The 55,020-nt window shown below is 72.3% G+C and carries 55 protein-coding genes (2 of these 55 running past the window's edge); 34 read left to right on the top strand and 21 right to left on the bottom strand.

All coding sequences use genetic code 11. The features are described 5' to 3' along the window. Positions 1 to 3,635: the 3' portion of a phage tail protein gene (locus tag IG74_RS47825; RefSeq protein ID WP_051854722.1), read on the top strand. It extends 727 nt beyond the left edge of the window; 3,635 of the gene's 4,362 nt are visible here — the last part of the coding sequence; its start codon lies off the left edge, out of view; its stop codon occupies positions 3,633 to 3,635. 35 nt (positions 3,636 to 3,670) lie between these two features. On the opposite strand, the gene IG74_RS0109055 is transcribed toward IG74_RS47825, so the two are convergent. Then, on the bottom strand, positions 3,671 to 3,916 hold the full coding sequence (locus IG74_RS0109055; RefSeq protein ID WP_030672506.1) for a DUF6011 domain-containing protein: 246 nt from the start codon (positions 3,914 to 3,916) through the stop codon (positions 3,671 to 3,673). A gap of 135 nt (positions 3,917 to 4,051) precedes the next feature. Between IG74_RS0109055 and IG74_RS0109060 the strand changes: the two genes are divergently transcribed. From IG74_RS0109060 to IG74_RS52005, 3 genes are all read left to right on the top strand, one after another. Next, positions 4,052 to 5,488: a hypothetical protein gene (locus IG74_RS0109060; RefSeq protein ID WP_030672509.1), complete on the top strand. Its 1,437-nt coding sequence runs from the start codon at positions 4,052 to 4,054 to the stop codon at positions 5,486 to 5,488. A gap of 78 nt (positions 5,489 to 5,566) precedes the next feature. Beyond that, positions 5,567 to 6,613 carry a hypothetical protein gene (locus IG74_RS0109065; protein WP_037824929.1) on the top strand — a complete coding sequence of 349 codons (1,047 nt, stop codon included), beginning with the start codon at positions 5,567 to 5,569 and terminating at the stop codon, positions 6,611 to 6,613. Beyond that, complete coding sequence (locus IG74_RS52005) at positions 6,613 to 7,065, top strand: hypothetical protein (protein ID WP_158857541.1); 453 nt, start codon at positions 6,613 to 6,615, stop codon at positions 7,063 to 7,065. Before IG74_RS0109065 ends, IG74_RS52005 begins: the two co-directional genes overlap by 1 nt. On the opposite strand, the gene IG74_RS0109075 is transcribed toward IG74_RS52005, so the two are convergent. Continuing rightward, positions 7,026 to 7,277: a hypothetical protein gene (locus IG74_RS0109075; protein ID WP_158857543.1), complete on the bottom strand. Its 252-nt coding sequence runs from the start codon at positions 7,275 to 7,277 to the stop codon at positions 7,026 to 7,028. The two genes, IG74_RS52005 and IG74_RS0109075, sit on opposite strands and share 40 nt — an antisense overlap. A 90-nt stretch (positions 7,278 to 7,367) precedes the next feature. Between IG74_RS0109075 and IG74_RS54185 the strand changes: the two genes are divergently transcribed. From IG74_RS54185 to IG74_RS0109110, 7 genes are all read left to right on the top strand, one after another. After that, positions 7,368 to 8,087, top strand: coding sequence for a hypothetical protein (locus tag IG74_RS54185; RefSeq protein ID WP_030672521.1), 720 nt, complete (start codon positions 7,368 to 7,370; stop codon positions 8,085 to 8,087). Positions 8,088 to 8,307: 220 nt separating this feature from the next. Beyond that, a complete protein-coding gene (locus IG74_RS0109085) occupies positions 8,308 to 9,288 on the top strand; it encodes a hypothetical protein (RefSeq protein WP_158857545.1) in 981 nt (326 codons plus the stop codon). Positions 9,289 to 9,299: 11 nt separating this feature from the next. Continuing rightward, a complete protein-coding gene (locus IG74_RS0109090; RefSeq protein WP_158857547.1) occupies positions 9,300 to 9,596 on the top strand; it encodes a hypothetical protein in 297 nt (98 codons plus the stop codon). Positions 9,597 to 9,681: 85 nt separating this feature from the next. Next, entirely contained in the window at positions 9,682 to 10,191 is a 510-nt protein-coding gene (locus IG74_RS0109095) for a hypothetical protein (RefSeq protein WP_030672529.1), read from the top strand. A 26-nt stretch (positions 10,192 to 10,217) separates the two neighbouring features. Beyond that, entirely contained in the window at positions 10,218 to 10,493 is a 276-nt protein-coding gene (locus tag IG74_RS0109100) for a hypothetical protein (RefSeq protein WP_030672532.1), read from the top strand. Positions 10,494 to 10,496: 3 nt separating this feature from the next. After that, on the top strand, positions 10,497 to 11,429 hold the full coding sequence (locus tag IG74_RS45710) for a LysM peptidoglycan-binding domain-containing protein (RefSeq protein ID WP_051854723.1): 933 nt from the start codon (positions 10,497 to 10,499) through the stop codon (positions 11,427 to 11,429). A gap of 10 nt (positions 11,430 to 11,439) precedes the next feature. Further along, positions 11,440 to 11,847 (top strand): hypothetical protein, encoded by a 408-nt coding sequence (locus IG74_RS0109110; protein ID WP_063761225.1) that lies wholly within the window; start codon positions 11,440 to 11,442, stop codon positions 11,845 to 11,847. A 150-nt stretch (positions 11,848 to 11,997) separates the two neighbouring features. On the opposite strand, the gene IG74_RS52010 is transcribed toward IG74_RS0109110, so the two are convergent. Next, the gene (locus IG74_RS52010; RefSeq protein ID WP_158857550.1) at positions 11,998 to 12,171 is read right to left on the bottom strand and encodes a hypothetical protein; all 174 of its coding nucleotides are present in this window, start codon (positions 12,169 to 12,171) and stop codon (positions 11,998 to 12,000) included. A 135-nt stretch (positions 12,172 to 12,306) separates the two neighbouring features. On the opposite strand from IG74_RS52010, the gene IG74_RS45715 reads away from it, so the two are divergent. The 4 genes from IG74_RS45715 to IG74_RS0109135 all read left to right on the top strand — a co-directional run bounded on the left by IG74_RS45715 (position 12,307) and on the right by IG74_RS0109135 (position 15,242). Then, entirely contained in the window at positions 12,307 to 13,551 is a 1,245-nt protein-coding gene (locus IG74_RS45715; protein ID WP_030672540.1) for a helix-turn-helix domain-containing protein, read from the top strand. A gap of 344 nt (positions 13,552 to 13,895) precedes the next feature. After that, complete coding sequence (locus IG74_RS52015) at positions 13,896 to 14,246, top strand: hypothetical protein (RefSeq protein WP_158857552.1); 351 nt, start codon at positions 13,896 to 13,898, stop codon at positions 14,244 to 14,246. After that, a complete protein-coding gene (locus tag IG74_RS0109130) occupies positions 14,243 to 14,755 on the top strand; it encodes a hypothetical protein (protein ID WP_051854724.1) in 513 nt (170 codons plus the stop codon). Before IG74_RS52015 ends, IG74_RS0109130 begins: the two co-directional genes overlap by 4 nt. Beyond that, entirely contained in the window at positions 14,748 to 15,242 is a 495-nt protein-coding gene (locus tag IG74_RS0109135; protein WP_158857554.1) for a DUF6415 family natural product biosynthesis protein, read from the top strand. Before IG74_RS0109130 ends, IG74_RS0109135 begins: the two co-directional genes overlap by 8 nt. A gap of 690 nt (positions 15,243 to 15,932) precedes the next feature. On the opposite strand, the gene IG74_RS52020 is transcribed toward IG74_RS0109135, so the two are convergent. Beyond that, complete coding sequence (locus IG74_RS52020; protein WP_051854725.1) at positions 15,933 to 16,163, bottom strand: VOC family protein; 231 nt, start codon at positions 16,161 to 16,163, stop codon at positions 15,933 to 15,935. 203 nt (positions 16,164 to 16,366) lie between these two features. Here IG74_RS52020 and IG74_RS0109145 point away from each other — a divergent pair, with 203 nt between their 5' ends. Beyond that, positions 16,367 to 17,551 (top strand): 4-hydroxybenzoate 3-monooxygenase, encoded by a 1,185-nt coding sequence (locus IG74_RS0109145; RefSeq protein WP_030672552.1) that lies wholly within the window; start codon positions 16,367 to 16,369, stop codon positions 17,549 to 17,551. A gap of 204 nt (positions 17,552 to 17,755) precedes the next feature. Then, complete coding sequence (locus IG74_RS0109150; protein WP_030672555.1) at positions 17,756 to 18,670, top strand: Bax inhibitor-1/YccA family membrane protein; 915 nt, start codon at positions 17,756 to 17,758, stop codon at positions 18,668 to 18,670. 166 nt (positions 18,671 to 18,836) lie between these two features. On the opposite strand, the gene IG74_RS0109155 is transcribed toward IG74_RS0109150, so the two are convergent. After that, positions 18,837 to 19,067, bottom strand: a complete 231-nt coding sequence (locus IG74_RS0109155; RefSeq protein WP_030672559.1) for a DUF4287 domain-containing protein — start codon at positions 19,065 to 19,067, stop codon at positions 18,837 to 18,839. Positions 19,068 to 19,168: 101 nt separating this feature from the next. Here IG74_RS0109155 and IG74_RS0109160 point away from each other — a divergent pair, with 101 nt between their 5' ends. Further along, on the top strand, positions 19,169 to 19,480 hold the full coding sequence (locus IG74_RS0109160) for a hypothetical protein (RefSeq protein ID WP_078868676.1): 312 nt from the start codon (positions 19,169 to 19,171) through the stop codon (positions 19,478 to 19,480). 36 nt (positions 19,481 to 19,516) lie between these two features. Here IG74_RS0109160 and IG74_RS0109165 read toward each other — a convergent pair whose 3' ends face one another. From IG74_RS0109165 to IG74_RS0109175, 3 genes are all read right to left on the bottom strand, one after another. Continuing rightward, entirely contained in the window at positions 19,517 to 20,329 is an 813-nt protein-coding gene (locus IG74_RS0109165) for a hypothetical protein (RefSeq protein WP_420709870.1), read from the bottom strand. A gap of 269 nt (positions 20,330 to 20,598) precedes the next feature. Continuing rightward, positions 20,599 to 21,819, bottom strand: coding sequence for an acetyl-CoA C-acetyltransferase (locus IG74_RS0109170; RefSeq protein WP_030672567.1), 1,221 nt, complete (start codon positions 21,817 to 21,819; stop codon positions 20,599 to 20,601). Between the two features lie 297 nt (positions 21,820 to 22,116). Beyond that, positions 22,117 to 23,130: an SGNH/GDSL hydrolase family protein gene (locus tag IG74_RS0109175; RefSeq protein ID WP_078868677.1), complete on the bottom strand. Its 1,014-nt coding sequence runs from the start codon at positions 23,128 to 23,130 to the stop codon at positions 22,117 to 22,119. A 218-nt stretch (positions 23,131 to 23,348) separates the two neighbouring features. Between IG74_RS0109175 and IG74_RS0109180 the strand changes: the two genes are divergently transcribed. After that, positions 23,349 to 24,740: a cystathionine beta-synthase gene (locus IG74_RS0109180; RefSeq protein WP_030672573.1), complete on the top strand. Its 1,392-nt coding sequence runs from the start codon at positions 23,349 to 23,351 to the stop codon at positions 24,738 to 24,740. A 311-nt stretch (positions 24,741 to 25,051) separates the two neighbouring features. Here the strand turns inward: IG74_RS0109180 and IG74_RS0109185 are convergent, their stop codons facing one another. From IG74_RS0109185 to IG74_RS0109195, 3 genes are all read right to left on the bottom strand, one after another. Next, positions 25,052 to 25,480 carry a hypothetical protein gene (locus IG74_RS0109185; RefSeq protein WP_030672576.1) on the bottom strand — a complete coding sequence of 143 codons (429 nt, stop codon included), beginning with the start codon at positions 25,478 to 25,480 and terminating at the stop codon, positions 25,052 to 25,054. A gap of 85 nt (positions 25,481 to 25,565) precedes the next feature. Next, the gene (locus tag IG74_RS0109190; protein ID WP_030672579.1) at positions 25,566 to 26,270 is read right to left on the bottom strand and encodes a carbonic anhydrase; all 705 of its coding nucleotides are present in this window, start codon (positions 26,268 to 26,270) and stop codon (positions 25,566 to 25,568) included. A 100-nt stretch (positions 26,271 to 26,370) separates the two neighbouring features. Further along, entirely contained in the window at positions 26,371 to 27,804 is a 1,434-nt protein-coding gene (locus IG74_RS0109195; protein ID WP_030672582.1) for a purine-cytosine permease family protein, read from the bottom strand. A gap of 116 nt (positions 27,805 to 27,920) precedes the next feature. Here IG74_RS0109195 and IG74_RS0109200 point away from each other — a divergent pair, with 116 nt between their 5' ends. Further along, complete coding sequence (locus IG74_RS0109200) at positions 27,921 to 28,754, top strand: MurR/RpiR family transcriptional regulator (RefSeq protein WP_030672585.1); 834 nt, start codon at positions 27,921 to 27,923, stop codon at positions 28,752 to 28,754. Between the two features lie 7 nt (positions 28,755 to 28,761). On the opposite strand, the gene hutI is transcribed toward IG74_RS0109200, so the two are convergent. From hutI to hutU, 4 genes are all read right to left on the bottom strand, one after another. After that, positions 28,762 to 29,931, bottom strand: a complete 1,170-nt coding sequence (gene hutI / locus IG74_RS0109205) for an imidazolonepropionase (RefSeq protein ID WP_030672588.1) — start codon at positions 29,929 to 29,931, stop codon at positions 28,762 to 28,764. A 151-nt stretch (positions 29,932 to 30,082) separates the two neighbouring features. Next, complete coding sequence (locus IG74_RS0109210; protein ID WP_037824934.1) at positions 30,083 to 31,432, bottom strand: formimidoylglutamate deiminase; 1,350 nt, start codon at positions 31,430 to 31,432, stop codon at positions 30,083 to 30,085. Then, positions 31,429 to 32,631, bottom strand: a complete 1,203-nt coding sequence (locus IG74_RS0109215) for an allantoate amidohydrolase (RefSeq protein WP_030672596.1) — start codon at positions 32,629 to 32,631, stop codon at positions 31,429 to 31,431. Before IG74_RS0109215 ends, IG74_RS0109210 begins: the two co-directional genes overlap by 4 nt. 92 nt (positions 32,632 to 32,723) lie before the next feature. Next, positions 32,724 to 34,382: a urocanate hydratase gene (hutU, locus tag IG74_RS0109220; RefSeq protein WP_030672600.1), complete on the bottom strand. Its 1,659-nt coding sequence runs from the start codon at positions 34,380 to 34,382 to the stop codon at positions 32,724 to 32,726. 116 nt (positions 34,383 to 34,498) lie between these two features. Between hutU and IG74_RS0109225 the strand changes: the two genes are divergently transcribed. Then, positions 34,499 to 35,887, top strand: coding sequence for a diaminopimelate decarboxylase (locus IG74_RS0109225; protein ID WP_051854726.1), 1,389 nt, complete (start codon positions 34,499 to 34,501; stop codon positions 35,885 to 35,887). Between the two features lie 104 nt (positions 35,888 to 35,991). Then, the gene (locus tag IG74_RS0109230) at positions 35,992 to 37,359 is read left to right on the top strand and encodes an APC family permease (RefSeq protein ID WP_030672606.1); all 1,368 of its coding nucleotides are present in this window, start codon (positions 35,992 to 35,994) and stop codon (positions 37,357 to 37,359) included. Between the two features lie 77 nt (positions 37,360 to 37,436). On the opposite strand, the gene IG74_RS0109235 is transcribed toward IG74_RS0109230, so the two are convergent. After that, a complete protein-coding gene (locus IG74_RS0109235; RefSeq protein ID WP_420709872.1) occupies positions 37,437 to 38,402 on the bottom strand; it encodes an RNA polymerase sigma factor SigF in 966 nt (321 codons plus the stop codon). A 259-nt stretch (positions 38,403 to 38,661) separates the two neighbouring features. On the opposite strand from IG74_RS0109235, the gene IG74_RS0109240 reads away from it, so the two are divergent. The 6 genes from IG74_RS0109240 (at position 38,662) to IG74_RS0109265 (ending at position 44,418) form a co-directional block, all read left to right on the top strand. Next, on the top strand, positions 38,662 to 39,030 hold the full coding sequence (locus IG74_RS0109240) for an STAS domain-containing protein (RefSeq protein ID WP_030672612.1): 369 nt from the start codon (positions 38,662 to 38,664) through the stop codon (positions 39,028 to 39,030). 341 nt (positions 39,031 to 39,371) lie between these two features. Continuing rightward, positions 39,372 to 39,887 carry an ATP-binding protein gene (locus IG74_RS0109245; protein WP_030672615.1) on the top strand — a complete coding sequence of 172 codons (516 nt, stop codon included), beginning with the start codon at positions 39,372 to 39,374 and terminating at the stop codon, positions 39,885 to 39,887. 187 nt (positions 39,888 to 40,074) lie between these two features. Next, positions 40,075 to 40,854, top strand: a complete 780-nt coding sequence (locus tag IG74_RS0109250; RefSeq protein ID WP_030672618.1) for an LPXTG cell wall anchor domain-containing protein — start codon at positions 40,075 to 40,077, stop codon at positions 40,852 to 40,854. Positions 40,855 to 40,871: 17 nt separating this feature from the next. Continuing rightward, positions 40,872 to 41,789 (top strand): hypothetical protein, encoded by a 918-nt coding sequence (locus IG74_RS0109255; RefSeq protein ID WP_030672622.1) that lies wholly within the window; start codon positions 40,872 to 40,874, stop codon positions 41,787 to 41,789. After that, complete coding sequence (locus tag IG74_RS0109260; RefSeq protein WP_030672625.1) at positions 41,786 to 42,952, top strand: hypothetical protein; 1,167 nt, start codon at positions 41,786 to 41,788, stop codon at positions 42,950 to 42,952. Before IG74_RS0109255 ends, IG74_RS0109260 begins: the two co-directional genes overlap by 4 nt. A 113-nt stretch (positions 42,953 to 43,065) precedes the next feature. Beyond that, the gene (locus IG74_RS0109265; RefSeq protein WP_030672628.1) at positions 43,066 to 44,418 is read left to right on the top strand and encodes a hypothetical protein; all 1,353 of its coding nucleotides are present in this window, start codon (positions 43,066 to 43,068) and stop codon (positions 44,416 to 44,418) included. 2 nt (positions 44,419 to 44,420) lie between these two features. Here the strand turns inward: IG74_RS0109265 and IG74_RS0109270 are convergent, their stop codons facing one another. Together IG74_RS0109270 and IG74_RS0109275 are read right to left on the bottom strand one after the other, a co-directional pair. Then, positions 44,421 to 45,284: an alpha/beta hydrolase family protein gene (locus tag IG74_RS0109270; protein WP_037824884.1), complete on the bottom strand. Its 864-nt coding sequence runs from the start codon at positions 45,282 to 45,284 to the stop codon at positions 44,421 to 44,423. A 104-nt stretch (positions 45,285 to 45,388) separates the two neighbouring features. Further along, positions 45,389 to 46,879, bottom strand: coding sequence for a peptide MFS transporter (locus IG74_RS0109275; RefSeq protein WP_030672635.1), 1,491 nt, complete (start codon positions 46,877 to 46,879; stop codon positions 45,389 to 45,391). Positions 46,880 to 47,411: 532 nt separating this feature from the next. Here IG74_RS0109275 and IG74_RS0109280 point away from each other — a divergent pair. Continuing rightward, positions 47,412 to 48,089: a response regulator transcription factor gene (locus IG74_RS0109280; protein ID WP_016644465.1), complete on the top strand. Its 678-nt coding sequence runs from the start codon at positions 47,412 to 47,414 to the stop codon at positions 48,087 to 48,089. Positions 48,090 to 48,299: 210 nt separating this feature from the next. Next, positions 48,300 to 49,571, top strand: a complete 1,272-nt coding sequence (locus IG74_RS0109285; RefSeq protein ID WP_030672644.1) for an ATP-binding protein — start codon at positions 48,300 to 48,302, stop codon at positions 49,569 to 49,571. A gap of 43 nt (positions 49,572 to 49,614) precedes the next feature. Here the strand turns inward: IG74_RS0109285 and IG74_RS0109290 are convergent, their stop codons facing one another. Next, positions 49,615 to 50,145 carry a GtrA family protein gene (locus IG74_RS0109290; RefSeq protein ID WP_030672647.1) on the bottom strand — a complete coding sequence of 177 codons (531 nt, stop codon included), beginning with the start codon at positions 50,143 to 50,145 and terminating at the stop codon, positions 49,615 to 49,617. 259 nt (positions 50,146 to 50,404) lie between these two features. Between IG74_RS0109290 and IG74_RS0109295 the strand changes: the two genes are divergently transcribed. From IG74_RS0109295 to IG74_RS0109310, 4 genes are all read left to right on the top strand, one after another. After that, entirely contained in the window at positions 50,405 to 51,556 is a 1,152-nt protein-coding gene (locus IG74_RS0109295) for a 5-(carboxyamino)imidazole ribonucleotide synthase (RefSeq protein ID WP_107058910.1), read from the top strand. Continuing rightward, positions 51,553 to 52,080, top strand: coding sequence for a 5-(carboxyamino)imidazole ribonucleotide mutase (purE, locus tag IG74_RS0109300; protein ID WP_030672654.1), 528 nt, complete (start codon positions 51,553 to 51,555; stop codon positions 52,078 to 52,080). The genes IG74_RS0109295 and purE overlap by 4 nt, the downstream gene beginning before the upstream one ends. 39 nt (positions 52,081 to 52,119) lie before the next feature. Beyond that, on the top strand, positions 52,120 to 53,316 hold the full coding sequence (locus tag IG74_RS0109305; protein WP_030672657.1) for a dipeptidase: 1,197 nt from the start codon (positions 52,120 to 52,122) through the stop codon (positions 53,314 to 53,316). 142 nt (positions 53,317 to 53,458) lie between these two features. Further along, the gene (locus tag IG74_RS0109310; protein WP_030672661.1) at positions 53,459 to 54,379 is read left to right on the top strand and encodes an alpha/beta fold hydrolase; all 921 of its coding nucleotides are present in this window, start codon (positions 53,459 to 53,461) and stop codon (positions 54,377 to 54,379) included. A gap of 6 nt (positions 54,380 to 54,385) precedes the next feature. On the opposite strand, the gene IG74_RS54655 is transcribed toward IG74_RS0109310, so the two are convergent. Both IG74_RS54655 and IG74_RS0109320 read right to left on the bottom strand, forming a co-directional pair. Next, the gene (locus tag IG74_RS54655) at positions 54,386 to 54,577 is read right to left on the bottom strand and encodes a hypothetical protein (RefSeq protein ID WP_030672664.1); all 192 of its coding nucleotides are present in this window, start codon (positions 54,575 to 54,577) and stop codon (positions 54,386 to 54,388) included. Between the two features lie 305 nt (positions 54,578 to 54,882). Beyond that, positions 54,883 to 55,020, bottom strand: partial view of an acyl-CoA dehydrogenase family protein gene (locus IG74_RS0109320; RefSeq protein ID WP_030672667.1) — the 3' portion only. Its footprint extends 1,020 nt past the window's final position; only the last 138 of its 1,158 coding nucleotides appear in the window; its start codon lies off the right edge, out of view — the gene reads right to left on this strand; it ends in the stop codon at positions 54,883 to 54,885.

Here is a 55,020-nt window from a genome sequence, read left to right on the forward strand (position 1 = left end):
ACCGTTTCGACAGCGCCCTCCTCGCCGGGCTTCGAAGCCTGGACAGCATCGACGTCCCGGTCGTCCCGGACCTGGAAGGCTTCGTGGAGCGGCTCCGCGCCGCACTCGCCGGGGTCGAGCTCTCCGTCCGTGTCGTCCCGGACCTGGACGGCTTCGACGCCCGGATCCGCGCGCACCGCCCGCCCGACGTCACGGTCAACGTCAACCCCAACGTCGACGCCAACCGGCTCACCCGCTCGCTGTCGCGGGTCAAGAGCGTCGCCGGTGGCGTCGTGAAGGCGCTGGGCGGGCTGCTCGCCTTCGGGGCCGTCGGTATCGCAGCTGCGAACGCCGCAGCCGGGGTCGGCGCGTTCATCGCCGCCGTCACCCCCGCGGCCGGGATCGTCGCCGCCTTTCCCGCGGCGATCCTGACGACCGTCGCCGCGATGGGCGCGCTGAAGCTCGCGCTGTCGGGCGTCAGCGAGGCCTTCTCCGCCGCGCTCACGGGGAGCGCGAAGGCGTTCGAGAAGAGCCTCGAAGGGCTCTCGCCCAAGGCCCGAGCAGCGGCGCGGGAGCTCCGGGGGCTGAAGCCGGCATTCGAGGACCTGCGCAACTCGGTGCAGGACAGCTTCTTCGGCAAGATCGAGGGGCAGATCACAGACCTTGCGAGTGCCCTTGGCGGCCCGCTGGAAAAGGGCCTGTCGAAGATCGCAGCCAACTTCGGCACGGCCGCGGCCCGCGTCGGGAACTTCCTGCAGTCCGCGCGGGGCGTCGCCGCGGTCAAGAACATCCTCACCGGCACCGAGGAGGCAACGAAGGGCCTGGCCGCCGCCCTGCGGCCCGTGGTGGGGGGCTTCGTGCGCGTGGCTGGCAGCGTCAGCGAGGCCTTCGGTGAGCAGCTGGGCAGCAAGATCGAAGACGTGGGTAAGCGGCTCGGCCGCTTCCTCGAGAACGCAGCGAAGTCCGGGCGGGCGGTGGCCGCCGTCGGCGCCGCGGTGGGCGTCTTCCGGCAGCTCGGCGCGATCATCTCCAACGTCCGCTCCATCATCAGCGGCGTCTTCGAGGCCGGGGAGCAAGCAGGGGCTGGATTCCTCGCCCGCCTGGAGAAGATCACCCAGAAGTTCGACAAGTTCGTCAACTCCGACCGCGGGCAGAAGACGCTCGGGAACCTCTTCGCGACGGTCGGCACGATCGCCGCGCAGCTCGGCCCGATCCTGGCCGCGCTGCTCACACAGATCGGTGCGATCGCCCCCGCCCTCGCGCCGATCTTCACCGCGCTCGGCCCGGCCCTGACCAACCTGATCAATGCGTTGGGCCCGGCTCTGGCGTCGATCGCCCCGGCTCTGGCGACGGTCGGTACGGTGCTGGCCGACGCCTTCGAGGAACTTGCCTCTGGTGATGTGCTGACCGCGGTCGGCGCGGTGATCGGGAGACTGCTGACCGGGCTGGCGCCGCTGCTGCCGCTGGTCGGCGCGCTGGCGAACACCGTGCTGGCGGCCCTGGCACCCGCCTTCCAGGCCGTCCTGGAAGTCCTGAACCCGGTCATCGCCACTCTTGTCGGCGCGCTCATGCCGGTGCTGCCGCAGCTGACCACGGCGCTCCAGTCGATCCTCAAGGCGGTCATCCCACTGGGGACCGCGCTCGGCGAGGCACTCGGTACGGCCATCGTGGGTCTGGGCCCGCTCCTGCTCATCCTCGCGCAGGCCATCGCTCAAGTCGTCGCCGCCCTCGTCCCCTTTGTCACGGCGCTCGTCGACGCCCTGATCCCCGTCCTGCCGCCGCTGGTCACTGCCTTCCAGGCGGTCGTGGACGCTGTGATCCCCTTGGTGCCGCCGCTCGCGGAGCTCCTCGCGTCGCTCGCCCCGCTGGCGGTCCTGATCGTGAAGATCGCGGCGCCGCTGCTCCAGGCCGCTGCGGCCCTCACCGGCTGGCTCGTTATCGAGGGCGTCGTGCCGCTCATCGAGGGCATCGTGTCCGCGCTGACCGGCTTGGCCAAGGTCCTGACGTTCATCGTCACTGCGGTGACGAGCTTCGTGCAACTGATCATCGACGGGTTTCAGTTCCTGTTTGACACGCTCGTGGGCGGGTCGATCGTCCCAGACCTGGTGAACGCGATCGTCACGCTGTTCACCAACCTCCCGCTCCTCATCCTCAGCGCGATCAGTGGCCTCGTGTCGACCGTGGTCGGCGTCTTCAGGAGCCTCGCGTCCGCGGCGCTGAGCGTGGTGAGCAGCGCCGTGAGCAACGTCGTGCGGTTCTTCTCCCAGCTGCCCGGCCGCGCCGCATCGGTCCTGGGGGCGCTCCCCGGCCGGGTGTCGGAGCTGTTCAACCGGGCCCGGTCCGCAGCCGTGTCCGCGGTCCGGGATCTGCTCGGTGCCGTCCTCGACCTCCTGCGGAGCCTGCCGGGCCGGGCGGCGTCCGCCCTGTCCGGGGCCGCCTCGGCGCTCGTCGGCGCGGGGCGTGACCTCATCCAGGGCATGATCGGCGGCATCAAGTCGGTGGCTGGCAGCCTGGCCTCAGCCGCAAAGGATGTCGTGAGCGGTGCCATCAGCGGGGCGAAGAGCGTGCTGGGCATCAGCAGCCCCTCGAAGGTCTTCGCGGAGATCGGCCGGGACACCGGCCTCGGCTTCATCAAGGGCCTGACGGGGACGGCCTCGGAGATCGAGCAGACCACCAAGAAGCTCGCCGACGCCATCACCCGCGCGTTCCGGGGCCGCAAGACGACCGTGGACGACCGGCTCGTCAGCCTCCTGGAGAGCGGCAACCGGCGGCTCCAGCGCCTGGCGTCGCAACGTGAGGCACTGCTCAAGAAGATCGCGGACGCGCAGAAGTTCGCGGCGGACACCACGGCCGCGGCTCTCCAGTCCGGTGCGCTGCAGAACTTCGCACGCGACGGCCAGGTGAACGCGGACAACATCATCGACGGCCTGCGCAACGCCGTCTCCCAGATCGAGGGCTTCACCCGCCGCGTCAACGCACTCGCGCGCCGCGGTGTCCGTAAGGACTTGCTCCGGCAGATCATCGGCCTCGGCCCCGAGCAGGGCGACGCCTTCGCGCGCGCCCTGGCCTCCGCCGACAAGCGCACCCTCCAGCGCATCAACAGCCTCCAGGGCGACCTCGCCGAGGCGTCGACCCGTCTCGGCCGCCGCAGTGCCGACATTCTCTTCGATGCCGGCAAGGAGGCCGGGCGCGGGTTCCTTGAGGGTCTGAAGGGGCAGCGGGAGCAGATCGAGGACCTCATGCTCGACATCGCCCGCGGGATCCAGCGGGCGATTCGCGGGGCGCTGCGCATCAAGTCGCCGTCGAGAGTGTTCGCCGACATCGGTGACCAGACCGGTGCGGGCCTGGAGCAAGGACTGCTGCGCCGCGTCGCCGTGCTTGAGGAGGCGCTGCGCGGCGCCGCCCGGGGCCTGGCCGACACGGTGGCGGGGGAACTCGTGCGCAGCCCTGCAGTGAGCGGGCTGGCCGCCACGCCTCAGGCCTCGCTGGTACGCACGCCCACGAGCACGCAGGTGCCGGGGCCGACGGCGAGCAGCGACCGCCAGAAGGCGAGGCCGCAGGAGGTCACCAACACCTTCTACATCACGGAGGTTGGCGACGCCCGGACGACCGCGCATCAGGTCGTGACGCGCCTGACCCTCGCGTCAGGGATCTGACCGGCGGATCTTAGGAGGCCGCCCGGGCGGCGTCTTCACTTCGCAGGACGAGGCGGGCGGCCGGTCGACGTTCTGGAGGCGATGACGGCGCGGCCTGTCTTCGCCGCGCACTCGGTGCCGACCCCGGCCCGGACGGCGCGCTCCGACTTCAGCGGCCGACCGCACTCCGAGCAGGTGACGGCCGTCTGCCGCTGGCGGCGCCGCACCGGCGTCCGCTGCTCGGGGACGTCGAACAGCAGGGGCTGGCTGGCTTCGGGTACCTCGCTGCCGCGTGTACGCATACGTCCAGGATGCCCGACTGGCGGTGGGTGTCGCAGGGGATTGGCCGACGGCCGCAGCGGGCGGCGCCTCCTAGACTGGCCGGTGCGCCGCTGGTTGTGGGCCGGGCCGCCAACGCTGTTGCGGGAGGTGGCCTCTTGGCGCTCTTGGACTACATCACGCTGGGCGGCGTCGAGATCGCGAACGCGGCCCGGCTCGCGGCCTACCTGGACGCGGAGTCGGTTGGCTCGCCGCTGAGCAGCTTCACGCCCTGCTCCTGCCCCACGATCACGGCGGAGTCCCTGGGCGACCTGCCGTACACCACGCCCGCCGAGGACGAGGCGCCCTGGTACGACCCCGACCTGCCCGTGAGCGAGGACTTCGCGGGCCTGCTGGTCCTGTCCATCGAGGGCCTCGACGAGTACCCGGTGCGGCGGGCGGTGACGAACGCGGTCACGGGCGGCGGCGTCCTGGGCCCGGCACGTGTTCTGCCGCGCACCATGGTCGTGACCGGCATCCTCCTGGGCCGGACCTGCTGCGGCGTCGAGTACGGCCTGCACTGGCTCTCCGAAGCCCTCCAGGGCTGCGCGGGCAACGAGTGTGACGGCGACTGCATGGAACTCCTCTCGTGCTGCCCGGACGAGGAGCTCAGCGAGGAGTGTCTGAACGAGGCGCACCGGCGCACGCTGCGTCGTGTCGCGCTCGTCGACGGGCCGCGTGTCGTCTCCCGCGCGGGCGACGGCTGTTCGGCGGGGGAGTGCGCGGCGAGCGGTGCCGATGTCGTCACCGTCGAGTTCACCCTCGTCGCGGCCACGCCGTGGCTGTGGACGGACCCGGTGCCGTTGATCGAGGTCGCGCCGCCGCTCGATGACAGCACCGAGTGCGTGACCTGGTGCCTGGACGGCGGCACCGAAGACCCCACCCTGTGCCTCGAGCTCACCGAGACCTGCCCGCCCGGCTCGTTCGGGGTGGAGGAGACCACGGAGGCCTGCGACCTGGCGTGGCCGGTGAACGAGGACGACGGGCCCTGTGACGGCACCTGTCGCCTCGCCGCGTGCGCGGACCCCACGGCGCTGTGCCCGGACCCGCTCTGCAAGACGCCGACGCCACCGACAGTGGAGGCGCCTCAGGAGACGTGCTTCTGCCTGCCGCTGGCCGTGGAGCGCCGGTGCTGTGACGTCGACCTGTCCGCCTGCCCGGCCTGGGCCGTCGACGTGCCGATCATCATCGTCCGCGCGGGCAGCAAGGACCTGCGCAACCTCACGATCACCTTCTTCGAGCGCTCGCCGAACCACGAGGACATGACGTGTGAGGAGATCGCCGACGCGGAGCGCTGCAACACGGTGGCGGTCTTCCACATCGCGTACGTGCCCGCGGGCGGGGCGCTCACCCTGGACGGCCAGACGGGCCGCCCGATCGTCGAGTGCGGCGGCGTCTGCGAGTCGAGCCCCGACGTGTACGGCCTCGACGGAGGCCCGCTCAAGTTCCCGACGCTGACCTGCGCCAGCTACGTGATCTGCATGGAGTCCGACCTCCTGCACCCCCCGTCCGGCGACGCGGTGGTCACGGTCAGCGTCACGGGCCGCGGCTTCTGACCTGCACTCCCGGCTACCCTGGCCGGTGCGCCGCTGGTTGTGGGCCGGGCCGACACCTCCCTGAGAGGCGGTTCGGCCGTGGCTGTAGCCGGATGCGGGACACACTCCTGCCGGATCGTGGACCGTGACGGCGCCACGGTCAGCAACGCCGACGTCCTCACGTCGGTGGAGTGGAGCCGCGTCCTGGACGACACCTCGGCGGCGAGCGTGGTCGTGTCCCCGGAGGGCGACTGCTGCGAGCGCCTCGGCCTGGTCCGCGCCTGGCGCCACAGCCTGCTGATCTACCGCGACGACAGCGCGCCGGTGTGGAGCGGGCCCGTCGTCGACGTCCGATGGCATCTGGGGCGCGTGGAGATCTCGGCGCTGGACGTGTCGGCGTGGCTGGCCCGGCGCGTGCCGCACGAGACGATCGCGTTCACCAACACCGACCTGGCCGAGATCGCCGACTGGCTGATCACGGACGCGTTCGCCCCCGACGACCCCGGGCACAGCATCGTGACCGTGGCGCCCACGCGCGTACGCGGCGCCCGCAACTACACCAAGAACGTGGGCCAGGCCCTCGACCACCTCACCGACCTCGCCGACACCGGCCTCGACTGGACCGTCCTCGGCCGGACCTTCCTTCTCCTCCCCGAGACCCACCGGGAGAGCGTGGGCAGGCTCAGCGACGTCGACTTCCCCGAGGGCCTGGTCGTCGCCGAGGACGGCACCGCGCTCACGACCCGCTGGATTGTGGCCGGTGACGAGGAGGGCGAGGTCCTCGGCGAAGCGGGCGGCGTGCACCCCTACTACGGGCTGCTGGAGCGCTACTTCGAGCAGACCTCCATCCCGGACGACGCGTCGGCCACCGCGGCCGCCGAGGCCAAGCTCCGCGCGAGTCAGCCGGTGCCGGTCTTCATCGACTCCCAGCAGGTGACGATCAGCCCCCAGGCGGCGGTCGACGTCGCCCACCTGGTGCCCGGCTGGTGCCTGGACGTCACCAGCGCCGAGACCTGCCGCACCGTGTCGCAGCGGCTGAAGATCACGGGGGTGACCGTGACCGAGGAGGGCGGCAGCGGCGACGACCCGGGCAGCGAGAGCGTCCAGGTCCAGGTAGCGGCCACGGGAACGGAGGCGAGCAGCTGATGGCGCTGCGAGGAAGCCCCGCCCGGCGGCTCCAGGGCAACGCGCTCGGCAGCATCCTGCGGGACCTGGACCGCAAGACGAGGTCGACGACCAGACGGCGAGGCAAGGCCGCCCCCGCAGCGCCCCAGAATGCGCCTCAGGAGGGCGCGCAGGGGCGCACCGGCCCCCGAGGGCCCCGGGGCCCTCAAGGGGCGCCAGGAGTGGCGGGAGTGGCCGCCATGGTGGCGGTGACCGGTGAGGACGGCCGGGCCCGGGCCGACTTCCCCACGGCCTTCGAGCAGCCGCCGGTGGTGACCGCGATGGCCGCGGGTACCGAGCTGCTGCTTGCGGTCCTCGAGGAGGTCGGGCCCGGGCACGCGCTCGTGCGCGTGTGGATGCCGCACGGCATGCCGGCCCCGGCGGGGACCGCGGTTCACCTGCTGGCCGCGGCCTCCTCGATCCCGTCCTCGTAGAAGGGGTTGAAGACGTAGCCCGAGATGTCGCGGTACAGGTCGCTCTGGATGCGGGCTCCGCCGGTCATGACCTGCTCGGCGTCAGCGGGACTCCGCGAGCCAAGGAGCAGTCCCAGGTACAGGAGTTCGTGCTGCGTCAGCTCGGCGGTGACCGTGGCCGGACGGCCCGGCTCCTCGAAGGTGATCGCCTTGATCTCCACGGGGGCTCCCATCAGGTAGAGGCAGGGGCAGCGCACAGTACTGTTTCTGGAAGCCGCTGGTTGTGGGCCGGGCTGCCGCTGCCTCATGAAGGGTGAGCCAGGGTGGCCGATGTCTGTGTGTGCAGTGACTACTTCACGGTCGACAATGACGGCCGACTCTGCCTTGTGCCGGGCACGATGGGCCTCCGCGAGATCCTGGAGTTCAAGGAGGCGGGCACCTTCGCCTTCGAGAAGGCCGACTATCCGTGGCTCGCGCGGGTCTTCGTCCGTGTGCAGGGCGCAGGGGGCGGCTCGGCGGGTGCGAACGCCGCGGCCAACGAAACGATCGTGCGTCCCGGTGGCGCGGGGGGCGGCTACTCGGAGCGGCTGATCCTGGCCTCGACGCTCGGGGCGTCGGAGTCCGTCGTCGTGGGCGCGGGCGGGGCGGGCGGGACGGGCAACAACGCGGGCAGCGCCGGGGGCTCGTCGTCCTTCGGCGGTCTGGTGACGGCGAACGGGGGTGCGGGCGGGACAGCAGCGCAGTCCTCGGGCACGGTCGCGGACGCTGTGCAGGGCCCTGCGGGTCCGCTCGCCGGTACAGGTGACTGGGCGATGGGCGGCGGCGCCGGGGGCGGCGGCGTACGCCTGAGCTCGTCCAACGGCCTGTCAGGGATCGGCGGACAGAGCCACCTTGGGCACGGCGGTGTCGCGCGCTCCCAGGAGGGGGCGGGGACGTCCTCGCGCGGCTACGGGGGCGGCGCGGGCGGCGCCCTGTCCTATGGCGGGTCGTACGACGGCGGCGACGGCGGGAACGGCATCGTGATCGTGGAGCTCCACGGCTGACCCCCGCAGCTGCGTCCGGACACGCTGTCCGCGCCCGTGTCCGGACGCTGTCCAGCCTGGCCACAGGGCTACCCTCGGCGCCATCCGGACGCGGGCGCGGCGTCGTCCGGACGGCATCGGCTGGCTGTCCGGACGGCGGGCGGCGGGGGTGTCCGGCGTAGACTCGGGGCGCTGCCGCTGGTTCTGGGCCGGGCGATCCACCCATCAAGGGGAGGACGCCGTGGCCAGGTGCGGATGCGGCGGGGGCAGTTGCAACTGCTCCATCGAGGCCGGAGAGAACGTCACCGTCGATGGCAGCGGAACCATCGCGAACCCGTATGTGATCTCCGCCGGGGACCCCGACTGTTCCGTGGTCCGCCCCTGTATCTCCGCCGGGGACGGCGCCTCGTACAACTCCGGCACCGGTGTCGTGACTGCCCGCCTGTCCGGGGACGCCGGGAACCTGATGGAGTTCGGCGCCGACGGCGGACTGTACGTCGAAACCGACTGCCCTACCGTCCGGCAGTGCTTCAGCGCGGGCGACGGCGCCGAATACGACGCGTCCACAGGCGTGTTCTCGGCGCGACTGTCGACGGACGCTGGGAACAACATCATCTTCGGCGGAGACAGCGGCCTCTACGTGCCAACCGGGGCAGCGACGGTGAGCGTGGACTGCGGCCTCACCGGCAACGGCTCGGCGGGCAACCCGCTCACGGCCGCCGTCGGCACCTGGCCCTACCCCTGCAACCTGGACGCCGAGGCCGGACAGGTCTACTGCGACAGCACCGGGGTACTGCGCGGCGAGCCCCGGCCGGTCGCCGCATTCCAGCAGAACCAGCAGATCCTCAACCCCGCCAACCTGGCGGTCCCCGCAGCGCAGGACACCGAGGTTGCGACCCACACCCTGAACATCCTGAACCCCGACTCCTGCCGCGACGCCTTCGTGATGCTCGAGGCGGAGGTGGACGCGGACTTCGACCTTCCCTCAGGCAACAGCAGTGCCGCCCTTGGCATCACGACGGACGAGATGTCGTTCGTCTTCAACAAGGGCGCCACGGCAGCCCTCGACGTCCATATCCAGGGCACCAAGGTGATCAACCAGACCATTCCAGCAGGCGGCAACCTCAACTTCGTCCTCTCCATCACCATGGGCCGCGGCAGCGGTGGCGCTACCTACAACCGCATCCAGTCCTTCCTCCGCGCGTTCGTCTTCGTCCTGTAAGGGGCCCGATCGTGGAATCAGCAACGGTGTACTACCGGCGCGCCGACGGCGTACTGGTTGAACAGACCGCCTCAGACGGCGCCCTGCCTGAACTCCCCGAGGGCGCGGCCCGGCTGACGGCTAAGGAGTACAAGGGGGCGCTGAAGGAGGTGGAGGCTGCGCGCAGGGAGCACGCCGCCGCGCTCACTGCCCAGGACGAGGAGCGGGCCCGCGGCGACTACGAGGCGCTGCGGGCCGCCGGCATTCCGGAGGGCACCGCGCGGCGCCTGACCGGCTACGCAGGGGCGGACGGAGAGGGCGATGGCTGATCGGCCCGGGGGACGTACACTCACTCGCCACGCCGCTGGTTGTGGGCCGGGCTGACGAACTTCCCCCAGGGGAGGGGCCTTGACCATGTGCGGCTGCATCCATCCTGGTGTGCTGGTGTGCTCCCTCAAGCGGGACATCCCGCAGGAGATCGAGCCCGGCGGGTATCACATCGTCCGCTTCCCCTTCAGCGATGACGAGTCGTACGACGCGCACGCCATGCACCAGTCCATCCAGCCCGACGCCTTCGTGATCAATGACGACGGATGGGATGACGACGACCGGTCGGGCCTGATCTGGCCGACCCGGTCAGGGTGGGGCACCCTGCACGCCCTGATTCAGTGGGGGAGCCCGGCGGCCACGGCGACCGAGTACCGGGACCAGTTCGTACGTGACCCCCTGGGGCTGTTCGCTCCTCCCGACACCACGGCGACCGACCACCGGGCGCCGAGTCCGGGCGGGCAGTACTGGAGCAAGACGCACGGGATCTTCGTGCATCCGGGCGTGCCCCTGGCGCTGCGCGTCGCGCACAACGCGCCGATCCCGCTGGCCCTCACGCTCGCCGAGTTCAAGCTCGCGATCCACCCGGCCGCCTGACCGCTCTACCCGTCTGGAGGTACTCCATGAGCTCGTGCGATTCCAAGGACCTGACCCCGCGTGTGGGCTTCACTGTCCACTACGTCAGCCACGGGACGCCCGTGCGCGAGGACGGTACGCAGGCCTTCACGCCCGCGTGCCGGGCCGCGATCGTCACCGAGGTGGACGAGGACGACCCGTTCCACCTCGGCCTGTGCGTGCTGAACCCGACTGGCCAGTTCTTCCACCCGCTCGCTGCGGGCGGATGCCACTTCTCCGATGAGCCCCGGGAGGGCGGCACGTGGCACTGGATTGACGACTAGGCCATGAGGTTCGTCGAGCGTGAGGAGTGGGGCGCCCCGGCGGCGTCCCCGGCCGCGTACCTGGCGAAGGCCCGCGGGGTGAAGGTCCACTACCTGGGGACGGAGTACACGAGCCGGGCGCACCCGCTGTGCGATGACGTCGTGCGCTCCATCCGCGCCTCGCACCTGGCCAACGTGGCGGAGGGGTACGTCGATATCGCGTACACCGCGCTGGTCTGCGAGCACGGCGCGGTGTTCGAGGGGCGCGGCACGCACAAGCGGCCCGGCGCGAACGGGAGCGCCGTCCTCAACACCACGGACTACGCGGTCTGTGCGCTGCTGGGCAGTGAGGGCATGACGGTGCCCACGGACCCGATGCTCAACGGCCTGGTCGACGCCGTCGAGTGGCTGCGCCGCAGCGGCGACGCGGGGGACTGGGTGGGTGGCCACCGCGACGGCTACGCCACCGAGTGCCCGGGCGATGCGCTGTACGCGTGGATCGAGCGCGGGGCGGGGCGTCCGGAGGTGGCGCGGCCGCGGCCGGTGCCTCCGGGCGCGTACGCGGTGCGGCTGCACGACACCCTGGCGGCGGTCGCCCGGCGCCTCGACGTCGACTGGCGTGACCTGGCCGCCGTGAACGGGCTGCGTCCCCCGTACACGATCTATCCGGGGCAGATCCTGCACCTGCCCCGCACCCCTGACCGGGTGGCGGTGCCGTTTCCCGGGAGCGGTGCGTTCCTCCTCGGCCGGGCGCATCCGGCGGTCCTGACGCTGGACGAGGGTCTGATCGAGAAGGGCTTCACCCGGCACCACGACGGCAACGGCTACCAGCGTGGCCCGGTGTTCTCCGAGTTCACGCGCCGCAACGTCGCGGACTTCCAGCGCTCGCACGCTGCGCTGCGCGGCAACCCGGACGGCATTCCGGGGCCGGTCACCTGGCAGCTCCTCCTCACCTGATGGGAGATCAATGATCCCCGAGCCGACGGGCATTCACGGCCTGGACCAAGTGCTGATCTGGGGTGGGGCACTGTCGCTGCTCCTCGGACTGGGCGCGGGAGCGTGGCGGCTGGTGCGTGCCGGCATGCGGTTCGCTGGCCGCGTCGACCACCTCATCGACGACTGGTGCGGAGAGCCCGCCCGGCCCGGCGTCCCGGCCAGGCCCGGGGTGATGGAGCGCGTGGCGGGTATCGAGGCGCAGATGAGTGACCTCCACGGGAGGGTGCAGGGCATGGAGCACGAACTCCACCCCAACGACGGTGACTCCTTGCGTGATGCCGTCGACCTGGCGAACTGCCGCCTCGCGCGGCTGGCTCAGCTCTTCCCGGACGCCGATGGGAACTGCCCGCCTTCAGGGCCGCCGACCGGCGCGCCCTGAGCGACGGTGCGGGCCAAGTGGCCTCGCGTGAGCCTTAGTTCCCAGGTCAGCGGCGGCGTGTCCGGTATCGTCTGCCGTGTCCATTGCTGGTGCATAACTCGGGGTCGCGTCCCGCTCTCCCTCATCCCCGGAGAGCGGGACGCTCGCGTTTCAGGCAGCCTTGACGATCTCGCCGCGTGACGTCTTCACCCACAGCCAGAGCAGGCGCCTGTACTCCTCCGCGCGCTGGTCACTGACTGGTTGCTCCATGAGGCGGCGGATCGCCGTGTTGATGTCGTCGAGGGCGGGCGGCATCTGGCCGCCGGGCCCGGAGCGGGGGGACATGCCCACCACCGTATGCGGAGGCACTGACAGCCCGCCCGGCCGATTACAGGCCAGTGCCCCTACAACTCCCGGGAGCGGTAGGGGCACTGTCGGAGTACCGTTCTGAATTGTCGAGGTCAGAACGAGGAGACCAGTATGCCCCTCAGCAGCGACGAACACATTGGAACGCGCGTACGTATCGCGCGGAATGCCGCGGGCCTGACTCAAGCGGAACTCGCGGGCCTCCTGGGCCGGACAGAGTGCTGGCTCGCACACGTGGAGAGCGGCCGTCGGCCGCTGGAGCGTTTCTCAGTGATCACAGCCATCGCCCACGAATGCGACGTCGACGTCGTATGGCTCTTGGGGATGCCTTACCGGCTGGCCGGAGACAAGGGGGCGGTGGGCCACGCGTACATCCCGGCCCTGCGCACAGGACTCAGGCGCGCCGGGCTGATCCTCTCCGGACATCCCGGCCTCACCGCCCAGGGGATGCCGGTCGACCTGGCAGCGGCAGGCGCCACGTTGAAGAAGGCGAACATCGCGCGGCAGGCCGCGAACCTGCCGCGGGTCGCGCAGCTGCTCGCGCCGGTCGTGGAGGACCTGAACACGGCCCTGCTCACTGCCGACGGCCGTGCGCGCGAGCAGGCGCTGCGGCTCATTGCGGACGCGGGCCGTACGGCCCGGATGTGCCTGAACCAGCTCGGATACCCCGACCTCGCGTGGAGCGCGGCGGAGGTGGCCGCGGGCGCGGCGGCACAGCTTCAGGACCCGGTGCTCCAGGCGGCTGTGGCATGGGACCGCTGCGGTGCGCTTCTGCACCAGGCGTCGACACGGGAGACGGTCGCCGTGGCCGATGCGGCGCTGAGGGACCTGGAGTCCTACACGGTGGGCGCCGGGGCGCTGAAGGCGGCAGTGAGCCTGCGCGGGGCCTTGCACCTGCGCTGCGCGGTCGCTCACGCGCGGGGCGGTCAGCAGGCGGGCGCGTGGGAGCGCATCGACGAGGCACTGATCGACGCTGACCGACTGGGCTCGGAGTGGTGCGACCTAGAGCTGCACACCGTCTTCTCCCGGGGCAACGTCCTGGTCCACGCGACCGAGGTGGGCGTCGAGGTCGAGGAGCCCGAGGAGGGCCTCCAGCGGGTGCGCGGCGTCGTCCTCGACGACCTGCCGAGCCGCGAGCGCCGGACGCACTACATGATCGACCGGGCGCGGGCGCTGCACTTCATGGGCCGGAGCCCGGCGGCGGTCGTGCAGCTGAGGAAGGCGGCCGGTGACGCCCCGTACTACGTGTTCGCGCACGCCATGGCGCGGGCCCTCGTGTCGGACCTGGCCCGGGTCGGAGTGCCCTCGCAGGCGACGGCCCTGTCCTCACTGATCAGGGATATGGAACTAGTGTCCTGAGGGTAACTCCCGTGGGAACAACGCCCCCTACTTTTTGTAGGGGGCGCGCCCCCGCGCATGCACAAGGCTTCAGGTGTCACGTTCCGTATCTGAGTGATCACCTCGGGAGTCGTGCCGTGCAGCCGATGAACAACGACCCTGGAGCCTGGGCCCGCGCCTACATGGGGCTGGGCTGGCCTGTCGCCTTAGGGCATCGCTACCGCCCCCGCCAGGGGTGCACCTGCAACGACCCGACGTGCGAGCGCCCGGGGGCTCATCCCGGGCCCGGAGGGCCCCAGTACCTGACGGAGCACGAGCTCGACGAGCACCTCGAAAAGGCACCGGCGCCGTCGCTGATCGTCCCTATGGCCGACTTCGACGCTGTGACCGTGGAGCGCTATGCCGGCACGTACGTGATGGTGCATCTGGAGTCTTCAGCGCCGGTGCCGTGCGTGATGACGCACGAGACCGCGACGTTCCTCGTCCGGCAGGGAACAGGCGCCATGGCCAAGACTCATCCGGCCGTCCACGTGACCGCAGGCGCGCGGGGCTGGCTGGCTCTCCCGCCCAGCCACGGCACCTACTGGGACACGCCGCCCTGGGACGAGGCGACGGGGGAGCCGCGCGACTTCGTCGACGGCGAGCGTGTCGGCGCGGTGCTCACGGGCATGCGTACCTGGCTCGACGGGACGGAGAGAGTGGGAGCGGTCCGGTGATCGGGGCGGCGGCCGGGGCCAACGCGCAGTCGGCGGAGACCTGGCTGTTGCGGAGCGCGCCAGAGGCCGACAGGGCCATGCTGGAATGGCACAGGGGCGGGATCGCCCTGCTGCGCTGCGGGCAGGAGTTCGCGGCCGTGCGCATGGCGGGCGCCCTGGTGGAGGCTGCCGTAGGGAGCAAGGACCTGGCCCAGGCCGCCGCGTACCTGTGCGGCGCCCTGCGCGGCCCTGTGTTCATGGACCTCTACCCACCCCGCTACTACGCCCTCGTCCCCCCGTCGACGGCGCCGCGCCCCGAGTGGCGTGTGGGCCGTCAGTTCGTCGAGTTGCTCGGGGGCGACACCTTCCTCGGCGTGCCCCGCGTGGACCGGGTGCAGCCGGAGGGAGTCCACAGCTACTGGTGCGTGCCGGTCGACCGGAGCCGGGGCCTGTGCTCCGTGACCGGCCTGGACCAGCTCGTCGCCCGCGGCCGCTGTCGGCTGCCGACGAGGGAGGTCACCGGTGAGTAGCGCGGCAGTGATGGACACCGGCAAGGTCAAGGCGGACTGCTACACGGGCCTGACCCTGTGGGCCCGCGGCCTCCCGGACTCCGAGGTGAAGGCGCTCCAGGGGCGCCTGACGACGTACATGTCGACGCTGCTCCCTGAGGTCGAGGACCTGGCCGTGCGGATGACCGGCGAGACGCGGAAGGTTGCGGTGCTCGTCGTCGCCCGCGCGAGCGTCGTAGCGGTGCAGAGCCTGTACGAGCCCGACGTCGCTCCCTGGTACGTCGAGGACGCGGCCGAGGTGTGCCGGTCGCTGCTGACCCTGCGCGAGCGGCCCGGGCGGCTCGTCGAGCCGTGGGGCCTGGACGAGGCCGTGGCTGCGGGGCGCTGCCGCCTCTGCCGGGAGTGCGCGCAGCCCATAAGGCTCGGCGAGCGCTGGATAGCCCGCGAGCCCGGCACCTCCAGCCAGAGCGGCGGCCTGCTTCACGCAGGCTGCGCGCCCGGCCTCTAAGGCTCCCCTCCAGGGCGAGACGGGTGTGGTGACCCTGGAGGGGCAGAGGGGCTCCGGTCAGCCGCGGCGGTTTGCCGGAGCCCCGCACGGATTCAGCCACATATGGTGAGAGACTCGCCGCTTTCCTCCCGTAACTCGGAAGCGGCGACGCGGCTCCAATCCTTGCTCCGCAAGGCCGGGGTAGGAGCCGCAGGAAGGGCCCGGCCTGGACTAGCCGGGCCCTTCCGCATGCCGCCCGACGCGCGCCGAGCGGTTGTGGGCGGCGGACGCGCCCCCTGCTGGGCGGGGCAGCCCGACGGTGCGGCGATACGTTTCAGCCACGCTGCGCCTGCGGTGAGCGGCCGGGGCCGCTTCGGTGTTCAGATGCCCGGAACCGCAGGTGGCAGTGCCGGCATGCGGCTGCTGCTCCCGCGTGCTCCCGTGGGAGCACCAGCCCGGGGTCGACGGGGCTGAGACGGGCTGAGGCGGGCTGAGGCGGGGAGATCTTGCCTGGTCAGCGCTCTGACCTGCGGAACCGCTACGGTTCAAGTCCGGTTCCGGGCACCTCCGCCACCCTCGACAGGGCGCGATCTTCAGGGAGTACCCGCAGGTCAGGAACCCCTACGGCACCCCTACTGACAAGTCGTCAACTCCCGTCGGGCACCGCACTCTTGATCACCCCGAACGGCGCTCCCGCCGGGTCGGGGAACATCACGAACCGGCCGATGCCTCGGCGTCGGCCGCCGGGACGACCACCGTGGCCCCGGCCTCCGCGGCCCGCGCGAGCGAGGCGTCGACGTCGGCCACTTCGAAGTGCGGATGCCGCTCCGGCGTCGAGCCCGCGTCCGGATTCTCCCGCGGCAGCTGCATAAGCCCGCCGTGGCTGTTCTCCTCGGAACCGCCCGCCGGGGTCAGGACGGTGTACGTCAGCTCCGGACTCATCTGAACGCCATTCGTCTGCCAGGAGAACACCGAGCCGTGGAAAGCCTTCGCCGCCGCCTCCTCCTCAAACGCCGGACGGGCTGGATTTTCAGCCTCTCCGGCGTTTGCGGAGCGGGGTCTGGGGCGGAGCCCCGGTTCGGGAAGGGGCGCCACCCACGAGGGCACCGTTGACACCCCGCCGGAGGCGGCCGGAGACTCCCCGGATGCGGACGCAGGTGGGGATCATCGGGGCGGGCCCCGCGGGCCTGGTGCTCGCCCGGCTGCTGCACGGCGCGGGCATCGAGTCGGTCGTCGTCGAGGCCCGCGACCGGGCCTACGTGGAGGGCCGCCAGCGAGCCGGAATCCTGGAGCACGGCACCGCCGAGGTCCTGCGCGCGGCGGGCGCGGGGGAGCGCATGGACCGCGAGGGCCTGCGGCACGACGGCATCGAGCTGCGCTTCGACCGCCGCAGGCACCGCGTCGACTTCCCGTCCCTGACCGGCGGCCGCTCCGTGATGGTGTACGCGCAGACCGAGGTGTGCAAGGACCTCATCGCCCTCCGGCTCCGGGACGGCGGCCCGCTGCTCTTCGGCGCCGAGGCCCTCGCCGTGGAGGGCGCGGACACCGACCGGCCGCGCGTCCGCTACCGCCACGAGGGCCGCGAGCGGACCCTGGAGTGCGCGTACGTCGCCGGGTGCGACGGCTTCTGGGGCGTGGCCCGCGCCGCCGTACCGGCCGCGGTCTCGCGGACGTACGAGCGCGCCTACCCCTACGGCTGGCTCGGCGTCCTCGCCGACGCGCCGCCGTCGCACGACGAGCTGGTCTACGCCCGCCACGACCGCGGCTTCGCGCTCCTCAGCCACCGCTCGCCCACGGTCTCCCGGCTCTACCTCCAGGTGCCCGCGGACACCGACCCCGCCGCCTGGAGCGACACGGAGGTCTGGGACGAGCTGGAGCGCCGCTGCGAGACCGACGACGGCCCGCGGCTCACCCGCGGGCCCCTCACCGCGAAGTCCGTCACGCCCATGCGCTCCTACGTGCACGAGCCGATGCGCCACGGGCGGCTCTTCCTCGCCGGGGACGCCGCGCACATCGTGCCGCCCACCGGCGCCAAGGGCCTCAACCTGGCCGTCGGCGACGTCGCCACCCTCGCCCGCGCCCTGGTCGCGCACGAGCGCACCGGCGACCCCGCGCTCCTCGACGCGTACTCCGCGACCTGTCTGCGCCGCGTCTGGCAGGCCGAGCGGTTCTCGAACGCGCTGACCTCCCTGCTGCACCGGCACCCGGACGCCACCCCCTTCGACGACCGCGTCCAGCTCGCCCAGCTCGACCGCGTCGCCACCTCCCGGCCGGCCCGCGCGGACCTCGCCGAGGCCTATACGGGGCATCCCCTGGACGGCGTACTGTGACCTGCGACACCACCCGATGGGGGGACCGCGGGCGGGCCGGGAACAGCGCGCCCGGTCCCGAGCGTTCTCCGGGCGAAGAGTAGGGACCAGACAGGGATCCCCCGCCACCTGGCGGGAAAGATCCTCCCCAAGCACTAGGCACTTCCTTTTGCCTACGCATTACTCTTGAACCAAAGCCACGCACGGTGGCCATGGAGGAGTGAGATGAGGAGCAGCAACCCGGTCTTCTCGCGACGGGGGTTCAGCCGCGACAACGGCTATGCGGGCTTCAACGCGCAGCCGCAGGCCGGGGGCCCCGCAGTCGCGACCCAGGGCAACCCGTACGCCCCGGGCAACCCGTACGCGGGCCAGCAGGCCCCCACCAACCCGTACGCCGCGAACCCGTACGGCCAGCAGGACCTCCAGGGCGCCCCGCCGCAGGCCCCGGTGACCACCGGCCGCATGACGATGGACGACGTCGTCATGCGCACGGCCACCACGCTCGGCGTCCTCGTCGTCACGGCCGCGCTCGCCTGGGCGCTGCTGCCCGTCGACGACGCGAACATCAGCAAGTCGTACGGCATCGCGATCGGCGCCGGCCTCGTGGCGATGGTCCTGGGCTTCGTCCAGGCCTTCAAGCGCAAGGCGTCCCCGCCGCTGATCCTGGCGTACGCCGCCCTGGAAGGCGTCTTCCTCGGCGTCGTCTCCAGCGTCGTCGACAACCGCATCGCGAGCGGCGCGGCCATGCAGGCCGTGCTCGGCACGATGGCCGTCTTCCTCGCCGTCCTGGTGGCGTACAAGGCGGGCTGGATCCGCGTCAACCGCCGCTTCTACGGCTTCGTGATGGCCGCGGCCCTCGGCTTCGTGCTCCTGATGGCGGTGAACCTGCTGTTCTCCGTCTTCGGCGGCGGTGACGGCCTCGGCTTCCGCAGCGGCGGCCTCGGCATCATGTTCGGCATCATCGGCGTGCTGCTCGGCGCGTGCTTCCTGGCCCTGGACTTCAAGCAGGTCGAGGACGGCATCGCGTACGGCGCCCCGCGCGAGGAGGCCTGGCTCGCCGCCTTCGGCCTCACGATGACGCTGGTCTGGATCTACCTGGAGTTCCTGCGCCTGATCGCGATCCTGCAGGGGAACGACTGAGCATCGCCGACCGGCCGGTGACCCCACCGGCCAGTCGGCGCCACAGCGGCCGAAGGGCCCGCGGATCACGGTCCGCGGGCCCTTCGTCGTGTCGTGGTGGGGATCGGAATCGGGGGAACTCGGGGGGAACTGCTCGGGGGTTCTCTCGGGGAACTGCGGGTGCCGGTCAGCCCAGTTTGCGCGCGGCGCGCCTGAGGTCGTATTCGTGGATGATCGCCTTGGCGTGGCCGTAGGCCAGATTGTGCTCGCCGCGGAGCCAGCTGACCTTCTCCTCGAATCGGAAGAGGGAAGGGCCCTCGTCGACGGTACGCAGCCAGTCGGAGACTTCACGACCGGTGCAGTGGGGGATGCGAGCGAGCAGATTCCGGTGGGTCTCCTCGGAGAAGACTTGGGACATCGGCGCCTCCGGACGCGTTCGATGTGGTCCGTCCTTCACGCCACCGTGCCTGAGCGTTCGGACATTGGCAACAGTCCCGGCTCGGCGCATAGGGTCGCGGTGTGCTCGATACGACGCCTTTGATCGCCGCCGTGGACCGGTTCGCCGACCGGCTGCGGGCCGCGCCCCAGTCCCGCCTGCAGCGCGGCGCGGCCGCGGAAGCCCTGGCACTCGCCCGTGAGCTGGCGGTGCGCTCCCAGCTCAACGAGTCGCCGGAGGCCGAGCCCCGGCTGATGCCCGACGCCGGGATGTTCGCGGCCGCCGACCAAATCACCGTGGCCGGCCGTGACTTGGCGGTCGTCCTGCGGGACGAGGGGGAGCTGACGGAGGCGGTACGTCTGGTGGAGGAGGCGCTGACGCGGGCCGGGGTGTGACCGCGGCCGGGCGTTCGGCGGGGCTCGGACCGCTCCTCAGACCGAGGCGATGACGCGGTCCGCCAGGATGTAGACGTTCTCCGTACCGCACGCGAACGTCAGTGCGTACGCGCCCGAGACGCCGGAGCCGCCGAGCAGCACCGGGGCCCGGCCGTCGCGCAGGGCCGCGGCGAGCAGCTCCGCGGTCTCGCGGTGGCCGGGGGTCATGCACAGCGTCGTGCCGTCCGCGAAGACGTACACGTCGAGGGTGCCGAGCGGTCCCGGGCGGACGTCGGCGAGGGCGGTGCGGGCGTCGGCGAGCTCCTCAAGGCAGGCCACCGTGCGCTCGTGGTCGGTGTACGCGGGGGACTGCACCGGCACGAAGTCGGGGTGCGAGGGGTGGCGGCGGCGGGCCGCGGCCAGCTCGGCGGAGTCGCCCGCGAACTCGTCGGGGTCCGCGAAGGGCTCGACGACCGGTTCGAGACTGTCCGATTCCAGACCCGCCAGATCGGCCTGGCGCGGCAGGAACAGCTCGTCCGCGATGCTCTCCGGAAGGCCGCCGAGCAGCGAGGGGGCGTCCGCGATGTCACGGGCCTCCTGCGCGGCCCAGAACGCGCGCGCCTCGGCCAGCTCCCGCTCCCGCTCCTCGGCGAGGGCGTCGGCCACCGCGGCGCGTATCTCGTCGGTGTCCACCGTCGTGCGGGCGGCCGGCACCGTGGCGCGGCCGCCGGCCGTCGCGTGGCTCTCGGCGAGCTCGGTGCGCAGGTCGGTGATCTGCTGTCGCAGGCCCCGCACGGTGTGCAGGGACGCGGCACCCACGGCCGTGGCAGCGGCTGCGGAGAGCAGCAAGGCAAGACTCATGGCGCTCACTGACGTACTCCCGGTTTCAAGTCGACCCCCGACTTACTACATCAGCTTGAAGCCTGCACCATCCCGCTGTCAGTGCATTACGTCACGAATTGGACAGGACTTTCGGCCCGGTGTTTATCGGCCGATCCGCGCTGACCTGGGCACATGCATCTCCCCCAGGAGATTGGTCACATCCTGGGGGAGATTGGGTCACGAATGTGTGGAGGGGGCGGAGGTGCGGCCGTTTCCCGACTGGTGAGACGGCAGGGCCGCCGCGCGGGTTCCGCGCGTCAGCTGAGGCGCTCGATCACCATGGCCATGCCCTGGCCGCCGCCGACGCACATGGTCTCCAGGCCGAACTGCTTGTCGTGGAACTGGAGGCTGTTGATCAGCGTGCCGGTGATGCGGGCGCCGGTCATGCCGAAGGGGTGGCCGACGGCGATCGCGCCGCCGTTGACGTTCAGCTTGTCGAGGTCGATGCCCAGGTCGCGGTAGGAGGGGATGACCTGGGCGGCGAAGGCCTCGTTGATCTCGACCAGGTCGATGTCGCCGATGCCGAGGCCGGCCCGCTGGAGGGCCTGCTTGCTGGCCTCGACCGGGCCCAGGCCCATGATCTCGGGGGAGAGCGCGGAGACGCCGGTCGACACGATCCGGGCCAGCGGGGTCAGGCCGAGCTCGCGGGCCTTGGTGTCGGACATGATCACGAGGGCCGCGGCGCCGTCGTTCAGGGGGCAGCAGTTGCCCGCCGTGACGAGCCCGTCCGGGCGGAAGACCGGCTTGAGGCCCGCCACGCCCTCCAGGGTGACGCCCGCGCGCGGGCCGTCGTCCTTGGCGACGACCGTGCCGTCGGGGAGCGTCACGGGGGTGATCTCGCGCTCCCAGAAGCCGTTCTTGAGGGCTTCCTCGGCGAGGTTCTGGGACCGTACGCCGAACTCGTCCATGTCCTGGCGGGTGACGCCCTTGAGCCGGGCGAGGTTCTCGGCGGTCTGGCCCATCGCGATGTACGCGTCCGGGACCAGGCCGTCCTCGCGGGGGTCGTGCCAGTCGGTGCCCGTCTGCTGGGCGCGCTCGGCGGTGCGGGCCTCGGCGTCGGCGAAGAGGGGGTTGTGGGTGTCGGGCAGGCCGTCGGACGTGCCCTTCACGGACCGCGACACCATCTCGACACCGGCCGAGACGAAGACGTCGCCCTCGCCCGCCTTGATGGCGTGCAGCGCCATGCGGGACGTCTGAAGGGACGAGGAACAGTAACGGGTGATGGTGCAGCCCGGCAGGTGGTCCATGCCCATCTGCACGGCCACGATCCGGCCGAGGTTGTGGCCCTGCTCGCCGCCGGGCAGACCGCAGCCCAGCATCAGGTCGTCGATGTCCCGGGGGTCGAGCGCGGGGACCTTGGCGAGGGCGGCCTGGATGATCGTGGCGGTCAGGTCGTCGGGGCGGAGCTCCTTGAGCGACCCCTTGAAGGCACGGCCGATGGGGGAGCGGGCGGCGGAGACGATCACTGCTTCGGGCATCAGGGGGCTCCAGGGGTAACGGGCAGGGCTTAGAGGGAAGTTACCCGCACGTATAGCCGGGGTCACGGGATGGAGGCTGTGACGCGGACCGCACTTCTAAGCAACCGCTCAGCGTGGCGCCCCAAAAGGGCCGCGGGGAACGGATCCGCAGGCGATCGACGGTCGGCAGCGCCCGAAGGGGCGCGGGGAACTGCGCGCCCAGCCACAACGGATCCGCAGACGCCCGACGGCCCTGTCGCGGCAATTCCAGCGAGCGCAGCCAAGGCAGGCGCGGCGCGGCGGCCGGGTGGCCCGCCGTCAGGTGATCGGCGCCGGGTCCGGGGCCTGGATCCGGCGGCGGCGCCTGCGCTTGAGGAGGGCGAAGGGGCCGCGCGGGCCGGAGGGCATTGCTCCGGTCACTTCCGTGCCGCCTTCGGAGGCGGCCTTCGCGGCCGCCCGGGCCACCGGCAGGAAGCCCTCGCGCCGCGACACGTCGGGGCGCTCCTCCTCCGGCCACAGGCCGAGCGCGGCGCAGAGCGTGGGCAGGACCGCCATCGCCGCCGTGGCGTACCCCTCGGCGGAGGGGTGGTAGTTGTCGGGCCCGAACAGCTCGCGGGGGTTCGCGGCGAACTCCGGGCCCAGCAGGTCCCCGAGCGACACCGTGCGGCCGCCCTGCTCGACCACGCCGATCGTCTGCGCGGCGGCCAGCTGCCGCGACACCCGGCGGGCCAGCCACCGCAGCGGCTGGTAGACGGGCTCGATCGTGCCGAGGTCCGGACACGTGCCAACGACCACCTCGGCGCCCGCGGTGCGCAGCCTGCGCACCGCCGAGGAGAGCAGCCGCACCGACCGCGTCGGCGGCACCCGGTGCGTCACGTCGTTGGCCCCGATCATCACGACGCACACGTCGGGCAGCCAGCCCGTCTCGTCGGACAGGACCAGCGTCACCTGCCGGTCGAGGTCGTCGGACTGCGCCCCGGCCTTCGCCACCACCCGCAGGTCCACCGGCCGCTCGGCCACCGCGGCGAGCCCCGACGCGAGCAGCGCGGCGGGCGTCTGCCGGGCCCGGTGCACCCCGAGCCCCGCGGCCGTGGAGTCCCCGAGCATCGCGAACCGCAGCGGCTCCCCGCACTCCGCGCGGGCCGCGAACGCCGCCCCGTACCGGCCGTCGGCCCGCGGCGGGGTCCCGTGCCCGCCGTTGCCCACGGACCGCTTGGCCAGCTGCACCTCGGCGAGGACGATCCCGACCGTGGCCGCGCCGAGCAGCCCGATGCCTCCGCCGCCGTACGCCGCACCCGCGGCGATGCGCCGCGCCACCCTCGCCCTCGACATCCCCGCTGTCACCTCTGCCAGGTCCTGTGGAGCCGTTCGTCCCTTACATCCAGTCATTGCCCCGTCGGGGCGGTCGGCCAATCGCGAGAGGAGGTGACTCGGGCAGATGGCCCCGTAGTCTGACGGTTACCGAAAACCGAAATACGAACACCTCGTGCGAGCAGCCATGCCCTCACGACGTCGCGCCCCGGATACCCGGCCGGATACACGGAGACAACGTGCAATTCCACGACTCGATGACCAGCCTCGTCGGCAACACCCCGCTGGTCAGGCTCAACAACGTGACGCAGGGCCTGCAGGCCACCGTCCTCGCCAAGGTCGAGTACTTCAACCCGGGCGGTTCCGTGAAGGACCGCATCGCCCTGCGCATGATCGAGGCGGCCGAGGCCAGCGGCGAGCTCCGTCCCGGCGGCACGATCGTCGAGCCGACCAGCGGCAACACCGGCGTCGGCCTGGCGATCGTGGCCCAGCAGAAGGGCTACAAGTGCGTCTTCGTGTGCCCGGACAAGGTGAGCACCGACAAGATCAACGTGCTGCGCGCCTACGGTGCCGAGGTGGTCGTCTGCCCGACCGCCGTCGACCCGGAGCACCCGGACTCGTACTACAACGTCTCCGACCGCCTGGTCCGTGAGATCCCGGACGCGTGGAAGCCGGACCAGTACTCCAACCCGAACAACCCGCTGTCGCACTACCACTCCACCGGCCCCGAGCTGTGGGAGCAGACGGAGGGGAAGATCACCCACTTCGTGGCGGGCATCGGCACCGGCGGCACGATCTCCGGCACCGGCGGGTACCTGAAGGAGGTCTCGGGCGGCAAGGTCAGGATCGTCGGCGCCGACCCGGAGGGCTCCGTGTACTCCGGCGGCTCCGGGCGGCCGTACCTCGTCGAGGGCGTCGGTGAGGACTTCTGGCCGACCGCCTACGACCGCAACGTCACCGACGAGATCGTCGCCGTGTCCGACAAGGACTCCTTCCAGATGACGCGGCGCCTCGCCAAGGAGGAGGGCCTCCTGGTGGGCGGCTCCTGCGGCATGGCCGTCGTCGCGGCGCTCCGCGTCGCCGAGGGCCTCGGCCCCGACGACGTCGTGGTCGTCCTGCTGCCCGACAGCGGCCGCGGCTACATGAGCAAGATCTTCAGCGACGAGTGGATGAACGACTACGGCTTCCTGGAGGAGGCCGGTGACCAGCCGCGCGTCGGCGACGTCCTGAGCCGCAAGGAGGGCGGCGAGCTGCCCTCGCTCGTCCACATGCACCCGGAGGAGACCGTCGGCGAGGCGATCGAGGTGCTTCGCGAGTACGGGGTCTCGCAGATGCCCATCGTGAAGCCGGGCGCGGGGCACCCCGACGTCATGGCCGCCGAGGTCATCGGCTCGGTGGTGGAGCGCGAGCTGCTCGACGCGCTGTTCGCGCAGCGGGCGTCGCTGCACGACCCGCTGGAGAAGCACATGTCCGACCCGCTGCCGCAGGTCGGCTCCGGCGAGCCGGTCGGGGACCTGATGTCCGTGCTCGGCAGCGCGGACGCGGCGATCGTCCTCGTCGAGGGCAAGCCCACGGGCGTCGTGAGCCGCCAGGACCTGCTCGCCTTCCTGGCGGAGCAGCAGGGCAGCTAGGGCCGGACTTCGCGGAACCGGTACGAACGCGACACGTGTGCGCAGCACCCCCTTAACACGGCTCAGGCACGGTAGGAGGTGTCGGCGTCAGGACTTCCGGAGCGGCTCCCGGACCTCCAGCGACGCCCGGACGTGAGCGCTCGGCCCTGACCCGCGCCCGTCCCCCGCGGGGACCGCCGTCGTCCCGCCCTCCGGCCACGCCGGGGGTGCGGCGGTCCCCGCGCTACGCGCGGGCGCTCTCCTGGGGCTGGGGCTCCGCCGGGCGGGCTGATCTGTCGGCCGCGCGCCGCCCTTCCGCTGCCCGCCGGGGGCTAGTCCTGCCAGTCGGATTTGCGGGAGCGGTTGCGGAGGAAGGGGAGGAGGCCCGTGCCCCGCACGGCGTGGACCGCGTTGACGCCGACGATGCCGAACCACGTCACGAAGAGGCCGGACAGCCCCGCGTTCACCACGCCGATCGCCGAGAGGGGGATCGCGAGGATGAGCGAGACGATGCCGAAGCCGAAGCGCTCGCCCCAGGAGTCGACTCCACTGGCGGGGTTGCGCGCGCTGCGGGCCACGATCATCTGCTGCTCGGCCAGGTGACGGCGCATCTGCCGGTCGATCGTCCCGTCGAGGCGCTTCTCGACCTTTTCGAGGAACGAGTCGACGAGCGCGGACTCGTACTCTTCGCCGAGATCCTTGCGCGCGTGCAGGGCGGCGTCGAGTTCCTTCTTGAGTTCGGCGTCACGTGTGGCTTCCATACTTCTTACGGTACGCAGCCCGCGCCGCTCCGACAGTGGGGCTAACCCCCCTTTCCGTCCTGGGCGAGGCCCCCGGCCGCCGCGCTCAGCGCAGCACCCGCACCAGACCGGTGTCGAGGTCGAAGCGGGCGGCGAGGACGGTGGCGGGCCGGAAGGCGTGGTCGGCGCGCAGGGTGTCGCGCATGCGGCGGGCGTGCGCGGCGACGGTGTGCTCGACCCAGTCGCCGGGCTGGTCGCGGCAGGCCCAGGCGGCGGGCCCGATGGACTCCACGAGCCGGGACAGGTGCCCGGGCGCGGGCTCCCCGGTGCGCAGCTGTTTTATGGTCGCCGCGACGGCCCCGCAGCGCTCGTGCCCGAGGACGAGTATCAGCGGGGTGCCGAACTCGGCGACGCCGAACTGCAGGGAGCCGAGGACGGCCTCGTCGAGGACCTCGCCCGCGCTGCGCACGCACAGCAGGTCGCCGAGGCCCTGGTCGAAGAGCAGCTCGGGCGGCACGCGGGAGTCGACGCAGCTGAGGACCGTGGCGAAGGGGTGCTGTCCGTGGGCGACCTCGCGGCGCCGGGCCCGGTCCTCGTGCGGGTGGCGGGAGTGGACCTCCGCCCAGCGCCGGTTGCCCTCCAGGAGGGTCGCGAGGGCTTCGTCGGCGGTGGCGGGGCGGGGCGCGGCCCCCGCGGTGCCGCGGGCCGGCGCGGCGGCGGCCGTGCCCGCCGCGCTGGTGAGCGCGGTGGCGGCGGTCGCCGTGAGGAAGGCGCGGCGGTTCGCGGGGCGGCGGCGTGAGGTGGCGCGCATGGTACGTCCTAGGGCTCGGCGGAGCAGGGCGGTTCACCGTAGAGGTGCCGTCTATCCGCTCAACTCCCCTTGGAAGAGCCTTGGGTGATTTGGCGTCAGCTCATGGGCTGTCCGAGACCGGCTCGTGACCGGGGGGCGGTGCGTGCGCCGTCGGCGGTGCCGGGGCGTGGGCAGGGTCGCGCCGGGCGAACAGCCAGTACAGGAGAGCCGGGACGGCGAGCCCCACCATCCAGGAGATGTCCGCGCCGCCCAGGGAGTCGACCAGCGGGCCGGTGTAGAAGTGCGTGACGAGGAAGGGGAGCTGGGCCAGCAGGCCGATCCCGTACACGGTGAGCGCGTCCCAGCGCCAGGCGCCGTACCGGCCGTGCGGGTCGAACAGGGCCGGGATGTCGTAGCGCTCCTTGGAGATCAGGTAGTAGTCGACCAGGTTGATCGCCGACCACGGGGTGAAGAAGGTCAGGAGGAAGAGCAGGAAGTCCTTGAAGGACGTCAGGAAGCTGTCCTTGCCGAGGAGCGCCACCGTGGTGCCCGCGACCATGATCAGGCCGATGTAGGCGGCCCGGGCGCGCGGCGAGATCTCCTTCTGGGTGCGGAAGCCGCCGATGCTGGTGACCATCGACATGAAGCCGCCGTACGTGTTGAGCACGTTGATGGTCAGCTTGCCGAGCGCGATCACGAAGTACAGGAGCGAGGCCACCAGGCCGGTGCCGCCGAGCCCCACGACGTACGCGACCTGGTTGCCCATGAACGCCCCGCCCGCGCTCGCGGCCACCAGGACGCCGAACGTCATCGACCACTGGGAGCCGAGGGCGGAGCCGGACAGGGTCCACCAGAACGTGGCCCGGGCCGACGTCGTGCGCGGCAGGTAGCGCGAGTAGTCCGCGACGTACGGCCCGAACGCCAGCTGCCACGACGCCGAGAGCGACACGGCGAGCAGGAACACCGGCAGGTCGAAGCGGGCGTCGGAGAGCAGGTCCGCGAGGTCGACGCGGTCCAGGAGGCGGACGCCCAGGTAGACGAACGCGAGCGCGCAGACCACGCTCGCGATCCGGCCGAGGACGTGGATCACGCGGTAGCCGACCGCGGCGGTCACCGCCGTGACCACCGCGAAGAGGACGATCCCGGTGGTGTCGCCGGTGTGCGTCAGCTCGGCGGTGGCCTGCCCGGCGAGCACGCTGCCGCTGGCGAAGAAGCCGACGTACATCAGGATCACGAGGAGCAGCGGTACGACGGCGCCGCGCACCCCGAACTGGGCCCGGGACTGGATCATCTGGGGCAGGCCGAGCTTGGGGCCCTGCGCGGAGTGCAGGGCCATGACGGCGCCGCCCAGGACGTTGCCGAGGGCGAGGCCGACGATCGACCACACCACGTCGCCGCCGAAGACGACGGCGAGCGCGCCGGTGACGACGGCCGTGATCTGGAGGTTCGCGCCGAGCCAGAGCGTGAACTGGCTGACCGCGCCGCCGTGCCGCTCGGCGTCCGGTACGACGTCGATCGAGCGGCGTTCCACGAGGGACTTGGGTGACTCTGTCATGGTGCGCCGGACCTCGTCTCGCCGGACTGTATATGGTCATGCAGAGTTCTGGTTTGCTGAATACTTTGTCAATGGTCGGGTGGCGACAAGAGCGGGAGCGGCGTGAGGGGTCCGGCATGAGTGACAGTCCAGCGGCACGGCTTCAGGTGCTCTTCGAGGGGCACCGGCTCACGCCGACGCAGCGGCGCATCGCCCACTGCATGGTGCGGCGCGCCGCCGACGCGCCCTTCCTGTCCAGCGTCGAGCTCGCCGAACTCGCGGGCGTCAGCCAGCCGTCCGTGACCCGCTTCGCGGTCGCGCTCGGCTTCGACGGCTATCCGGCGCTGCGGCGGCACCTGCGCGACGTGGCCCCGGCGGAGGCGCCGGAGGACGCCGAGGCGAACGAGTACCAGCAGGCCGTCGAGGCCGAGATCGAGAACCTGCGCCACCTCGCGGCCGTCCTCGCCGACCCCGCGCCCGTCGAACGCGCGGGCCGCCTCCTGGCCGCGTCCCGCCCCCTGCCGGTCCTCGGCCTGCGCGCCGCCGCCTCCCAGGCCTACGGCTTCTCGTACTTCGCCGCGAAGGTCCACCCCGACGTGCGGCTGCTCGACGAGGGCGGCTCCATGCTCACCGACCGCCTGGACGCGGCCGTGCGGGCCGGGGCCACCGTGCTGCTGTGCTTCGCGCTGCCCCGGCACCCGCGCGAGGTCGTGGACGCCCTGGCCCACGCCCGGGACGCGGGCCTCACCGTGGTCACCGTCGCCGACTCCGCCTTCGCGCCGGTGGCCGCGCACTCCGACCTGCTGCTGCCCGCCGCCGTCGGCACCGGCCTCGCCTTCGACACGGCCTGCGCCCCGATGCTGCTCGGCCGGGCGCTCCTGGAGGCCATGTGCGACGCGCTGCCGGACGCGCAGGCGCGCCTGGAGGAGTTCGACGCGGGGGCGGCGGAGCGGGGCCTGTTCGTCGAGTAGCGCCCCGTCAGGCGACCCGTGCGCCGTGCCGCCACACCGCGGAGACCAGCGGTACGCCCGGCCGGTAGGCCAGGTGGACGTGGCTCGGCGCGTCCAGGAGCGCCAGGTCGGCGCGGGCGCCGGGGGCGACGCGGCCGACGTCTGTGCGGCGCAGCGCCGCCGCGCCGCCCGCCGTGGCCGCCCACACCGCCTCGTCGGGGGTCATCCCCATGTCCCGTACGGCGAGCGCGACGCAGAACGGCACGGACGACGTGAACGACGAGCCCGGGTTGCAGTCCGTGGAGAGCGCCACGGTCGCGCCCGCGTCGAGCAGCCGGCGGGCGTCCGGCCACTCGGCGCGCGTGGAGAACTCCGCGCCCGGCAGCAGCGTGGCCACCGTGTCGCTGTGGGCGAGGGCGTCCACGTCGGCGTCCGTCAGGTGCGTGCAGTGGTCGGCGCTCGCGGCGTCGAGCTCCACGGCCAGCTGGACGCCGGGGCCGTAGCTGAGCTGGTTGGCGTGCACGCGCGGGTGCAGTCCCTTGGCCTTGCCCGCCGTCAGGATCGCCCGCGCCTGGTCGCCGTCGAAGGCGCCCTTCTCGCAGAACACGTCGATCCAGCGGGCGTGCGGGGCGCAGGCGTCCAGCATCTCGCCCGTCACCAGGGCCACGTACGCCGCCGGGTCGGCGGCGAAGTCCGGCGACACGATGTGGGCGCCGAGGAACGTGACCTCGTCCGTGTGGCGCCGCGCGATGCGCAGGGCGCGGGCCTCGTCCTCGGTCGTCAGGCCGTACCCCGACTTCGTCTCGAACGTCGTCGTGCCCTGGCGCAGGGCCTCGGCGAGGTAGCGGGCGAGGTTGGCCTCCAGGGCCTCGTCCGACGCGGCGCGGGTCGCCGCCACGGTCGTGCGGATGCCGCCCGCCTCGTACGGGCGGCCCTCCATGCGGGCGTTGAACTCCTGGGTGCGGTCGCCGGCGAACAGGAGGTGGGAGTGCGAGTCCACGAAGCCGGGGAGGGCCGCCCCGCCCTGTGCGTCGTACGCCTCGTCCGCCGCCGGGGCCTGCGCGTCCGGGCCCACCCAGACGACCTCCTCGCCGTCCAGGACGACGGCGGCGCCCTCGACGAGCCCGAGCGGGCCCCGGCCCAGGGCGGGGTCATTGGTGACGAGGCTGCCGATGTTGCGGATGACGGTGGTGGTCATGGGGGTGCGTCCTGTTCGTGGGTGGGTGCGGGTGATCCCTCGCGGTGCGCCCCTGACCCGCCCCTTCCCGAACTGGGGCTCCGCCCCAGACCCCGCTCCTCAAACGCCGGAGAGGCTGGATCTTTCGCGGGCCTGGGGCGCACCGCGCGGGCTAGTGCAGGGCTGTCACCGCGTGGGTCAGGGCCGACGGGACGTCGGGGAGGAGGGTGTGGGCGCCGTCGCGGACCACGTGGCGGCCCCCGACCACGGTGTGCCGCACGTCCGCCCCGCTCGCCGCGAACACCGCCACCTCCGCCCCGAGCCGCGCCGCCGCCCCGGCCGTCCGCACGGAGTCGAGCGCGACCGTCGCGAAGTCGGCGAGCGCCCCCGGCACCAGGGCCCCGGCATCGCCCCAGCCGAGCGCCGCGTGCCCGTCGGCGGACGCGGCCCGCAGCAGCGCGGCCGCGGTCCAGTGCCCCCGCGTATGCGAGCGGAGGCGCTCGTTCAGCTCCATCGCCCGCGCCTCCTCGAAGAGGTCGATCACGGCGTGGCTGTCGCTGCCGAGGGACAGCGGGCTGCCCGCCCGCTGGAGGGCGGGCGCGGGCCCGATGCCGTCGGCGAGGTCCCGCTCGGTGGTGGGGCACATGCAGGTGCCGGTGCCGGAGCCGCCGATGAGGGCGATGTCCTCGTCGGTCAGGTGGGTGTTGTGGACGCCCGTCGTGCGCGCCCCGAGCACCCCGTGGTCGGCGAGCAGCCGCGTGGGCGTGCACCCGTGCACGGCCAGGCACGCCTCGTTCTCGGCGGTCTGCTCGGAGAGGTGGACGTGCAGCGGGGCGCCCCGCGAGCCGGCCCACTCGGCCACGGTGCCCAACTGCCGTGCGGGCACGGCCCGTACGGAGTGGACGGCCGCGCCGATCCGGGCGTGCTCGCGGTCCTTGAGCAGCGCGGCCCGCTCCGCCCACGCCTCGGCCGTGCCGTCGGAGAAGCGCAGCTGGTGGTGGTCGGGCGGCGCGCCCTCGGCGGCGTCGCGCAGCCCGGAGGCCACGTACGCGGTGTCGAGCAGCGTGATGCGGATGCCCGCGTCGGCGGCGGCCGCGATCAGGGCCTCGCCCATGGCGTTGGGGTCGGCGTACCGCTTGCCGCCGGGCGCGTGGTGCAGGTAGTGGAACTCGCCGACGGCCGTGACGCCCGCGAGCGCCATCTCCGCGTACACCGCCCGCGCGAGCGCGTGGTACGTCTCCGGCGTGAGCCGGTCGGCCACGGAGTACATGACCTCGCGCCACGTCCAGAACGTGCCGCTGCCGACCTGCACGGTGGAGCGCAGCGCGCGGTGGAAGGCGTGCGAGTGGGCGTTCGCGAGGCCGGGCAGGGTCAGGCCGCGCAGGACCGTCGCGCCCGGCGGCGGGGTTTCGACGCCGGTGCGGACGGCGGCGATCCGCCCGTCCGCGCCCACGTCGAGCGCCACGCCCGGCTCCACCACCGGATCGAGCCAGGCGTGCTCCGCCCAGTACGTGTGCGTCACCGGCACGCCAGGCCCTCCAGTACGTCGGCGAGTGCCCGCACCCCGGCGACGCAGTCGTCCTCCGCCGCGTGCTCGGCGGGGGAGTGCGAGACGCCCGTGGGGTTGCGGACGAACAGCATGGCGGTCGGGACGGACGCGGACAGGATGCCCGCGTCGTGCCCGGCGCCGGTGCCGAGCACGGGCACCTCGCGGCCGGTGCGGCCGCGCAGGATCGCGCCCAGCTCGTCGCGCAGCGCGTGCTCGAACTCGATGACCGGCGTGAACGACTCGCGGACCACGGCGAGGTCGACGCCGTGCCGGTCCGCGTACTCGCGGGCCGCCTTCTCGATCGCCGTCACCACCGTGTCGAGCGTCTCCTGGTCGGCGGCGCGCGAGTCGAGCCAGCCGCGCACCAGGGACGGGATGGCGTTGACGCCGTTCGGCTCGACGGAGATCTTGCCGAACGTCGCCACCGCGCCGGTGAGCGCGGCCTCGCGGCGGGCCGCGAGGACCGTCTCCGCGTAGCTCAGCATCGGGTCGCGGCGGTCGACGAGGCGGGTGGTGCCCGCGTGGTTGGCCTCGCCGCGGAAGTCGAAGCGCCAGCGGCCGTGCGGCCAGATGGCGCTGGCGATGCCGACCTCGTCGCCGGAGAGGTCCAGGGCCCGGCCCTGCTCCACGTGCAGCTCCACGAACGCGCCGATCCGGGCGAGCCGTTCGGGGTCCGGGCCGATCGCCGCCGGGTCGTACCCCGCCGCCTCCATCGCCTCCGGGAGGCGGACGCCGTCGCCGTCGCGCAGCTCGTACGCCTGCTCCTTGGTGAGCTGCCCCGCGGTGAGCCGGGAGCCGACGCAGGCGAGGCCGAAGCGGGCGCCCTCCTCGTCGCCGAAGTTGGTGAGGGCGAGAGGGCGGGTGAACTCCACGCCCCTGGCGCGGAGTTCGTCGAGCGCGGCGAAGGCGGAGACGACGCCGAGGGGCCCGTCGAAGGCGCCGCCGTCGGGGACGGAGTCCAGGTGCGAGCCGGTGACCACGGCGTCCCCGGCGGCCGGGTCGCCGAGCCACGCCCACTGGTTGCCGTTGCGGTCCGTCTCGTACGCCAGGCCGCGGCTCTCCGCCTGCTCCTGGAACCAGGTGCGGCAGTCGGCGTCGGCCCCGGTCCAGGCGTAGCGGCGGTAGCCGCCGGTCTCGGCGTTGCGGCCGACGGGGCTCAGGTCGCGCCACATCTGCTGGAACGAGGGGGGATTCTGGCCGGTACCAGCGACAGAATCAGCCCGTCCGGCGCTTGAGGACGAGGCCGCAGGCCGATCGGCGGCGGTCACTCGCCCTCCCGCATGGGCACGCGCACACCGCGCTCGGAGGCCACGGCCTCGGCGCCCTCGTACCCCGCGTCCACGTGCCGGATCACGCCCATGCCCGGGTCGTTGGTGAGCACCCGGCGGATCTTCTCGCCCCCGAGCTTTGTGCCGTCGGCGACCGTGACCTGGCCCGCGTGGATGGAGCGGCCCATGCCGACGCCGCCGCCGTGGTGGAGGGAGACCCAGGAGGCGCCGGAGGCCACGTTGACCATGGCGTTCAGGAGGGGCCAGTCGGCGATGGCGTCGGAGCCGTCGCGCATGCCCTCGGTCTCGCGGTACGGCGATGCCACCGAGCCGCAGTCGAGGTGGTCGCGGCCGATGGCGAGGGGGGCCTGGAGCTCGCCGGAGGCCACCATGTCGTTGAAGCGCTCGCCCGCCTTGTCGCGCTCGCCGTAGCCGAGCCAGCAGATGCGGGCGGGGAGGCCCTGGAAGTGGACGCGCTCGCCGGCCATCTTGATCCAGCGGTGCAGGGACTCGTTTTCGGGGAAGAGGTCGAGGATCGCCTTGTCGGTCTTGTGGATGTCCGATGCCTCGCCCGAGAGGGCTGCCCAGCGGAACGGGCCCTTGCCCTCGCAGAACAGCGGCCGGATGTACGCGGGCACGAAGCCGGGGAAGGCGAACGCCCGGTCGTAGCCCGCCAGCTGGGCCTCGCCGCGGATGGAGTTGCCGTAGTCGAAGACCTCGGCGCCCGCGTCCATGAAGCCGACCATGGCCTCGACGTGCTGGGCCATGGACTCGCGGGCGCGCTGTGTGAAGCCCGCCGGGTCCTTCTCGGCCGCCGTCGCCATGTCGTCGAAGTCGACGCCGACGGGGAGGTACGCGAGCGGGTCGTGGGCGCTCGTCTGGTCCGTGACGATGTCGACGGGGGCGCCCTCGGCGAGCATGCGCGGCAGCAGCTCCGCCGCGTTGCCGAGCAGGCCGATCGAGAGCGGGCGGCGGGCGTCGCGGGCCTCGGTGGCGAGCTGGAGCGCGTGCTCCAGGGAGTCGGCCCGCACGTCGAGGTAGCGGTGCTCCATGCGGCGCTCGATGGCGCGCGGGTCGCAGTCGATACAGATCGCGACGCCGTCGTTCATGGTGACGGCCAGCGGCTGGGCGCCGCCCATGCCGCCGAGCCCGGCGGTGAGGGTGATGGTCCCGGCGAGCGTGCCGTTGAACTTCTTCGCCGCGACCGCCGCGAAGGTCTCGTACGTGCCCTGGAGGATGCCCTGGGTGCCGATGTAGATCCAGGAACCGGCGGTCATCTGGCCGTACATGGTGAGGCCGAGCGCCTCGAGGCGGCGGAACTCCTCCCAGTTCGCCCAGTCCCCGACCAGGTTGGAGTTGGCGATGAGCACGCGCGGCGCCCACTCGTGGGTCTGCATGACGCCGACGGGGCGGCCGGACTGGACCAGCATCGTCTCGTCCTGCTTGAGCGTCCGCAGCGTGCGCGTCATCGCGTCGAAGGAGCGCCAGTCGCGGGCCGCCTTGCCGGTGCCGCCGTAGACGACGAGCTTGTCGGGGTGCTCGGCGACCTCGGGGTCGAGGTTGTTCTGGAGCATGCGGAGGGCGGCCTCCTGCTGCCATCCCAGGGTGCTCAGTTCGGTGCCGCGCGGCGCTCGTACGGGGCGGGGTCCTGACATGGCGGTGCCTCCTCCGGGCTGTGACCTTGATATTCACATCCTCGGTCGGTGAATAGCTCTAGTCAATAGCGCCGTACGGCCAGCGGGCGCGGCGCTCGGGTGATTGTGTGGATCACATGAGCCTCGACGACGCGACGGTTCCCGGCCCCACCGTCGATCCCGCAAGTCCCCCGGGCGCGGCGGCCGCCGCCCGCCGAGACCAGGCCGTACGCGCCGCGATCGAGCAGGGGGTCGTCAGCGCCGAGAACCCGCTCGCCGGCCTCATCGACGTCACCGGCGTCCGCGCCGCCGCCACCGCCCTGCGGGCCGCCTTCGCCGGTGTCACCCCGCCCGGTACCCCCGTCCTGCACGCCTTCGCGGTCAAGGCGACCCCGCTGGTGCCCGTCCTGCGGCTGCTGCGCGACGAGGGGATCGGCGCCGAGGTCGCGAGCCCCGGCGAGCTGGCCATCGCCCGCGCCGCCGGGGTGGCGCCCGCGCACACCGTCCTCGACTCGCCCGCCAAGACCCCGGCCGAGTTGCGCGAGGCCCTCGCCCTGGGCATCGCCGTCAACGCCGACAACCCGCAGGAGCTGGCCCGCGTCGACGCCCTGGTGCGCTCGGCGCCCACCGGCTCGCCGCTCGGCGTCCGCGTGAACCCGCAGGTCGGCGCGGGCTCCATCGGCGCGCTCTCGACGGCGACCGCGACCTCCAAGTTCGGCGTGCCGCTGCGCGACGACGGCGCCCGCGAGTGGCTCGTCCAGGCCTACCTCGACCGGCTCTGGCTGACTCGCGTGCACGCGCACACCGGCTCCCAGGGCATCCCCCTCGACCTGCTCGTACGGGGCGTCGCGGCGGTGTACGAACTCGCCGAGGAGATCAACGCCCGCGCCGGGCGCCGCCAGATCGACACGATCGACATCGGCGGCGGCCTCCCCGTCAACTTCGCGTCCGACGAGGCGAGCCCGACCCACGGCGCGTACGCGCGCCTCCTCAAGGAGCGCGTGCCGGGGCTGCTCGACGGGCGCTACGGCCTGGTCACCGAGTTCGGCCGCTCGCTGCTCGCCAAACAAGGGGTGCTGCTCGCCCGCGTCGAGTACGTCAAGGAGGCGGGCGGGCGGCCCATCGCGCTGACCCACGCGGGCGTCCAGGTGGCGACCCGCACGGTGTACGCGCCCGAGTCCTGGCCGCTCAGGCTCGCCGCCTACGACGCCAAGGGCCGCCCCAAGCAGGGGCCCGCCGTCGGCCAGGACGTCGCGGGCCCGGCCTGCTTCGCGGGCGACCTGCTCGCCGCCGACCACCCGCTGCCCCGGCTCGAAGCGGGCGACCACGTGGCGGCCCTGGACACCGGCGCCTACTACTTCGCCCAGCACTACTCGTACAACAGCCTGCCCCGGCCCGGGATCCACGGCTTCGCCGCGCGGGCGGACGGCACGGTCGGGTTCGCCACCGTGCGCGCGCCGCAGCCGGTGGCGGAGCTGGTCGCGGAGGCGGGCGGCGGCGTGCCGGAGGCGCTGAACGGGTTGTGAGGGCCCGCCAAGGGCTCTGATGTTCCTCAACTAGGGCATCGTCCCGGCGTGTCACGGGCAAGAGATCCTTCCCAAGTGCCCGGTCACGTTCGGGGGAGGCTCGTGTGACGACTTCAGGAACGAGCGGTAGCACCACACAACCGGCCGAGGAGGAGCCCGGCCTGCGCCGGGTCCTCGGCCCCAAGCTGCTGATCCTCTTCGTGATCGGCGACATCCTCGGCACCGGCATCTACGCCACCACCGGCAAGGTGGCGGGGAAGGTGGGCGGCGCCCTGTGGGTGCCGTTCCTCATCGGCTTCGTCGTGGCGATCCTGACGGCCGCGTCGTACGTGGAACTGGTCGGCAAGTACCCCAAGGCGGCGGGCGCCGCGCTCTACACCCAGAAGGCCTTCAAGGTCCCCTTCCTCACGTTCATCATCGCGTTCATGGTGATGTGCTCGGGCCTGTCGTCCGCGAGCGCGGCCGCCCGCGCCTTCAGCGGGGACTATCTGAGCGAGCTGACCAGTGACGCCCTGCCGCCGACGCTCGTGGCGATCGCCTTCATCCTCGCCCTCGCCGCGCTGAACCTGCGGGGCGTGTCGGAGTCGGTGAAGACCAACGTCGTGCTGACCGTGGTCGAGCTGACCGGCCTCCTGATCATCCTCGCGATCGGCGCGTGGGCCGTGCTCACGGGGGACGGGGAGCCCGCACGCCTCACCGAGTTCGAGGCGAGCGGCTCCGGATACGCCCTGCTCACCGGGGTCCTCGGCGCCACCGCGCTCGGCTTCTTCGCCTTCGTCGGCTTCGAGGACTCGGTGAACATGGCCGAGGAGACCAAGGACCCCACCCGCACCTTCCCCCGCGCGATCTTCATCGGCGTGGCGGTGACCGGCACCATCTACGTCCTGGTCGCCCTGGTCTCCTCGCTCCTGGTGGACCACAAGACCCTGGAGGGCTCCAGCGGTCCGCTCCTGGAGGTCGTGAAGGCGGGCGGGGTCGACTTCCCGCACAAGCTCTTCGCGCTCATCGCCCTGTTCGCGGTCACCAACTCCGCCCTCATCAACATCATGATGGCCTCCCGCCTCTGCTACGGCATGGCCAACGAACGGATCCTGCCGCGCGCCATGGGCCGCGTCCTGGCCGGCCGCCGCACACCCGTCGTGGGCATCGCGTTCGTGTCCCTGCTCGCCATCGGCCTGGTCTCCACCGGGGAGATCGAGGGCCTCGGCGACACCACGGCGTTCCTGCTCCTGTGCGTGTTCGCCGTCGTCAACGTCGCCGTCCTGGTGCTGCGCAGGGACCCCGTGGACCACGACCACTTCCGCACGCCGACGGTCCTGCCCGTGCTCGGCGCGATCACCGCGCTCGTCCTCGCGAGTCCGCTCGCCGACCGCCCCGCCGACGTCTACATCCGCGCGGGCGTGCTCCTCGCCATCGGCATCGCCCTGTGGGCGGTGAACAAGCTGGTGATGAGGGCACGGGCGGAGGACTAGGCCGCACGACACCGACGCCGGACGGGCTGGGATCCAGCCCGACCGGCGTCGGTGTGCGTGGGGGGCGCGGCGGAGGACTACTCCACGACCGTCAGGCCCCGGCGCAGTCGTACCAGCGTGCGGGAGAGCAGGCGCGAGACGTGCATCTGGGAGATGCCCAGCTCCTCGCCGATCTCCGACTGGGTCATGTTCGCCACGAACCGCAGGGACAGGATCTTCCGGTCCCGCGGCGGCAGGTCGGCGATCAGGGGCTTCAACGACTCGACGTACTCGATGCCTTCGAGGCCGTGGTCCTCGTAGCCGATGCGGTCCGCGAGCGCGCCTTCGGAGTCGTCCTCCTCGGGCTGCGCGTCGAGCGAGCTCGCGGTGTAGGCGTTGGACGCCGCCATGCCTTCGACGACCTCGTCGTGCGAGATGCCGAGGCGTTCGGCGAGCTCGGCCACCGTCGGCGAGCGGTCGAGCTGCTGAGCGAGTTCGTCACCCGCCTTGGCGAGGTCGAGGCGGAGCTCCTGGAGCCGTCGCGGGACGCGCACCGACCACGACGTGTCGCGGAAGAAGCGCTTGATCTCACCGACGATGGTCGGCATCGCGAAGGTGGGGAACTCGACGCCGCGGCTCAGCTCGAAGCGGTCGATCGCCTTGATCAGGCCGATGGTGCCGACCTGGATGATGTCCTCCATCGGCTCGCTGCGGGAGCGGAACCGGGAGGCGGCGAACTTCACCAGGGCGAGGTTCAGCTCGACGAGGGTGTTGCGTACGTACGCGTAGGCGTGGGTGCCTTCTTCGAGGGACTCGAGCCGCTCGAAGAGGGTCTTGGAGAGGGCTCGCGCGTCGAGGGGGCCCACCTCGTCGAACGGGGGGATCTCGGGGAGCCCGGAGAGCGAGTCGGGCCGCTCGCCGGTGTGCGACTGGTCCGTCGCGGCCGGCGGCAGGGCTTCTTCGGCGGGGCCGGGGATCGTGGTCCGGGTGCGGTTCGGCGGGGGTGTCGACGTCGCTTGGTCAGTACGCGATTCGTCGAGCCGGGGTGACATGGTGTCCTCCATCGTTCTCGGCATATGGCTGCCGATGCCACTACGTGCACTGCGGTGTGCGGCGCCTCCATGGCCGTCCGGGTCGGGTGATGTCTCTTCTACCCCTACCCGCTTCCGGCGCGGAGTCGCAAGTGCGTTGCGTGGCGAAATGTCCGAATTCAGGAGGATGTTCGGGTACCCCGGGGCGTAGGGAAGGCGTAATGTTCAGGGGCGTCATCGCGCGTCACGGCGCGCGCCTGTAACAGCCCAACGGTCGGAAGAGAGTGACGGCATGGACCGCGGGACGGTCGGCAGCGCACACAGGGGCCGGCTTCTGGTCGAAGTCCGGAAAGAGGGTCGCAGCGCCGTCGTGACTCCGGCGGGTGAGCTCGATCACCACACCGCCGATTTGCTGCGCGAGCCACTCGAGGGCTGCGTCGACGAGGGGTTCTCGCGCCTCGTGGTCGACTGCTCACGGTTGGAGTTCTGTGATTCCACGGGTCTCAACGTGCTCCTGGGGGCCCGCCTCAAGGCCGAGGCCGCAGGGGGCGGCGTGCATCTCGCCGGGATGCTGCCGGTGGTGGCCCGGGTGTTCGAGATCACTGGTGCCGACGCCGTCTTCACCGTCCACGAGACGCTCGAAGCGGCGCTGGCCGACTGAGTCGGACCTCTCTGTGCGGGGTGAGAGGTGTGTGGGGGCGATGTGATGAATGACGTGAAGCGTTATGCGTCAGTTGTTGCTGTGTGACCAATGCGTTACCAGCGTCACACGGTTCCCACCGAATCCATGGGTGTTCGTCCGGTTCGGCCGGGCAGAAGTCACCCTGAATCCGGAGTCTGCCGTCGTCCGGCGGGCGCCGGACCGAACGGCAGACCAACGTCGGATCAAACGTCAGAAACGGCAAGCGGCCGAGGAGCGGCCGGGCGGGCAGCAGGCCCGCCGCCGGGCTCCCGAGGCCCGTCACTTGTCCAGAGTCCTCTTGTCGGTGAGGTGAAGTGCTGATGAGCGCCACCCGGCCTTACTCGCCGGGCGACAGCGGCCCGGAGCCGGAGGCCGCGGTCGCGGACGCTCCCGCGCACGCGGCAGGGCCCGGGTCCGGGGGCCGCCAGGTCCGCAGGCTGAGCCTGGACGGCGCGAGCGGCGTGGTCCCGCTCTCGCGGGACTTCACCCGTGAGGCGCTGCACGCCTGGGGCTGGCTGCCCGCGGCCACCGCCGACCGGCGGGCCGCGGCGGAGGACGTCCTGCTCGTGGTCTCCGAGCTGGTGACCAACGCCTGCCTGCACGCCGAGGGCCCCGACGAGCTCTGGCTGTCCTGCGACAACGGCAGGAAGGTGCTGCGCATCGAGGTCTCCGACCGCGGTGCCGGGCAGCCCGCGCCGCGTACGCCGCACCGGGCCGGGCGGCCCGGTGGCCACGGCATGTTTATCGTGCAACGGCTCTGTCTGGACTGGGGGGTTGTGCGGACCCCTGGGGAGACGGGCAAGACGGTGTGGGCGGAGCTGGGGGCGCCGGGCTAGCGCCCGCACCCGCAGCCGCAAGGGTTACCCACGGTTCACAGGGCGCGCCGGATCTCCACGGATCCGGCGCGTCCTTTGTCTTCCCTCGACAAGGTCCCCGGCGTACCTTGAGCGCCCGATCTGATGTGCCGTCAGCAAATCAGTGCGCGCGGCACGGATTTCGCCACCGGCATGAGGGGACAACGAGGTGCCGTACCAGAGGAAGCCCACCGCGCTCGCGCTCACCGCCGCCCTGGCCGGATCGGCGCTGCTGTTGACCGCACCCGCCGCACGGGCCGAGGTCCAGGACGTCGACTACCAGTGCAAGACGCCCATCGGGAACAAGGGCGCCGTCTCGCCGATCGACATCAAGAGCGTCAAGAGCGGCAGCGGCTACAAGCTCACGATGTCCTTCCAGAAGGGCGTCTCGTCCAGCCCCGTCGAGCTCGGCAAGGGCGCCATGAAGCCGAGCGCGCTCATCGAACTCGGCGGCGCGGAGAGCGGCACGGTGCCGGTGTCGGGCCCGCCGAACTCCGGGCCGATCCCGGCCAACACCCCCATCAAGATCAGCACCCTGACGGGCACCTACACGCCCAAGAAGTCCGGCAAGGTCACCTTCACCGCCGGGATCCTCACCATCAGGGCGCTCGGTACGACGACGACGTGTACGCCCGCGAACGACCCGAAGCCTTCGCTGACCCTGAACGTGAAGGGCGGCGGCTCGGCGCCGGGGTCGGACGGGGGCTCCGGCGCGGACTCGGGATCCGGGTCGGGCTCCGGTGACAAGTCCGGCGCCGGTTCAGGATCCGGATCCGGCTCCGGTGACAAGTCCGACGGCTCGCAGGGCACCGGGTCCGGCGGCGAGGACCTGCCCCAGACCGGGCCCGCCGACTCCGCGATCGCGCTCGGCACGCTCGGCGGCACGGTGCTGCTCGCGGGCGCGGCCGGAGTGCTGTGGCTGACGCGCCGGAACCAGGCGCCGCGCTGAGGGCCGGGACCCGGGCGATGCGGGCCACGCGGGCGCCGGTCGCGGCCGTCGCGCTGCTCGTGTGCGGCGCCGCGCCGGTCGCCCACGCGGCCGACGGCGCCTGGTCGCTCGCGCCCGCGGGCTCCGCGCGGCCGTCCCTGTACGCGGAGGGCGCCCCCGGTGCCGTCCTTGAGGACCAGGTGTCCGTCACGAACCGGAGCGCCGAGCCCCGCACGGTGACGCTGCGCGGCGCGGGCCCCGACGGCATGGAGCAGTGGTTCGCCTTCGCCCGGCGGAAGGTGACGGTCCCGCCGCGCACGCGTGCCGACGTGCCGTTCACGGTGGCGGTGCCGAAGGGGGCCGCGCCGGGCGACCGCTCGGGCGCGGTCGTCGCGCGCGGCGGCGGCAGGGACGCCCGGGTGTCCCTGCGCCTGCGGGTGGCCGGGCCCGCCCTGGCCGCCCTGACCGTGGAGCGCGTACGCCTCGACGCGGACGCGGGGCGGATCACGTACGAGCTGGTGAACCGGGGCAACACGGTGCTCGTGCCGCGCGTCGCGGTGCGGGCCGACGGCGTCTTCGGGGAGCTGCTCGACCGGGCGCCGCACCGGGTGCCCGCGCGCGTGGCGCCCGGGAGCCGGGTCGCGCTGAGCGAGCCGTGGCCCGGTGTGCCGTCGTTCGACGTCGTCGACGTGCGCGTGACGGCCACGGCGGCGGGCGGGGTGCGGGCCGAGGGGTCCGCGTCCGCGCGCCTCGTGCCCTGGCCCGCCGCCGCGGGGGCGGGCGCGGGTGCCGTCGCGGCGGCCGTCGCCGGGTGGTTCGCCGTACGTCACGTCGTACGCCGTCGCAGACGTGACGCCCGCCCACCGGAGGCGGAAACGGCGGAAACGGCGGAAGCGGCAGCAGCGGAGGCGGCGGAGCGGGAGCCGGTGGCCACGGGGACGGGAGACAAGCCGTGAACGTACAGCGGACGTGGCGGCGCGGCCACGCCGTCGTCCTGGCACTGGCACTGGCCCTGGCCTTCGCCCTGCTCGGGGCCACCGCCGCGGCGCCCGGCGCCGGGGCCGCCGACGCGCCGAAGCCGACGGTCACGCTCTCCAAGTCCCAGGCGGGCACCGGCGGCTCGGTCACCGTGACCGGCAAGGGGTGGCGGCCCCGCGCACTGCTCATGATGCTCGTCTGCGGGCAGGGCACGCCCGCCGCGGGGGTGCCCGGCGGCACCAACTCCTGCGCCAACGCCGAGGGCCGGGCCGTCACCACCGGCCGCGACGGCACGTTCCGCAAGCGGCTGCCCGTCGCCGAGCCGCCGAAGCCCTGCCCGTGCGTCGTGCACGTCGCCACGGTGACCGGCGAGAAGGCCGCCGTGGACGCGGCGTTCACGGTCGCCGGGCACCCGGTGAAGCCGCTGGCGAAGCCGCGCGGCGGCCGCCTCGCCGTGCTCGCCGACACCCGGCTCGACGGGTCGAGCGGCCTCCTGACGTGGTTCGGCTCCCCGCCCTCGCGGCAACTGGTGGTCACCGTCGGCAACATGGGCACCGCGCCGGTCAAGGACCCCGTCTTCCAGGTCGGCACCTCGCACGGCGTGTTCGCCCCGCAGTGGGAGGAGCAGCAGTGGCGGGGCACCATCGCGCCCGGCGCGAAGGCCAGGGTCAGGCTCTCGGTCGAGCTGCCCGCGGGCGCCCACGGCGACTACCTGGTCTCGCTCCGGTACGGCAGCGAAGTCATCGCCGAGCAGCCGTGGGGCGTGGGGCGGCCCTGGGGCGTGACCCTGTTCTGGGTGCTGCTCGCCCTCGTCGTGCCCGCGGCCGTCTTCCGCGTCGGCATGGTGGCCGTCGACCGGCTCCGGCCCGCCGAGGGGCGCGGCCGCCCGCCGGGCCGCCACCGCACGCGGCGCGTGGGCGCGGCCCTGCCGGGCGCCACCCGGCTCACCAAGAACGCCCTGCTCGCCAGGGCCGCGCTGCTCCGGAGGACGGACACCGCCTCCGACGACACCGCGCGCACCTCCCGGGACACCGGGTCCACCGGCCTGCCGTGGTTCACCCCGGACACCGATCCGGGCGCCGCGGCGGGACAGCTCTCCGCACCGTCCGACAACGGCCCCCCGACGAAAGGAAAGCCGTGACGAGGAAGCCGACGAAACGGAGCGCGAGGGCGGGTAAGCGGACCCCAGAGGGGACTCCACCCCGTACGAGAGCGGTCGCGGCCTCGGTCGCCCTCGCGCTCGGCGGCGCGGGCCTGGTCGTGTTCGGCGCTGCGGGCCCCGCGAGCGCCGCCGAGGTGGCGTACAGGACCGAGTGCGTGCCGCCGCCGATCTCCAATCTGCCGCCGGTGCACGGCACCACGAAGGTGGACGTGCGGGCGCCCGCGGAGGCGAAGGTCGGCGACGAGGTCGAGGTGGTGTGGAAGACGGTCGAGGCCGCGTCGAAGAACCCCGACATCCTCGACCTCGGCAAGGACACCGTCCTGCCGACCGGCACCGTCACGGTCGGCGGCGCCCAGAGCGGCGGCCTGAAGGTCGAGGGGACCCGCACCAACCCGCCCATCCCCAAGGGCGGCGCGATGGTCCTGTCCGACATGAAGGGCAAGCTGAAGCTGACCGCGCCGGGGGAGGTGACGCTGACTCCGGGCGCGTACGACATCAACGTCGACAAGCCGATCTCCACGGACACCAAGTGCAAGCCGGAGGAGGCGGTGAAGGCCGCCGCGACCATCAAGGTGACCGACGGCGGCGGCACGTCAGGGGGCTCATCGGGCGGGTCGTCGGGCGGCTCGTCGGGTGGGTCGTCCGGTGGGTCTTCCGGTGGGTCTTCCGGCGGTACGACGTCAGGGGGCTCGTCCGGGGGCACGACCTCGGGCGGCGGTGACAGCGGGGGCAGTTCGGGCGGCTCCGCGGGAGGCTCCTCCGGCGGCGGTGACGGCCAGACCGACTTCGTCGGCAAGGAGGTGCAGGTCCCGTACGAGTGCAAGACGCCGATCGGTGACAAGGAAGCCACCTCGCCGGTGCGGATCGACGCCCGGAAGGACGGCGGGACGTACGGCCTGACCGTGCGGTTCAAGAAGTCGGTGATGGACAGCCCGGCCGACATCCCCGCGGGCGCGGTGAAGCCCTCCATGGCCGTGCGCGTCGGCGGCGCCGACAAGGGCACCGTCGCCGTCGAGGGCCCCGCCAACAAGGAGCCCATCAAGTCCGGCGCCCCGATCGCCGTCCCGAATCTGACGGGCACCTACAAGCCGGGCGCCGACGGCAAGTCGACGCTCTCGCCCGGCGTCCTCGTCGTGAAGGCCCTAGGCACGACCACCACGTGCACGCCCGCGAAGACCGGGGTGTCCCTGGTGCTCGACACCTCCGCGCAGCCGGGCGGCACGGCGGGCGGCTCAGGCTCCGGGTCCGGCTCCGGCTCCGGCTCGGGCTCCGGCGGCGGCTCCGCGGGCGGCGCGCCCGGTGACGCGTCCGGCGGCGGCCTCGCCGACACCGGCGCCGACGACAACGGCGCGCTGCGGGCGCTCGGCCTGATCGCGGGCACGGCGATGCTGCTTGGCGGCGCGGTGTTCACGTTCCTGCCGCGCAGGCGCGGGCGGCTGCGCTGAGCTCAACGGCCGCGGCGCTTCGCGCGGTCCCGCAGCCACCTCAGTACGTCGGCGGCGAGGCCCCGTTCCTTCAGGAGCGGGCCGCCGTGCGACGAGCCCGGCAAGGTGCGCACGGTCACGTCCCGCAGGCCCGCGCGGCGCTGGACGGCGGCGAGGTCGGCGGAGTGCGCGGGCGGCACGAAGTCGCCCGCCGAGTGCACCAGGTACAGCGGCGCGTCCCGCGGGCCCGACGCGTGCGAGGCGGCCGACAGGTCGCCCCACCGCTCCCAGCAGAGCCGCCCGGCGCGGTCCGGGTCGCAGCCGGCGAGACGTTTCGCCGCCCCTGCGAGGCCCCGCCGCACGGCAGGGGCGCCGGGCCTGGTGCCGTCGCGCCAGGCCCGGTACGGCGAGGCCACGGGGGAGAGGGCGACCACGCCCCGGGTGTACGCGCGCCCGTCGCCGTAGGCCCCGACGCTCACCGCGAGGTGCCCGCCCGCCGACGAGCCGAGGAGCAGCGGCCGGGCCGCGCCGGGGCCCTCGCGGCGGGCGATCCAGCGCAGCGCGGCGAGCACGTCGGCGCGCTGCGCGGACCACACGGCGTCCGACGAGAGCCGGTAGTCGGCCTCGTACACGGTGAAGCCGCGCGCGGCGAACCACCGGGACCAGCCGCTCCAGTCGGTGTCGCGGGCCCAGGAGCCGCCGTGCAGGAGCACCAGGGCCGTGCCGCCCGCGCCGTGCACGGTCACCGTCTGGCGCGGGTGCGGGCCGTAGGAGTACGCGCGTCCGGGCTGCTCGCGGGCGGGCGTGTGCGAGGCCTCGGCGGCCGCGCTCGACGACAGGAGCGTGCCGCACAGGGCGAGGGTCAGGAGCGTACGACGTACGGTCATGGCCCGATGCTGCACCGGCCGCGGCCGCGCGGCCCGGAGAAAGCCCGAGGGCCACCGCACCGGGTGGTGCGGCGGCCCTCAGTTCGTACGCGGGGGAGGCGTGACTAATGAACGTCGCCCATGAGCGCCTTGACCTTCTTGCGGTACATGAACACCGCGACGGCCGCGATGACCGCCATCGTGGCCTCCATGGCGACCACGCCGGACTTGTTCAGGTCGACGCCCGCGATGGACAGCAGACCCGTGGTGCAGTCACCGGCGGTGACGGCGAGGAACCAGACGCCCAGCATCTGGGAGGCGTACTTCTGCGGGGCCATCTTCGTGGTGACCGACAGACCGACGGGGGAGACGCACAGCTCACCGACGGTGTGGATGAAGTAGATCGCGACGATCCAGTACGCGCCGACCTTGTCGCCGTCGCCCGCCATGGACAGCGGGATCAGGAAGACGAAGAACGAGACGCCGACGATGAAGAGACCGGAGGCGAACTTCACGACCGAGTTCGGCTCCTGGCCGCGCCGGTTGAGCGCCAGCCAGATCCAGGCGACGACCGGGGCGAGCGCCATGATCAGGACCGGGTTGACCGACTGGAACCAGGAGACCGGGAAGTCGAAGCCGAAGATCGAGGTGTCGGTGGAGTTCTTGCCGAACAGGGCCACGGTGGACGCGCCCTGGTCGTAGATCATCCAGAAGATGGCGGCGGCCACGAAGAACCAGATGTACGCCGTCATCTTGGACTGCTCGGTCTCGTCCAGGGACTTGTCGCGCTTGATGCGCGTGAGCACCCAGATCGGGATCAGCAGACCGGCGACGGTGATCGGGACGATCGCCCAGTTCAGGGTGTAGACGTCGGTGGCGACGGCGACGCCGTAGAAGACGACGGCGGCGATGATCCACAGCATGGCCTTGCGCAGCAGGCCCATCAGCTCGGCGCGCGGCACCGGCTTCGGCACGACGCTGCTCTGCGGGCTCAGGTGGCGGCCGCCGAGCAGGAACTGGATCAGGCCGAGGCCCATGCCGAAGGCGGCGATGGCGAAGCCCAGGTGCCAGTTGACCTTCTCACCGACGGTGCCGATGGCCAGCGGGGCGAAGAAGGCGCCGAGGTTGATGCCGATGTAGAAGACCGTGAAGCCACCGTCGCGGCGCGGGTCGTCCGGGCCGTTGTAGAGGTGGCCGACCATCGTGGAGATGTTGGCCTTCAGGAGGCCGGAGCCGATCGCCACGAACACCAGGCCGAGGAAGAACATCGCCTGGCCCGGCAGGGCGAGCGTGAGGTGACCGAGCATGATCACCAAAGCGGCTATGGTGATCGTCTTGCGCGGGCCCCACAGGCGGTCCGCGAACCAGCCGCCCGGCAGGGCGAGCAGATAGACCATCGCCATGTAGATCGAGAAGATCGCCGTGGCGGTGGCGGCATTCATGTCCATGCCGCCGGGCGCGACCAGGTACAGGGGGAGCAGGGCCTTCATGCCGTAGAAGCTGAAGCGCTCCCACATCTCGGTCATGAAGAGAGTGGCCAGGCCGCGGGGGTGGCCGAAGAAGGTCTTCTCGGAGCCAGGAGTGCTGGCCGAGTCCTTCGTCAGGCTGGACGCCATGGGTCGATCCTCGTGGTGTCGGGACGCGCGTGACGAAGCCGTCGTGGGCGCGCCCGGTGGGGGCGGTCGGCACCGGCGCCGGACCGTCCACACCCCACGCCTGCGAGGGGATCCGGTCCGCTGGGCGGAGCACGGGAGACGGCGACACCGAGATCCACACCCCGGACGCATCATCGCGAGCGGGGCCCGACCACAGGTCATTCCTTCCAGGCTGGTTGCTCACCAGCCGACACACAGAAGAGACCCTTGGCGCGCAATAGCGGGCCAAAGGTCCTTGAGTAGTGCTACAGGCGTCTCGCCACCATACGCCACGACAGAGCGCGATTTGGAAGGACTTGAGACATGGATCACAGGTGACTCAGGAACCAATGGAACACATTCCAAGGTGTCCGCTAGATGTATCCAAGGATCGCATCCTGGATTGTGATCTTCCGGTCCGGTGGAGCCGTCCCGGACGGGCCCGCGGCGGCCGCCGGGCCCGCACCCGGCGATCACCCTTCGACGGCTGTCCGCAGCGGACTACCATCACCCCATGACCCGTGTACTGCTCGCCGAGGACGACGCGTCCATCTCGGAGCCGCTGGCCCGCGCACTGCGCCGCGAGGGCTACGAGGTCGAAGTGCGCGAGGACGGCCCCACCGCCCTCGACGCCGGGCTGCAGGGCAGCGTGGACCTGGTCGTGCTCGACCTGGGCCTGCCCGGCATGGACGGCCTGGAGGTCGCGAGGCGGCTGCGCGCCGAGGGGCACACGGTGCCGATCCTCATCCTCACCGCGCGCGCCGACGAGGTCGACACGGTCGTCGGGCTCGACGCGGGCGCCGACGACTACGTCACCAAACCGTTCCGGCTCGCCGAGCTGCTCGCCCGGGTCCGGGCCCTGCTGCGGCGCGGCGCCACGGAGCCGGCGCAGCCGCCCGCCACGCACGGCGTGCGGATCGACGTCGAGTCGCACCGGGCCTGGATGGGCGAGGAGGAGCTCCAGCTCACGGCGAAGGAGTTCGACCTGCTGCGGGTGCTCGTCCGGGACGCGGGCCGGGTCGTCACCCGGGACCAGCTGATGCGCGAGGTCTGGGACACGACGTGGTGGTCCTCCACCAAGACGCTCGACATGCACATCTCCTGGCTCCGCAAGAAGCTGGGCGACGACGCGGCGAACCCCCGCTACATCGCCACGGTCCGAGGAGTCGGCTTCCGCTTCGAGAAGTCGTAGCCGCCTTCTGACCCGGATACGGGCGGGGCACGTGCCCCCCGCTGTGGGCAATCGTCCCGCCGGGCGGGACGGGTGGGCACAGCGCCGAGGTGCCGAGCAACCGGAACACGAGGCCCCGCCCAGGCCAGGGCAAGGGCCGGGCGGCACCAGCCCCCCGTAGGGGAGGGGCACACTGGTCAGGTCCGTCCCCCTGCCCGGCCGGAGGGCCCCGTGCGTCGTCGTCTCATCAACTCGACCCTCGCAGTCGTACTCGTAGTGATCGCCGTCTTCGGCGTCTCACTCGTGATCGTCGAGACCCGCACGATCAGCAACAGCGCCCAGGAGCGCGTGAACTCCGAGGCCGTCCGCCTCGCGAGCATCGTGGACAGCCGCCTCATCAGCGACGAGCGGGTCAGCGGCGCGATCCTGCGGGAGCAGGTGGACACGGACCGGTACGCCCGCATCGACATCCCCGGCCGCGCCCCCATCGAGGTCGGCACCCGCCCGACGGGCGACGTCATCCGGGCCACGGAGGACGGCGAGGAGGGCGAGAAGGTCACCGTCGAGGAGCCCCGCACCGCCGTCACCCAGGAGGTCGGCCGCACCCTGCTGATCATCGGCGGCGTGGCCCTGCTCGCCATCGTGGCCGCGGTCCTGCTCGCCGTACGCCAGGCGAACCGCCTCGCGTCCCCGCTCACGGACCTCGCGGAGACCGCCGAGCGGCTTGGCTCGGGCGACCCGCGCCCCCGCCACCGCCGCTACGGCGTGCCGGAGCTCGACCGGGTCGCGGACGTCCTGGACTCCAGCGCGGAGCGGATCGCCCGCATGCTCACCGCCGAGCGCCGCCTCGCCGCCGACGCCTCGCACCAGCTGCGCACCCCGCTGACCGCCCTCTCCATGCGCCTGGAGGAGGTCGCCGTCACCGACGACCTGGACACGGTGAAGGAGGAGGCGACGATCGCGCTGACCCAGGTGGAGCGGCTCACCGACGTCGTGGAGCGGCTGCTCACCAACTCCCGCGACCCGCGCACCGGCTCCGCGGTCTCCTTCGACCTGGACGAGGTGATCAAGCAGCAGCTGGAGGAGTGGCGCCCCGCCTACCGCAGCGCGGGCCGCGCCATCGTCAGCTCCGGCAAGCGCCACCTCCAGGCCGTCGGCACGCCGGGCGCGGTCGCCCAGGTCCTGGCGGCGCTGATCGAGAACTCACTGATGCACGGCGGCGGCACCGTGGCCCTGCGCACCCGCGTCACCGGCAACCAGGCCGTCATCGAGGTCACGGACAGCGGCCCGGGCGTGCCCGCCGACCTCGGCGCGCGGATCTTCGAGCGCACCATCAGCGGCCGCAATTCGACAGGGATCGGCCTCGCCGTGGCCCGGGATCTGGCCGAAGCGGACGGGGGCCGCCTGGAGATGCTCCAAGGGAAGCCGCCGGTGTTCGGCCTGTTCCTGTCCCGTACGCCGGTCCACAGGGAAGACCGCCACGAGGGCGAGACCGTGCGCTGAAGCCGCCGGGTCGCACCGCCGCACGGACCCTCGTCGGCGCAGGTCAGGCCGAGCGCCGCCCGCCCGATGCGGGCTGCCGACCGCCGTCGGTCCCCTCGGCGTCCTCCAGGAACGATTCGGCATCCGCGACCGCAGCGCGCGCGGGCAGGGCCCGGAACACCCAGGTGCGGTAGGACCAGAAGCGGAACAGCGTGGCGATGCCCATGCCGAGGAACTTGAAGACGTTCGTCTGGAGCTTGCTGTCCCAGTCGAACCCGTACGTCGCGACGTACAGGACGCCGTTCTCGATCACCAGGCCGACGACGCTGAACAGCAGGAAGAGCGTCAGCTCCTTGGTGCGGCCGCCCTTGTCCCGGTCACGGTAGGTGAAGTAGCGGAACCCCACGTAGTTGCAGCAGATCGCGACCACCGTCGCGATGACGCTGGCGCGCACCACCTGGAGGTCGGTGAGGTGGCGTACGAGGTTGAAGACGGCGAAGTTCACCAGCGTCCCCACCGCGCCCACGGCCCCGAACTTGGCCACTTCCCGCGCGAGCTGGTCCAGTCGCGCCCGCAGTGCGCCTCGGTCCGTCATGGTTGGTCGCCCCAGCCCCCGTGATTGGTGTCCATCGGTCGTGTTCCCGGTGTCCGTCGGTCGTACCGGCCGGTCGTGCCGGTCGTGCCGTGCTGCCGATCGCGCTGCCGCCTCGTGTGCGGTTTCCCCGGTCGCGTCAACCCAGCCATGCTAACCAGCCCCTCCCTCCGGCGCGCGGGGACGCCGCTCATTCCGTGGCACGCCTGTGACGCCGGAGCACGGGATCGGGCCGTTCCCGGATGGCCGATACCCTGTGGGTGTGACGTTCCCGGTAGTCGGCATGGTCGGCGGGGGGCAGCTCGCTCGTATGACCCACGAGGCGGGCATCCCGCTAGGCATCAGGTTCAAGCTCCTCAGTGACACTCCGCAGGATTCCGCGGCGCAGGTCGTCAGCGACGTCGTCATCGGCGACTATCGCGACCTGGACACGCTGCGTGACTTCGCGCGGGGCTGCGACGTGATCACCTTCGATCACGAACACGTACCCACCGAGCATCTACGGGCCCTGGAGGCGGACGGCATCCCCGTGCGTCCGGGGCCCGACGCATTGGTGCACGCCCAGGACAAGGGGGTGATGCGCGCGAAGCTGGACGAGCTCGGGGTGCCCTGCCCCCGCCACCGCATCGTGGAGGACCCGGCGGACGTCGTGGCCTTCGCGGCGGAGGGCGCCACGGAGGGTGACGGGTTCCCGGTCATCCTGAAGACCGTCCGCGGCGGGTACGACGGCAAGGGCGTCTGGGTCGTACGCTCCGCAGCCGACGCCGCCGAGCCGTTCAGGGCGGGCGTGCCGGTCCTGGCGGAGGAGATGGTCGACTTCGCCAGGGAGCTGGCCGCGAACGTCGTGCGCTCGCCGCACGGCCAGGCCGTCGCGTACCCGGTCGTGGAGTCCCGGCAGGTCGACGGCGTCTGCGACACCGTGATCGCGCCCGCCCCCGACCTCAGCGACGAACTGGCCGGTCAGGCCCAGGAGCTGGCCCTGCGCGTGGCCCAGGAGCTCGGCGTGGTCGGGCACCTCGCCGTCGAGCTGTTCGAGACCCGCGACGGCCGCGTCCTGGTCAACGAGCTCGCGATGCGACCGCACAATTCCGGCCACTGGAGCCAGGACGGCGCCGTGACCTCCCAGTTCGCCAACCACGTCCGGGCGGTCCTCGACCTGCCCCTGGGCGACCCGCGCCCGCGCGCGAAGTGGACGGTCATGGCGAACGTCCTGGGCGGCGACTACCCCGACATGTACACCGCGTACCTGCACTGCATGGCGCGCGACCCGCAGCTGAAGATCCACATGTACGGCAAGGACGTGAAGCCCGGCCGCAAGGTCGGACACGTCAACACCTACGGCGACGACCTGGACGAGGTACTCGACCGCGCCCGTCACGCTGCCGGCTACCTCAGAGGGACCATCACCGAATGAGCACTCCCGTTGTCGGCATCGTCATGGGCTCCGACTCCGACTGGCCCGTCATGGAGGCCGCCGCCAAGGCCCTCGACGAGTTCGAGATCCCCTACGAGGTCGACGTCGTCTCCGCGCACCGCATGCCGCACGAGATGATCGCGTACGGCGAGCAGGCCGCGGAGCGCGGCCTGAAGGCGATCGTCGCGGGCGCGGGCGGCGCCGCGCACCTGCCCGGCATGCTGGCGTCGGTGACCCCGCTGCCCGTGATCGGCGTCCCGGTCCCGCTGAAGTACCTCGACGGCATGGACTCCCTGCTCTCCATCGTGCAGATGCCCGCGGGCGTGCCGGTCGCGACGGTCTCGGTGGGCGGCGCGCGCAACGCGGGCCTGCTCGCCGCCCGGATGCTCGCCGCGCACGACCCCGAACTGCTCGGCCGGATGCGGGAGTTCCAGCAGGAGCTGAACGACCAGGCGACCGAGAAGGGCAAGCGCCTGCGCGCCAAGGTCGAGGGCGCGGGTTCCGGCTTCGGCTTCGGGAAGTGACCCCGTGACAGCGCGCGCGATCGACGGAACAGTGATCGCATGACGAAGCTGCCCGACTCCCTGGACCGAGCCCGTTCCCTGCTCGCCGAGTTCCCCGTCGTGGACGGTCACAACGACCTGCCGTGGGCGCTGCGCGAGAAGGCCGGGTACGACCTCGACCGCCTGGACGTCGCCGCCGACCAGACGGGCCGGCTCCACACGGACCTGGCCCGGCTGCGCGCCGGCGGCGTCGGCGCGCAGTACTGGTCGGTGTACGTGCGCACCGACATGGCGGGCGACGACGCGGTCAGCGCGACGCTCGAACAGATCGACTGCGTGCGCAGGCTGCTCGACCGCCACCCGGCCGAGCTGCGCCGCGCGCTGACCGCCGCCGACATGGAGGCGGCCCGCGCGGAGGGCCGCATCGCGTCCCTGATGGGCGCCGAGGGCGGCCACTCGATCAACAACTCCCTCGCCACGCTGCGGGCGTTGTACGCGCTCGGCGTGCGCTACATGACGCTGACGCACAACGACAACATCGCCTGGGCGGACTCGGCGACGGACGCCCCGGGCGTCGGCGGCCTGTCCGCGTTCGGCCACGAGGTGGTCCGGGAGATGAACCGCCTCGGCATGCTGGTGGACCTCTCGCACGTGGCGGCGACCACGATGCGGGCGGCCCTGGACACCTCCGAGGCGCCGGTGATCTTCTCGCACTCCTCGGCGCGCGCGGTCTGCGACCACCCGCGCAACGTCCCGGACGACGTCCTGGAGCGGCTGCCCGCCAACGGCGGCGTGGCGATGGCGACCTTCGTCCCGAAGTTCGTCCTCCAGGCAGCGGTCGACTGGACCCTCGCGGCCGACGACAACATGCGGGCGCACGGCTTCCACCACCTGGACACCACCCCGGAGGCCATGAAGGTGCACGCGGCCTTCGAGGAGTCGACCCCGCGCCCGATCGCCACCGCCGCCACGGTCGCCGACCACCTCGACCACATGCGCGAGGTCGCGGGCATCGACCACATCGGCATCGGCGGGGACTACGACGGCACGGCGTTCACCCCGTCCGGCCTCGACGACGTCTCCGGCTATCCGAACCTCGTCGCGGAGCTCCTCGACCGCGGCTGGTCCGCGCCCGACCTCGCCAAGCTGACCTGGCAGAACGCGGTCCGGGTGCTCGGCGCGGCGGAGGACGTGGCCCGGGACGCCCAGGCCCGCAGGGGCCCGTCGATCGCGACCCTGGAGCAGCTGGACGGCTGACGGGGCGTCATCGGAGGTGAAGGGCGCGGCTCTTGGGCCGCGCCCTTTCGCCGTCCTTCATTCTTGAACGATCAGTCCATATGGGTTACCGTCCTCGCAGGGGTAATGAACTGAGCAGTCCAAAACTCTCCGAGGAGACGTCATGTCCGACACCGCGAACACCGTGCCCACCGACGAGGAGCTGGCCCGTTCCCTGGAGGGCGACTTCACCAGCGCGCACGCCGAGGTGAACGGCGTCCGGCTGCACTACGTGGCGGGCGGCAGCGGCGACCCGCTCGTCCTGCTCGGCGGCTGGCCGCAGACCTGGTGGCAGTTCCACAAGGTCATGCCGGCCCTCGCGCGCCGCTACCGCGTCATCGCCGTGGACCTGCGCGGCATGGGCGGCTCGTCGAAGCCCGCGTCCGGCTACGACAAGAAGACGATGGCCCAGGACGTGTACGAGCTGGTCCGCCACCTCGGCCACGACCGCGTGCACGTCGCCGGGCACGACATCGGCGCGATGGTCGCCCACTCCTTCGCCGCCAACCACCCCGAGGCCACCCGGAAGCTGGCCCTCCTGGACGTGGCGCACCCGGACCCGAGCCTGCGCGGGCTCACCCTGCTCCCGGCCGTCGACGCCGGGACCGACTGGGAGACCGCTCCCGGCATCTACCTGTGGTGGTTCGCGTTCAACCAGGTCAAGGGCCTGCCGGAGCGACTGCTCGACGGCCGGATCGGCATCCTCAACGACTGGCTCTTCGGCTACATGCTCAAGGACCAGTCCTCGATCGACGAGCGCTCGCGCGCGGTGTACGCCGCGGCCTACGCCACGCCCGACGCGATGCGCGCGGGCAACGCCTGGTACCAGTCGTTCCTGCGGGACATCGACGACTTCGAGACGTACGACCGGGTGAGCGCCCCCGTCCTCGCGCTCGCGGGCCACCACAACTACGACTACCTGAGCGCCGTCCTGCCCGGCCACGCCTCGGACGTCCGCGTCGAGCGGATCGCGGACAGCGGCCACTACCTCCCCGAGGAGCAGCCGGAGCAGGTGACGGCGGAGCTGACGGAGTTCTTCGGCTGAGGGGCCCTAGCGGGCGTCCCGCCACATCAGCCAAACCGGCCGGGCGTCGAGCGGCAGGCTCAGCTCGCGCCGCACCGCGAAGCCGAAGTGCTCGTAGAACGGGATGTTGTCGGCCTTGGACGACTCCAGGTAGGCGGGCCTGCCCTCCGCGTCGGCGACGGCAGCCAGAAGGAGGCGCCCGAACCGGTCCGCTCGCACAGGCCGTTGGGCCCGTAGTGGCGCGTGTAGAGCGTGGCGAAGTACCGCTCCAGGCGCTCCTCGCGGGTGCTGTCGTCGGGGAACAGCCACCGCATCATCGGGTCGGTCGCGAAGGCCCGGGTCAGCGTCGCGCTGAGCGCGGGGACGTCATCGGCGTTGACGGTCCTGGGAGTTGGTGTAAGAGCCATGTGGCTGATTGTGCAGATCGGGTGATCGTCCGGTGGGGCGGGGGTCCCCAACTCGCCTGCCCCACACGGCAGTCGCCCCCTTCCCGCGGCTGCGGAAAGGGGGCGACGCGAGCGGTGTTACGGCAGGTTGCGTGCCATCACGATCCGCTGCACCTGATTCGTGCCTTCGTAAATCTGCGTGATCTTGGCGTCGCGCATCATGCGCTCGACCGGGTAGTCACGGGTGTAGCCGTAGCCGCCGAGGAGCTGGACGGC

The sequence above is a fragment of the Streptomyces sp. NRRL B-1347 genome, assembly GCF_000720325.1.
Classification (GTDB): Bacteria; Actinomycetota; Actinomycetes; order Streptomycetales; family Streptomycetaceae; genus Streptomyces.

What these genes read in the sequence shown, in the direction of transcription:
- IG74_RS0109110 (WP_063761225.1), top strand. Translation starts at nt 11,440, where the DNA reads ATGATCCCCGAGCCGACGGGCATTCACGGCCTGGACCAAGTGCTGATC.
- IG74_RS0109305 (WP_030672657.1), top strand. Translation starts at nt 52,120, where the DNA reads ATGACGAAGCTGCCCGACTCCCTGGACCGAGCCCGTTCCCTGCTCGCC.
- IG74_RS52010 (WP_158857550.1), bottom strand. Translation starts at nt 12,171, where the DNA reads ATGTCCCCCCGCTCCGGGCCCGGCGGCCAGATGCCGCCCGCCCTCGAC.
- IG74_RS0109075 (WP_158857543.1), bottom strand. Translation starts at nt 7,277, where the DNA reads ATGGGAGCCCCCGTGGAGATCAAGGCGATCACCTTCGAGGAGCCGGGC.
- IG74_RS0109145 (WP_030672552.1), top strand. Translation starts at nt 16,367, where the DNA reads ATGCGGACGCAGGTGGGGATCATCGGGGCGGGCCCCGCGGGCCTGGTG.
- IG74_RS52020 (WP_051854725.1), bottom strand. Translation starts at nt 16,163, where the DNA reads ATGAGTCCGGAGCTGACGTACACCGTCCTGACCCCGGCGGGCGGTTCC.
- IG74_RS0109240 (WP_030672612.1), top strand. Translation starts at nt 38,662, where the DNA reads ATGGACCGCGGGACGGTCGGCAGCGCACACAGGGGCCGGCTTCTGGTC.
- IG74_RS0109245 (WP_030672615.1), top strand. Translation starts at nt 39,372, where the DNA reads ATGAGCGCCACCCGGCCTTACTCGCCGGGCGACAGCGGCCCGGAGCCG.
- IG74_RS0109310 (WP_030672661.1), top strand. Translation starts at nt 53,459, where the DNA reads ATGTCCGACACCGCGAACACCGTGCCCACCGACGAGGAGCTGGCCCGT.
- IG74_RS0109170 (WP_030672567.1), bottom strand. Translation starts at nt 21,819, where the DNA reads ATGCCCGAAGCAGTGATCGTCTCCGCCGCCCGCTCCCCCATCGGCCGT.
- IG74_RS45715 (WP_030672540.1), top strand. Translation starts at nt 12,307, where the DNA reads ATGCCCCTCAGCAGCGACGAACACATTGGAACGCGCGTACGTATCGCG.
- purE (WP_030672654.1), top strand. Translation starts at nt 51,553, where the DNA reads ATGAGCACTCCCGTTGTCGGCATCGTCATGGGCTCCGACTCCGACTGG.
- IG74_RS0109095 (WP_030672529.1), top strand. Translation starts at nt 9,682, where the DNA reads ATGTGCGGCTGCATCCATCCTGGTGTGCTGGTGTGCTCCCTCAAGCGG.
- IG74_RS0109195 (WP_030672582.1), bottom strand. Translation starts at nt 27,804, where the DNA reads ATGACAGAGTCACCCAAGTCCCTCGTGGAACGCCGCTCGATCGACGTC.
- IG74_RS0109280 (WP_016644465.1), top strand. Translation starts at nt 47,412, where the DNA reads ATGACCCGTGTACTGCTCGCCGAGGACGACGCGTCCATCTCGGAGCCG.
- IG74_RS52015 (WP_158857552.1), top strand. Translation starts at nt 13,896, where the DNA reads ATGGCCGACTTCGACGCTGTGACCGTGGAGCGCTATGCCGGCACGTAC.
- IG74_RS0109150 (WP_030672555.1), top strand. Translation starts at nt 17,756, where the DNA reads ATGAGGAGCAGCAACCCGGTCTTCTCGCGACGGGGGTTCAGCCGCGAC.
- hutU (WP_030672600.1), bottom strand. Translation starts at nt 34,382, where the DNA reads ATGTCAGGACCCCGCCCCGTACGAGCGCCGCGCGGCACCGAACTGAGC.
- IG74_RS0109275 (WP_030672635.1), bottom strand. Translation starts at nt 46,879, where the DNA reads ATGGCGTCCAGCCTGACGAAGGACTCGGCCAGCACTCCTGGCTCCGAG.
- IG74_RS0109255 (WP_030672622.1), top strand. Translation starts at nt 40,872, where the DNA reads ATGCGGGCCACGCGGGCGCCGGTCGCGGCCGTCGCGCTGCTCGTGTGC.
- IG74_RS52005 (WP_158857541.1), top strand. Translation starts at nt 6,613, where the DNA reads ATGGCGCTGCGAGGAAGCCCCGCCCGGCGGCTCCAGGGCAACGCGCTC.
- IG74_RS0109225 (WP_051854726.1), top strand. Translation starts at nt 34,499, where the DNA reads ATGAGCCTCGACGACGCGACGGTTCCCGGCCCCACCGTCGATCCCGCA.
- IG74_RS0109190 (WP_030672579.1), bottom strand. Translation starts at nt 26,270, where the DNA reads ATGCGCGCCACCTCACGCCGCCGCCCCGCGAACCGCCGCGCCTTCCTC.
- IG74_RS0109175 (WP_078868677.1), bottom strand. Translation starts at nt 23,130, where the DNA reads ATGTCGAGGGCGAGGGTGGCGCGGCGCATCGCCGCGGGTGCGGCGTAC.
- IG74_RS0109290 (WP_030672647.1), bottom strand. Translation starts at nt 50,145, where the DNA reads ATGACGGACCGAGGCGCACTGCGGGCGCGACTGGACCAGCTCGCGCGG.
- IG74_RS0109155 (WP_030672559.1), bottom strand. Translation starts at nt 19,067, where the DNA reads ATGTCCCAAGTCTTCTCCGAGGAGACCCACCGGAATCTGCTCGCTCGC.
- IG74_RS0109235 (WP_420709872.1), bottom strand. Translation starts at nt 38,402, where the DNA reads ATGGAGGACACCATGTCACCCCGGCTCGACGAATCGCGTACTGACCAA.
- IG74_RS0109055 (WP_030672506.1), bottom strand. Translation starts at nt 3,916, where the DNA reads ATGCGTACACGCGGCAGCGAGGTACCCGAAGCCAGCCAGCCCCTGCTG.
- IG74_RS0109270 (WP_037824884.1), bottom strand. Translation starts at nt 45,284, where the DNA reads ATGACCGTACGTCGTACGCTCCTGACCCTCGCCCTGTGCGGCACGCTC.
- IG74_RS0109185 (WP_030672576.1), bottom strand. Translation starts at nt 25,480, where the DNA reads ATGGAAGCCACACGTGACGCCGAACTCAAGAAGGAACTCGACGCCGCC.
- IG74_RS0109215 (WP_030672596.1), bottom strand. Translation starts at nt 32,631, where the DNA reads ATGTGGCGCGACCTGAGCCCCGTCGGCCGCAACGCCGAGACCGGCGGC.
- IG74_RS0109200 (WP_030672585.1), top strand. Translation starts at nt 27,921, where the DNA reads ATGAGTGACAGTCCAGCGGCACGGCTTCAGGTGCTCTTCGAGGGGCAC.
- IG74_RS0109100 (WP_030672532.1), top strand. Translation starts at nt 10,218, where the DNA reads ATGAGCTCGTGCGATTCCAAGGACCTGACCCCGCGTGTGGGCTTCACT.
- hutI (WP_030672588.1), bottom strand. Translation starts at nt 29,931, where the DNA reads ATGACCACCACCGTCATCCGCAACATCGGCAGCCTCGTCACCAATGAC.
- IG74_RS45710 (WP_051854723.1), top strand. Translation starts at nt 10,497, where the DNA reads ATGAGGTTCGTCGAGCGTGAGGAGTGGGGCGCCCCGGCGGCGTCCCCG.